General features: G+C 64.1%; 51 protein-coding genes (2 of these 51 cut by a window edge). 10 read left to right on the top strand and 41 right to left on the bottom strand.

Annotation, left to right across the window (positions count from 1 at the left end; translation table 11 throughout):
- The 13 genes from F0A16_RS07240 to F0A16_RS07180 all read right to left on the bottom strand — a co-directional run.
- Positions 1-332, bottom strand: the 5' portion of a protein-coding gene (locus F0A16_RS07240; RefSeq protein WP_149434721.1) for a DUF1285 domain-containing protein. Its footprint begins 202 nt before the window's first position; 332 of the gene's 534 nt are visible here — the first part of the coding sequence; it begins with the start codon at positions 330-332; the stop codon falls past the left edge of the window.
- Positions 333-391: 59 nt separating this feature from the next.
- Positions 392-1,198: a TatD family hydrolase gene (locus F0A16_RS07235; RefSeq protein ID WP_149434720.1), complete on the bottom strand. Its 807-nt coding sequence runs from the start codon at positions 1,196-1,198 to the stop codon at positions 392-394.
- Between the two features lie 67 nt (positions 1,199-1,265).
- Entirely contained in the window at positions 1,266-2,273 is a 1,008-nt protein-coding gene (locus tag F0A16_RS07230) for a DNA polymerase III subunit delta' (protein WP_420853068.1), read from the bottom strand.
- The gene (gene tmk / locus F0A16_RS07225; protein WP_149434718.1) at positions 2,240-2,896 is read right to left on the bottom strand and encodes a dTMP kinase; all 657 of its coding nucleotides are present in this window, start codon (positions 2,894-2,896) and stop codon (positions 2,240-2,242) included. The genes F0A16_RS07230 and tmk overlap by 34 nt, the downstream gene beginning before the upstream one ends.
- 34 nt (positions 2,897-2,930) lie before the next feature.
- Positions 2,931-3,935 (bottom strand): endolytic transglycosylase MltG, encoded by a 1,005-nt coding sequence (gene mltG, locus F0A16_RS07220; RefSeq protein ID WP_187775932.1) that lies wholly within the window; start codon positions 3,933-3,935, stop codon positions 2,931-2,933.
- Positions 3,936-3,992: 57 nt separating this feature from the next.
- Entirely contained in the window at positions 3,993-4,799 is an 807-nt protein-coding gene (gene pabC, locus F0A16_RS07215) for an aminodeoxychorismate lyase (protein ID WP_149434716.1), read from the bottom strand.
- 3 nt (positions 4,800-4,802) lie between these two features.
- Complete coding sequence (gene fabF, locus F0A16_RS07210) at positions 4,803-6,041, bottom strand: beta-ketoacyl-ACP synthase II (protein ID WP_149434715.1); 1,239 nt, start codon at positions 6,039-6,041, stop codon at positions 4,803-4,805.
- 344 nt (positions 6,042-6,385) lie between these two features.
- Complete coding sequence (gene acpP, locus F0A16_RS07205) at positions 6,386-6,619, bottom strand: acyl carrier protein (RefSeq protein WP_110600108.1); 234 nt, start codon at positions 6,617-6,619, stop codon at positions 6,386-6,388.
- Positions 6,620-6,715: 96 nt separating this feature from the next.
- Positions 6,716-7,456, bottom strand: coding sequence for a 3-oxoacyl-ACP reductase FabG (gene fabG / locus F0A16_RS07200; RefSeq protein WP_149434714.1), 741 nt, complete (start codon positions 7,454-7,456; stop codon positions 6,716-6,718).
- Positions 7,457-7,467: 11 nt separating this feature from the next.
- Positions 7,468-8,430, bottom strand: coding sequence for an ACP S-malonyltransferase (gene fabD / locus F0A16_RS07195; RefSeq protein ID WP_149434713.1), 963 nt, complete (start codon positions 8,428-8,430; stop codon positions 7,468-7,470).
- Positions 8,431-8,435: 5 nt separating this feature from the next.
- The gene (gene plsX / locus F0A16_RS07190; protein ID WP_149434712.1) at positions 8,436-9,554 is read right to left on the bottom strand and encodes a phosphate acyltransferase PlsX; all 1,119 of its coding nucleotides are present in this window, start codon (positions 9,552-9,554) and stop codon (positions 8,436-8,438) included.
- A gap of 26 nt (positions 9,555-9,580) precedes the next feature.
- Complete coding sequence (gene rpmF / locus F0A16_RS07185; RefSeq protein WP_087719813.1) at positions 9,581-9,751, bottom strand: 50S ribosomal protein L32; 171 nt, start codon at positions 9,749-9,751, stop codon at positions 9,581-9,583.
- Between the two features lie 30 nt (positions 9,752-9,781).
- A complete protein-coding gene (locus F0A16_RS07180; RefSeq protein WP_149434948.1) occupies positions 9,782-10,309 on the bottom strand; it encodes a YceD family protein in 528 nt (175 codons plus the stop codon).
- Between the two features lie 168 nt (positions 10,310-10,477).
- On the opposite strand from F0A16_RS07180, the gene F0A16_RS07175 reads away from it, so the two are divergent.
- Positions 10,478-11,086, top strand: coding sequence for a Maf family protein (locus F0A16_RS07175; protein ID WP_149434711.1), 609 nt, complete (start codon positions 10,478-10,480; stop codon positions 11,084-11,086).
- Here the strand turns inward: F0A16_RS07175 and sppA are convergent.
- The 3 genes from sppA to F0A16_RS07160 are packed head-to-tail and all read right to left on the bottom strand — an operon-like array spanning position 11,074 to position 13,828.
- Positions 11,074-12,138 carry a signal peptide peptidase SppA gene (gene sppA / locus F0A16_RS07170; RefSeq protein WP_149434710.1) on the bottom strand — a complete coding sequence of 355 codons (1,065 nt, stop codon included), beginning with the start codon at positions 12,136-12,138 and terminating at the stop codon, positions 11,074-11,076. The genes F0A16_RS07175 and sppA overlap by 13 nt on opposite strands.
- Before the next feature lie 60 nt (positions 12,139-12,198).
- Complete coding sequence (locus tag F0A16_RS07165) at positions 12,199-12,891, bottom strand: HAD-IA family hydrolase (protein WP_149434709.1); 693 nt, start codon at positions 12,889-12,891, stop codon at positions 12,199-12,201.
- Positions 12,881-13,828: an RluA family pseudouridine synthase gene (locus tag F0A16_RS07160; RefSeq protein ID WP_149434708.1), complete on the bottom strand. Its 948-nt coding sequence runs from the start codon at positions 13,826-13,828 to the stop codon at positions 12,881-12,883. Before F0A16_RS07160 ends, F0A16_RS07165 begins: the two co-directional genes overlap by 11 nt.
- 776 nt (positions 13,829-14,604) lie before the next feature.
- Here F0A16_RS07160 and rne point away from each other — a divergent pair.
- Complete coding sequence (gene rne / locus F0A16_RS07155; protein ID WP_149434707.1) at positions 14,605-17,970, top strand: ribonuclease E; 3,366 nt, start codon at positions 14,605-14,607, stop codon at positions 17,968-17,970.
- A gap of 118 nt (positions 17,971-18,088) precedes the next feature.
- Here the strand turns inward: rne and murB are convergent, their stop codons facing one another.
- The 7 genes from murB to F0A16_RS07120 all read right to left on the bottom strand — a co-directional run bounded on the left by murB (position 18,089) and on the right by F0A16_RS07120 (position 25,936).
- Positions 18,089-19,102 (bottom strand): UDP-N-acetylmuramate dehydrogenase, encoded by a 1,014-nt coding sequence (gene murB, locus F0A16_RS07150; protein ID WP_239023741.1) that lies wholly within the window; start codon positions 19,100-19,102, stop codon positions 18,089-18,091.
- Between the two features lie 20 nt (positions 19,103-19,122).
- Entirely contained in the window at positions 19,123-19,617 is a 495-nt protein-coding gene (locus tag F0A16_RS07145; protein WP_149434705.1) for a low molecular weight protein-tyrosine-phosphatase, read from the bottom strand.
- Positions 19,614-20,387 carry a 3-deoxy-manno-octulosonate cytidylyltransferase gene (gene kdsB, locus F0A16_RS07140; protein ID WP_149434704.1) on the bottom strand — a complete coding sequence of 258 codons (774 nt, stop codon included), beginning with the start codon at positions 20,385-20,387 and terminating at the stop codon, positions 19,614-19,616. The genes F0A16_RS07145 and kdsB overlap by 4 nt, the downstream gene beginning before the upstream one ends.
- Positions 20,384-20,584, bottom strand: coding sequence for a Trm112 family protein (locus tag F0A16_RS07135; RefSeq protein WP_187775931.1), 201 nt, complete (start codon positions 20,582-20,584; stop codon positions 20,384-20,386). The genes kdsB and F0A16_RS07135 overlap by 4 nt, the downstream gene beginning before the upstream one ends.
- A 174-nt stretch (positions 20,585-20,758) precedes the next feature.
- Positions 20,759-21,772: a tetraacyldisaccharide 4'-kinase gene (gene lpxK, locus F0A16_RS07130; protein WP_149434703.1), complete on the bottom strand. Its 1,014-nt coding sequence runs from the start codon at positions 21,770-21,772 to the stop codon at positions 20,759-20,761.
- Positions 21,769-23,508, bottom strand: a complete 1,740-nt coding sequence (gene msbA / locus F0A16_RS07125; RefSeq protein WP_149434702.1) for a lipid A export permease/ATP-binding protein MsbA — start codon at positions 23,506-23,508, stop codon at positions 21,769-21,771. Before msbA ends, lpxK begins: the two co-directional genes overlap by 4 nt.
- 121 nt (positions 23,509-23,629) lie before the next feature.
- Positions 23,630-25,936 carry a DNA internalization-related competence protein ComEC/Rec2 gene (locus F0A16_RS07120; protein ID WP_149434701.1) on the bottom strand — a complete coding sequence of 769 codons (2,307 nt, stop codon included), beginning with the start codon at positions 25,934-25,936 and terminating at the stop codon, positions 23,630-23,632.
- 147 nt (positions 25,937-26,083) lie between these two features.
- Between F0A16_RS07120 and F0A16_RS07115 the strand changes: the two genes are divergently transcribed.
- Positions 26,084-26,611 (top strand): DUF2062 domain-containing protein, encoded by a 528-nt coding sequence (locus tag F0A16_RS07115; RefSeq protein WP_149434700.1) that lies wholly within the window; start codon positions 26,084-26,086, stop codon positions 26,609-26,611.
- Between the two features lie 118 nt (positions 26,612-26,729).
- Here the strand turns inward: F0A16_RS07115 and F0A16_RS07110 are convergent, their stop codons facing one another.
- Positions 26,730-27,446, bottom strand: a complete 717-nt coding sequence (locus F0A16_RS07110) for an ABC transporter ATP-binding protein (protein ID WP_149434699.1) — start codon at positions 27,444-27,446, stop codon at positions 26,730-26,732.
- The gene (locus F0A16_RS07105) at positions 27,439-28,680 is read right to left on the bottom strand and encodes a lipoprotein-releasing ABC transporter permease subunit (protein ID WP_149434698.1); all 1,242 of its coding nucleotides are present in this window, start codon (positions 28,678-28,680) and stop codon (positions 27,439-27,441) included. The genes F0A16_RS07110 and F0A16_RS07105 overlap by 8 nt, the downstream gene beginning before the upstream one ends.
- Positions 28,681-28,942: 262 nt before the next feature.
- On the opposite strand from F0A16_RS07105, the gene F0A16_RS07100 reads away from it, so the two are divergent.
- The 3 genes from F0A16_RS07100 to F0A16_RS07090 all read left to right on the top strand — a co-directional run bounded on the left by F0A16_RS07100 (position 28,943) and on the right by F0A16_RS07090 (position 31,962).
- A complete protein-coding gene (locus F0A16_RS07100) occupies positions 28,943-29,995 on the top strand; it encodes an agmatine deiminase family protein (RefSeq protein WP_149434697.1) in 1,053 nt (350 codons plus the stop codon).
- A gap of 9 nt (positions 29,996-30,004) precedes the next feature.
- Complete coding sequence (locus tag F0A16_RS07095) at positions 30,005-30,904, top strand: carbon-nitrogen hydrolase (RefSeq protein ID WP_149434696.1); 900 nt, start codon at positions 30,005-30,007, stop codon at positions 30,902-30,904.
- A gap of 146 nt (positions 30,905-31,050) precedes the next feature.
- Positions 31,051-31,962: a DNA replication terminus site-binding protein gene (locus F0A16_RS07090; protein ID WP_149434695.1), complete on the top strand. Its 912-nt coding sequence runs from the start codon at positions 31,051-31,053 to the stop codon at positions 31,960-31,962.
- Positions 31,963-32,023: 61 nt separating this feature from the next.
- Here F0A16_RS07090 and sthA read toward each other — a convergent pair whose 3' ends face one another.
- The 10 genes from sthA to F0A16_RS07040 form a co-directional block, all read right to left on the bottom strand.
- Positions 32,024-33,415, bottom strand: a complete 1,392-nt coding sequence (gene sthA, locus F0A16_RS07085) for a Si-specific NAD(P)(+) transhydrogenase (RefSeq protein ID WP_110600150.1) — start codon at positions 33,413-33,415, stop codon at positions 32,024-32,026.
- Between the two features lie 74 nt (positions 33,416-33,489).
- Positions 33,490-33,747 (bottom strand): (Na+)-NQR maturation NqrM, encoded by a 258-nt coding sequence (nqrM, locus tag F0A16_RS07080; protein ID WP_110600152.1) that lies wholly within the window; start codon positions 33,745-33,747, stop codon positions 33,490-33,492.
- 11 nt (positions 33,748-33,758) lie between these two features.
- A complete protein-coding gene (locus F0A16_RS07075; protein WP_149434694.1) occupies positions 33,759-34,799 on the bottom strand; it encodes an FAD:protein FMN transferase in 1,041 nt (346 codons plus the stop codon).
- Complete coding sequence (gene nqrF, locus F0A16_RS07070) at positions 34,796-36,028, bottom strand: NADH:ubiquinone reductase (Na(+)-transporting) subunit F (RefSeq protein ID WP_149434693.1); 1,233 nt, start codon at positions 36,026-36,028, stop codon at positions 34,796-34,798. The genes F0A16_RS07075 and nqrF overlap by 4 nt, the downstream gene beginning before the upstream one ends.
- Before the next feature lie 65 nt (positions 36,029-36,093).
- A complete protein-coding gene (gene nqrE, locus F0A16_RS07065) occupies positions 36,094-36,714 on the bottom strand; it encodes an NADH:ubiquinone reductase (Na(+)-transporting) subunit E (protein ID WP_071233099.1) in 621 nt (206 codons plus the stop codon).
- The gene (locus tag F0A16_RS07060) at positions 36,707-37,387 is read right to left on the bottom strand and encodes an NADH:ubiquinone reductase (Na(+)-transporting) subunit D (RefSeq protein ID WP_149434692.1); all 681 of its coding nucleotides are present in this window, start codon (positions 37,385-37,387) and stop codon (positions 36,707-36,709) included. The genes nqrE and F0A16_RS07060 overlap by 8 nt, the downstream gene beginning before the upstream one ends.
- A 2-nt stretch (positions 37,388-37,389) precedes the next feature.
- Complete coding sequence (locus F0A16_RS07055) at positions 37,390-38,169, bottom strand: Na(+)-translocating NADH-quinone reductase subunit C (RefSeq protein ID WP_149434947.1); 780 nt, start codon at positions 38,167-38,169, stop codon at positions 37,390-37,392.
- On the bottom strand, positions 38,166-39,404 hold the full coding sequence (locus tag F0A16_RS07050) for an NADH:ubiquinone reductase (Na(+)-transporting) subunit B (RefSeq protein ID WP_149434691.1): 1,239 nt from the start codon (positions 39,402-39,404) through the stop codon (positions 38,166-38,168). Before F0A16_RS07050 ends, F0A16_RS07055 begins: the two co-directional genes overlap by 4 nt.
- Positions 39,405-39,406: 2 nt before the next feature.
- The gene (locus F0A16_RS07045; protein ID WP_149434690.1) at positions 39,407-40,756 is read right to left on the bottom strand and encodes a Na(+)-translocating NADH-quinone reductase subunit A; all 1,350 of its coding nucleotides are present in this window, start codon (positions 40,754-40,756) and stop codon (positions 39,407-39,409) included.
- Positions 40,757-41,079: 323 nt separating this feature from the next.
- A complete protein-coding gene (locus tag F0A16_RS07040) occupies positions 41,080-42,531 on the bottom strand; it encodes a glyceraldehyde-3-phosphate dehydrogenase (protein ID WP_149434689.1) in 1,452 nt (483 codons plus the stop codon).
- A 312-nt stretch (positions 42,532-42,843) separates the two neighbouring features.
- On the opposite strand from F0A16_RS07040, the gene mfd reads away from it, so the two are divergent.
- A complete protein-coding gene (gene mfd / locus F0A16_RS07035) occupies positions 42,844-46,293 on the top strand; it encodes a transcription-repair coupling factor (RefSeq protein ID WP_149434688.1) in 3,450 nt (1,149 codons plus the stop codon).
- Between the two features lie 18 nt (positions 46,294-46,311).
- Here mfd and F0A16_RS07030 read toward each other — a convergent pair whose 3' ends face one another.
- Together F0A16_RS07030 and F0A16_RS07025 are read right to left on the bottom strand one after the other, a co-directional pair.
- Complete coding sequence (locus tag F0A16_RS07030; protein WP_149434687.1) at positions 46,312-47,739, bottom strand: sodium:solute symporter family protein; 1,428 nt, start codon at positions 47,737-47,739, stop codon at positions 46,312-46,314.
- Between the two features lie 65 nt (positions 47,740-47,804).
- Positions 47,805-48,944 carry a metallophosphoesterase gene (locus tag F0A16_RS07025; protein ID WP_223119731.1) on the bottom strand — a complete coding sequence of 380 codons (1,140 nt, stop codon included), beginning with the start codon at positions 48,942-48,944 and terminating at the stop codon, positions 47,805-47,807.
- Positions 48,945-49,167: 223 nt separating this feature from the next.
- On the opposite strand from F0A16_RS07025, the gene F0A16_RS07020 reads away from it, so the two are divergent.
- The gene (locus tag F0A16_RS07020) at positions 49,168-50,823 is read left to right on the top strand and encodes an FMN-binding glutamate synthase family protein (RefSeq protein ID WP_149434686.1); all 1,656 of its coding nucleotides are present in this window, start codon (positions 49,168-49,170) and stop codon (positions 50,821-50,823) included.
- Positions 50,824-50,880: 57 nt separating this feature from the next.
- On the opposite strand, the gene F0A16_RS07015 is transcribed toward F0A16_RS07020, so the two are convergent.
- Complete coding sequence (locus F0A16_RS07015; RefSeq protein ID WP_149434685.1) at positions 50,881-51,852, bottom strand: cation diffusion facilitator family transporter; 972 nt, start codon at positions 51,850-51,852, stop codon at positions 50,881-50,883.
- Between the two features lie 137 nt (positions 51,853-51,989).
- Here F0A16_RS07015 and F0A16_RS21670 point away from each other — a divergent pair, with 137 nt between their 5' ends.
- Entirely contained in the window at positions 51,990-52,151 is a 162-nt protein-coding gene (locus F0A16_RS21670; protein WP_187775930.1) for a hypothetical protein, read from the top strand.
- Positions 52,152-52,407: 256 nt separating this feature from the next.
- On the opposite strand, the gene F0A16_RS07010 is transcribed toward F0A16_RS21670, so the two are convergent.
- The 3 genes from F0A16_RS07010 to topA form a co-directional block, all read right to left on the bottom strand.
- Positions 52,408-52,650 (bottom strand): hypothetical protein, encoded by a 243-nt coding sequence (locus F0A16_RS07010; RefSeq protein WP_149434684.1) that lies wholly within the window; start codon positions 52,648-52,650, stop codon positions 52,408-52,410.
- Between the two features lie 124 nt (positions 52,651-52,774).
- Positions 52,775-53,233, bottom strand: a complete 459-nt coding sequence (locus tag F0A16_RS07005; protein ID WP_149434683.1) for a DUF6586 family protein — start codon at positions 53,231-53,233, stop codon at positions 52,775-52,777.
- Positions 53,230-55,851 carry a type I DNA topoisomerase gene (gene topA, locus F0A16_RS07000; RefSeq protein ID WP_149434682.1) on the bottom strand — a complete coding sequence of 874 codons (2,622 nt, stop codon included), beginning with the start codon at positions 55,849-55,851 and terminating at the stop codon, positions 53,230-53,232. The genes F0A16_RS07005 and topA overlap by 4 nt, the downstream gene beginning before the upstream one ends.
- Positions 55,852-56,415: 564 nt before the next feature.
- Between topA and pyk the strand changes: the two genes are divergently transcribed.
- Positions 56,416-57,671 carry the 5' portion of a pyruvate kinase gene (gene pyk, locus F0A16_RS06995; protein WP_149434681.1) on the top strand. Its footprint extends 208 nt past the window's final position, so 1,256 of the gene's 1,464 nt are visible here — the first part of the coding sequence; it begins with the start codon at positions 56,416-56,418; the stop codon falls past the right edge of the window.

The raw sequence follows: 57,671 nt of genomic DNA, 5'->3' as shown, positions 1-57,671 counted from the left end.
GCGTCCAGCGGCACCCGGTCGCCGTCGGCGGTGACAGCGATCCAACCGGCATCGACCCGATCGGCGTCGGTCACCAGCAGCGGCAGATCCTCGACCCCGATGCGCAGCTTCTCGGCGGGAGTGACCAGGTAGTAGCCGCCATCGGCCTCCCGGCGCAGCACCCGGCTCAACAGATCGACCAGCGCGGGGCGCCGTATCGGCGTCCCCTCGTGGATCCACTCGCCATTGGCCGAGATGACCAGGTCCATGTCGCCGCAAAATGGCGGATCCCACTGCGCCAGCGGTGGAATCGACTGCGGATCGAGCTGCTGGAACAGCGTGTCGAGTTTCATCGTGCCCCCCTTGGACGACGCACCAGCGCCGCTACGTGCATTGTCGCCGGTGAACGCTCTCACACGAACGGGTTGTCGGCCTGCCCGTCCGGTGCGCAGCCGGGAAACAGTCGATAGAAGTTGGCCCGGGTCTGCATCGCCACTTCGTCGACGGTGATACCTCGCTCGCGGGCGATGCACTCGGCAACCTCGACGACCCATTGTGGCTCGTTGGGCCGGCCGCGATGAGGAACCGGCGCCAGGAACGGACTGTCCGTCTCGATCAGCAGGCGATCCAGCGGTACCTGGCGGGCCACGCCGCGCAGCGCCTCGGCGCTGGCGAACGTGACGATACCCGACAGCGAAATGTAGAAGCCCAGCCTCAATGCCTCCCGGGCCATCTCCAGGTCTTCGGTAAAGCAGTGGAGCACCCCGCCCACCTGCGGATCGATATGCTCGCGGATCAGTGCCAGCGTTTCGTCACGCGCGTCACGGGTATGGATCACGACCGGTAGCTCGAGTTCGCGGGCAGCACGGAGATGGGAGGCGAAGCGCTGGCGCTGGATCTCCCGCGGTACGCTGTCGTAGTGAAAATCGAGGCCCGTTTCGCCAATGGCCACCGCACCGTAGCGGTCGGCACATGCCTGGATCGCCTCGCTGTCGGGCTCCTGGGCCACCTCGTGGAGCGGATGCAGGCCGACGCTGATGTCGACATCGTCATGGCGCCGCGCAATCCCGGCCAGGTCCGGCGCGCCTTCCAGCGACGTCGAGATTGCCAGGAAACGCCGGACGCCACGACTCCTGGCGGCCTCCAGGGCCGCGTCGAGATCGCCGCCGTAGGGCGTCAGATCGAGGCGATCGAGATGGCAGTGAGAGTCGACGAACATGAAAATTTCCAGGATAGAGGAAGACGAAAGCGCCGCGTCGACGTCATCATCGACGACGTCGACGCGCTCAGGATCTCAGCAGCGCCGACCAGCGAACCAGCCAGGCCTCGAGCACCAGCTGCGGGTTCGGATTACCACCTGCCGCCAGCAGTCGACGCTGCTCGCGGGCATAATCCAGCAGCCGGAACCAGTCGCGCACGCGGGCATTCTTGACCGCCTGGCGATACAGCGGCAGCAGATCGGCGTTGCGCACGCGTCGGGAGTCTCCCGACAGGCCTAGCCGGATCAGGTCCTCCAGCCAGGCGATGCCATACCATAGTATGCGATCGAGCGACTGCGCATCGAGCCTGGCCGCCTCGCCCACGGGCTCGCCGCCGCGCACCAGCGCATCGAACAGTTCGCGCAGGTCATGGCGCAACTGTCGCGCATCCGCGCCGGCCAGCTCCTCGGCCAGCAGTGGCAGCCCCCCCGCCACGCTCAACCAGAAGCGGGCCTCGTCGTCACTGCCCAGGCGCTCGCTCAGCCAGGGTTCGGCCACCTCGAGCGGTGGCACGGCAAAACTCCAGTGCTGGCAGCGCGAACGGATGGTGGCCAGCAGCCGCGACGGAATATCGGAGACCAGGATGAACAGCGTCCGGTCGCCCGGCTCCTCGAGACTCTTCAGCAAGGCGTTCGAGGCGGCAACGTTCATCGCCTCGCCCGGTTCGATACGGATGACCCGGTAGCCCCCCTGCTGGGCAGTCTGGGCGACGAAGCCGTTGACCTGGCGGATCGCGTCCACGCGGATCTGACGCGATTTCTCGGTCGGCGTCACGCTGAGCAGGTCGGGATGATAACCGGCCGACAGCATGCGACAGCTATGGCACTCGCCACAGGCGAGCTCTCCGGGCGCGCGACACAGCGTTCGCGCGATCAGCGCCTCGGCCAGCGGCTGCTTGCCGATACCCCTGGGTCCGGAGAGCAGCAAGGCATGAGGAAGACGACCGCCATCCTGCAGCTCGACCAGCTTCCGCCATCGATCGTACTGCCACGGCAGCGGACTCATAGCCATGCCGACACCCTTTGGTCGAGGCATCGCTCGATCTCGTCCTGGACCGCACCCAGCGCGGGGCTCGCATCGATGATGGCGAAACGTTCGTTGTCACGGGCCCGCTCGAGATAGGCCGATCTGACCGACTCGAAGAACGCTTCCCGCTCGCGCTCGAACCGGTCGAGCCGTGCGCCCCGGCTGACGACCCGCTGCGCCGCGACGCTGACCGGCATGTCCAGGAGCAGCGTCAGGTCGGGCTGCAATCCATCCTGGACCAGGGCTTCCAGGGTTCGGATGCGTTGAAGCTCCAGCCCGCGCCCCCCGCCCTGATAGGCGAAGGTGGCATCGGTGAACCGGTCGCAGACGACCCATGCGCCTCGGGCCAACGCGGGCCGGATGCGCTGGGCAAGATGCTGCGCCCTGGCGGCGAATACCAGCAGCAATTCGGCGTCGTCGCTCCAGGCCTCTTCCCGCGAGGGGTCCAGCAGGAGCTCCCGGATCGCCTCGGCGCCCGGCGTGCCGCCGGGCTCGCGCGTGCGCACGACTTCGATGCCCTTGGATGCCAGCCAATCGCAGACGAAGGTGACGTTGGTCGTCTTGCCCACACCCTCGCCGCCTTCCAGCGTGATGAATCGGCCGCGCCGCTGTTCGGTATCACCTGCGTTCATGCGGTGTCGTCTCGTCGGTGAGTGGACCGCGAACTCAATCGCGATTCAGGATGTAGCGGCGGACGGCAGCGTTATGCTCCTGCAGCGTCCGCGAGAACTGGTGCGACCCATCCCCCCTGGCAACAAAATAGAGGGTATCGCCCGCGGCGGGATGGACGGCGGCTTCGAGCGACCCGAGCCCGGGCATCGCGATCGGCGTCGGCGGCAACCCTTCGATGACATACGTATTGTAGGCATTCTGTCGCTGAAGATCGGCACGAGTGATATTGCCGACATAGCTGTCGCCCATGCCGTAGATCACGGTCGGATCGGTCTGCAGGCGCATCCCTTTCTGCAAGCGACGGACGAAGACGCCTGCTATCTCGCCACGCTCCGCCGGCACCCCGGTCTCCCGCTCAATCAGCGACGCCAGGATCAGGGCCTGATACGGCGAATCGATCGGCAGGTCGTCGTCGCGCTCGTCCCAGACGGTCGCCAGCGTCTGCTGCATTCGGTCGAAGGCACGGCGCAGGATCTCGATATCCGTTACGCCTTTGTGGTAACGGTAGGTGTCGGGAAAGAACTGCCCCTCGGGGAAGGTCTTCTCGTGTCCCAGCGCGGCCATGACTTCCTCATCGCTCATCTCCGCCGTCCGGTGATCGAGCTTGGGTGCCTTGTCCAGCAGGGCGCGCATCTGCCGAAACGTCCACCCCTCGGGAATCGTAAGCCGATAGGTGACGACCTGATCGCTGGAAAGATGCGCGATCAGCTGACGGCCACTCATGCCCGGGTCGAGCTCGAACTCCCCCGCGCGCAACCCCTGGGTCGCCTTGGGCGCAACACGGGCCAGTAGCTGGTAGGGCCAGGCCGCGTCGATCACGCCCCGTTTCTCGAGATCGTCGATGACTCGACTGAACGCGGCACCCCGCGGCACCTCGTAGATGGTCTGCTCATCGAGCGCTATCGGCCCATCGAGCTGTTGCTGCCAATAGTGGAACCCGCCGAAGACCACGATCGTGGCGATCAGCAGTATCCCGATCAAAATCTTGAGGACACGCATGTCTATCCTTAATTGCCGGAAGCCCCGTGAACGCGGCTTCCAGGCATGGTACGGGCGTCAGTCGCCGAAGTTCAGCGGATATCCCAACTGTCGATGGGCAGCTTGCCGGAAAGCATCGTTCGCCTCGAGCGACCACTGCTTGAGACAATTGCCGGCACTGTCATCCAGCCGCCGAACGGGCCACACGCCCTGGACGCTGTTGATCAGCCAAACCGCATCGGCTTCCAGCAGCGCCTCGAGGCCCGCGCGCAGCCAATGGAGCGCGAGAGTGTCGTCCAACGCGCTCAACAGCGTCCCTCTGACGCCGCAACGATCGAGCAACGGTGTCTCGAGGCGCCCCTGTCGACGCCAGACCAGATTCATCGCGGTGGCCTCGACCAGACTGCCTTCCGAATCGAGCAGCAGCCCCTCGGCAATGGCGTCATCCCCCCACTCCTGCCGCGCAAGGACGTTTTCCAGTCGTGCCAGATGCTTGATACCGGCCAGACGCGGCTGCAGACCCAGCCGAAGCTCGCAGCAACGCACGTTCACGCCCCCGAACCAGCGTTCGGCGGAGGGCTGGAAGGCGGAGACCGTCCACCGCCACCGCGGCTCGGCCAGCTCCGGTGGACGATACCCCCTGCCACCGCTGCCTCGAGTGACGATCAGCTTCAACACCTTGAGGCCGGGCCCGCACTGCGCTGGCAGGGAGTCGAACGCTGCGAGGTCCAGCCGGGGAAGCGCCAGCCGCTCGATGCCCGATTGCAGACGCGCCATATGATATTTCCACAGCAGCGGGCTGCCATCGCGAACCAGAATGGTCTCGAACAGCCCATCGCCATAGGAGAAGCCACGATCGTCGATCGGAAGCGCCGTATCGCGCATGGCCTAGACCTGGGTAAAGATCAGCGAGCCGTTGGTGCCGCCGAATCCGAACGAGTTCGACAGCGTCGTCCGGATCGGCATCTCCCGAGCATTGTTGGGCACATAGTCGAGCGTGCAACCCTCGTCGGGATTATCGAGATTGATCGTCGGCGGAGCGACCTGATCACGGATGGCCAGCACGCAGAAAATCGCCTCGACGGCCCCGGCCGCACCCAGAAGATGGCCCACCATGGACTTGGTCGAACTGACCGCGACCTGGCGCGCGGCGTCGCCCATCACCCGCTCCACCGCCCGGCTCTCCGCCACGTCGCCGGCCGACGTGGAGGTGCCGTGGGCATTGATGTAATGAATGTCGGCGGGGTCGATCCCTGCGTCCCGGATGGCATTGGCCATGGAGGCCGCCGCACCGCTGCCATCTTCGGGGGGCGACGTCATGTGGAACGCATCGTCGCTCATGCCGAAACCGGTCAGTTCCGCATAGATGGTGGCGCCCCGGCGCCTGGCGTGCTCGTACTCTTCCAGCACCATGACGCCGGCACCGTCCGAGAGCACGAAACCATCGCGGTCACGATCCCAGGGACGACTGGCCGCCTGCGGATCGTCATTGCGGGTGGATAGCGCCCTCGCCGCAGAGAACCCGCCCAGCCCCAGTGGCGTGGTCGCCATCTCGGCGCCACCGCAGAACATCACGTCGGCATCCCCGTAAGCGATGGTTCGCGCGCTGTAGCCGATATTGTGCGTACCGGTCGTGCAGGCCGTGGTGATCGCGATGTTGGGGCCCTTGAAGCCGTGCTGGATCGCCAGGCTGCCGGAGATCATGTTGATGATCGACCCCGGAACGAAGAACGGCGATATGCGACGCGGCCCCCCCTTGTGGAGCGAATCGTGGTTGCGCTCGATCATGGGCAGGCCGCCGATGCCAGAACCGATGGCAACACCGATCCGGTGTGCGTTCTCTTCGGTGCATTCGATACCGGAGTTGCGCATCGCCTGCGTCGCCGCCGCGACACCATACTGGATGAACAGATCCATCTTGCGAGCATCCTTGGGATTGAGATACTCGCCGATATCGAAATCCTTGACCGCACCACCGAACCGGGTGTTGAAGCCGGTCGTGTCGAAATGCTCGATCGGCGCGATGCCACTCTTCCCTGAGAGGAGGCTACTCCAGCTCTCCTCGACCGTGTTACCGACTGGCGTTACCAGCCCCATCCCGGTCACCACCACTCTTCTGCGCGGCATCGAATCTCCTCCGAACTTCCTGATGGCCTTGAAGGCACGACCCGTGAATGCATCATTGCCTCACGAGACCGAGAACCTCGCTTGGGCCCGACTGGCGCGAATTATACCTGAACAACCCTGGAGATGGGCGTCGCGAACGGTGACTTTGCCCCACCCGCGGCTACTGTGTCCACGCCACTGGACTCGCAATACCGATGCCGCCCGCCGTGGCGCACGCACACGACCCGACCACTTCTCGAAATCGGGTTTCAAAACGCGGAAAGCCGCTCTCAGGGAGAGCGGCTTTCCGAACATCGGCACATCCAACCCGTTCTGATTCTCCGCATCAGCGAAGAATACCGGGCTTACTGATGAGCGACGATATAGTCGATCGCTTCCTGAACGGTCGTGATCTTTTCAGCTTCTTCGTCGGGAATTTCGGTGTCGAATTCCTCTTCGAGCGCCATCACCAGTTCGACGGTATCCAGCGAATCCGCGCCGAGGTCTTCGGTGAAGGATGAGGTGTTCTGGATGTCCTCTTCCTTGACGTTCAGGCGTTCGGCAACAACCTTCTTCACGCGCTCTTCGATGGTGCTCATTATGTCGTTACTCCTAGTGGTACGAATCCGCCAGCTAAAAAGCTGCGGGTAGTTTATAGACCGCCCCCAGACGACGCAACCCGCGTCGCGGGAGGTTTACCGCATGTTCATGCCGCCATTAACCTGCAGCGTTTCACCGGTAATATAACCGGCTGCATCGCTCGCGAGAAACCCGATAGCGGCGGCGATTTCTTCCGGCTGCCCCAGGCGGGCCAGCGGAATCTGTCCCAGCAGCGCATCCCGCTGAGCTTCTGGCAGGGATTGTGTCATGTCGGTGTCGATGAAGCCGGGTGCCACGGCGTTGACCGTAATCGCACGCGAGGCGACCTCTCTCGCTAACGCCCGAGTGAAGCCCTCCATGCCGGCCTTGGCCGCAGCATAGTTGGCCTGCCCCAGGTTGCCCATCATCGCCACGACGGAACTGACGTTGACGATGCGACCGAAACGCGCCCGCGTCATCCCCCGAAGACTGGCCTTGGAGACACGATAGACCGACTTGAGGTTGGTATCGAGCACCGCATCCCACTCGTCTTCCTTCATTCGCATCAACAGGTTGTCACGCGTGATACCGGCGTTGTTGACCAGAATGGTCGGCGCCTCGAAGGTCTCGACGATGCGCTTGAAAAGCGCATCGACACTGGCCTGGTCGGTGACGTCCAGCGCCAACCCCAGCCCTTCGATACCCTGGACCTTGAGATCGTCGTCGATCCTGGCAGCGCCGGCTTCGCTGGTGGCGGTGGCAATGACGATACGCCCCTGCCGGCCCAGTTCATGCGCCACGGCACGCCCAATCCCACGACTCGCGCCGGTGACCAGCGCAACTCTACGTTCGGTCATGTCATTCATCCTTAAGGCTCTTGTACGTCCAGCGTTTCACGCGCCAGCTCGAGCGCAGCCGTCAGCGTGTCGGGATCATTGACCGCCAGCCCCTTGGCCTGTCGCTGGATGCGCTTGGTCAAGCCAGTCAAGACCTTGCCCGGACCACATTCGATGAAGACGGCAGCGCCGTCATCGAACATGGCGTTCACGCACTCCGTCCAGCGCACTGGACGGTAGAGCTGTTCGACCAGTCGGTGGCGAAGTTCATCCGTCGTCTCGGGTACCCGGGCATTGACGTTCTGATAGACAGCATAACGCGGCAGCTTGAACTCCATTGCCCCCATCGCCTGCTCGACCTTCTCGGCCGCAGGCTGCATCAATGCACAATGGGAGGGCACCGAGACGGGCAGAGGCAGCGCACGCTTTGCTCCGGCTTCCTGGCACAGGGCGATGGCCCGATCGACGGCGCCGCGATGGCCCGCGATGACGACTTGCCCCGGCGAATTGTAGTTGACGGCAGAGACCACCTCCGCCTGGGCCGCCTCGCGGCAGGCCATCTCGACCGCCGCATCATCCAGTCCCAGGATCGCCGCCATCGCGCCCACGCCCGCGGGCACCGCCTGCTGCATCGCTTCGCCACGCAGCCGCACCAGCCGGACACCTTCGGCGAAGCCCAGCGCACCGGAACAGACCATGGCGCTGTATTCGCCCAGGCTGTGGCCCGCCATCATGCAGGGCCGCGGCCCCTCCAGCTCCTGCCACACGCGCCAGATAGCCACGCTTGCGGTCAGCAGCGCGGGCTGGGTACAAGCGGTTGCGTTGAGCTTCTCCTCGGGCCCTTCCTGTACGACATGCCACAGGTCGTAGCCAAGCGCTTCCGAAGCCTCGTCGAATGTCGTGCGAACTACGCTGTATCGTTCGGCCAGTTCACGCAGCATGCCGATCTGCTGTGAACCCTGCCCCGGAAAGACCAAAGCCAGTGATTGCGTCATCGCGCTCACCCTTGAAATGATGGACCGTCGGATCCCGCCGTGTCGCAAGACCCGCTATCCACTCGATCGTCGGTAACGATCGACGAGATAACAGGCGTCGCCGCGTTCTGAGACCATGCCACGCGAAGGTGGTCCGGCAATCCGACCTCGACTTCACGCACTGCCCGGTCGATGGCGAAAGCAAAGGCCTGGGCACTGGCATTGCCGTGACTTTTCACCACGATGCGGTTGAGGCCGAGCAGGCTGGCACCGTTGTGACGCACCGGATCCAACTGCGCCTTGAACCGCATCAGCGCGGGTCGCGCCAGCAGGCTCACCAAGCGTGTCGACCAGTGTGATTCGAAGGTCTCCTGGAGTCGCTTCATCAACATCTGGGCCACGCCCTCGCTCGCCTTGAGCACGGCATTGCCCACGAAGCCGTCGCATACCACCACATCGGCCGAACCGGAAAAAATCGCGTCGCCCTCGAGATAGCCGATATAGTCGAAGTCGCTGCCGCCACGACTCTTCAGGAGCGCGTCCGCTTCCCGCACGCGGGCCACGCCCTTGCTCGCCTCGATACCGACATTCAACAACGCCACTCTGGGCACCGCCACGCCATCGACGACCCGCGCCATCAATGCTCCCATATGGGCGAAGTCAACGAGATGTCTGGCATGCACATCGACGCTGGCACCCAAGTCCAGCAGATAGCATCGCCCCCCCTTGCGGGTCGGCACCGCCGTACTGATCGCCGGCCGCGAAATGCCGGGGACGCTCCCCAGCTCGCGCCGCGCCAACGCTACCAGCGCCCCCGTATTACCGCAGGTGATGCCGGCATCGGCCTCGCCGTCTCGTACCGCCGCCAACATGCCGTACAAGCTGGTCGCCGATGGATCCTCGAAGGCCTCCATCGGCGGCGTGGACTGAAGCACGACCCGTGGCGCGTCCACCAGCTCGAGGCGCTCGAGAAGCGACGCCTCGGTCGCCCCGCCGCCTAACTCCGAGACCAGAGAGCGAAGCTCCGCCTTCGGACCAAATACCGAAGGCTTGAGTTCCGGATGGCGCTTCAACGCCAGCAGCAGACCACCAATAGTCGCGCGGGGACCGAAGTCCCCGCCCATGGCATCGATGGCGATGCGCATTGCTCTACAAAACGCCCGACGCCTGGTTAAACGTCGACGACCTTGCGGCCACGATAGTAGCCATCAGGGGCCACGTGGTGGCGGCGATGCGTAGTGCCGGTTTCCTGATCCTGGGACAGCGCCGGGGATGTCAGGGCATCGTGTGCACGACGCATGCCGCGCTTGGAACGAGTCTTACGATTTTGTTGAACGGCCATGATATGACTCCAACGTCAATGTCTTCGGGTTCAAAGTTTTCCCTTCAACGACTTCAACACGTCGAAGGGGTTGTCAGGGCGGGCAGCCTTTTCAACCGAGGCTTCACCGCTGCTCAATTGCTCACGAGAGACGGCACACTCCGCCTCGTCGTGATAGACCACCTGAGGCAGACTGAGGATCAACTCATCCTCGATCGCCTCCAGCAGGTCCAGCTGTTCATCGTCGACCAGCACCGGCTCGTAGTCGCTTGGCACTGTCGCCGCCAACGCATCATCGCTGACGACAGCCAACTTGAAGTGGCTGCCAACCGTCACAGCCATGGGCTTTAGGCAGCGCCGACACGGAATCATGAGGTCCGCTTCCAGGTCCCCATCAATCAGATGCCGACGCTGCATATCGATGTCGAATTGCAGCTTGACGACGGCACTACCTTGCTGCGGTCCGATCTCGACTTCCAGGCGTGCCAGTTTCTCGAGGTCGACAAGCCCCTCGATCATTTCTTGGTTAGCCGCGGCCCGATAAGGCTCGACGGTCGGGGGAAGTCGTCTGGTCAACATAGGCGCGACATCATAGGGATTCGCCGGGGTCCTGTCAAAGCGCTTGAATAGCGCTATTCTGTTGTTCGACAAGGCATCGGGGACGCACCTGCAGGCCACGAATGCCCACTACCATGTTGGCTCCACCGACTTCCTCAATCCCGTCTCGACTTCAAGACAAGGACGCTCATGTCTCGATTGGTACTCGCCTCCAGCTCTCGCTATCGCCGACAGCTGCTCGATAGGCTCGAAATCCCCTACCAATGGGCCGCGCCAGATATCGACGAAAGCCGCCGGGAGGGCGAGGAAGTCGCCACCCTGGCACATCGCCTCGCCCTCTCCAAGGCGCAGGCAGTCGCGGCCGACTTCCCCGGCCACCTAATCATCGGCTCCGACCAGTTGGCGCTGTTCGACGGCGACATACTGGGGAAGCCCGGCGACTTCAACACGGCTTGCGCCAACCTGCGCCGCTTTTCGGGACGCAAGGTCAGCTTCATGACGGGCCTGGCCCTGATCGACACCCAGACCGGGCGCCACCGCGTCGTTCACGACACCTACCACGTCTGGTTTCGAGCGCTGAGCGACGAGGAAATAGAGAACTATGTCTCCCGCGACCAGCCTTACGACAGCTCGGGAAGCTTTCGCATGGAGGGGCTCGGCATCGCCCTGTTCGAACGCTTCGAGGGTGACGACCCCAACACTCTGATCGGCCTCCCCCTCATCAGGCTGTGCGAACTGCTGAGGGAGGCTGGCGTGAATCTGCTCGGAAACCACCGGGGAAACCCTCAAGGTAGCTGATAGCGCACCGGAGACGCGGCGCTGTCCAGTCCCAGCCAGTGGGCCGCCGCGCTGGTGAGTTTGTTGGAGACCAGCGACCAGGGGTCGAGGGACGGCGTGTAATCCTCGAGACTCACCTCCCCCAGGCGCGTCCGAGACAGCTGCTCGAGGTTGGCAATGTCGTCGACCAGCCCCAGCGACTTGGCCTGTTCGCCGGTCCAGACCAGGCCGGAAAACAGCTCCGGATCGTCGCTCAGGCGATCACCCCGCCCGGCCTTGACGGCATCGATGAACTGCCGGTGGGTGGTATCCAGCACGGACTGCCAGAACTCGCGCTGCCCCGGCGATATCTGCGAGAACGGATCCATGAAGGCCTTGTTGTCCCCTGCCGTGAAGACACGCCGTTCGACACCGATCTTGTCGATCGCGCGCTCGAGGCCGAAACCCGCGCTGATGACGCCGATCGACCCGACCAGGCTGGCCGGCGAGGCGTAGATACGGTCCGCCGCCGACGCCATGTAGTAGGCACCGCTGGCGCCGATGTCCTCGATGACGGCCAGAATCGGCTTGTCGCCCTGGGTCTCGAGATAGCGAATTTCGTCATAGACGCGCTGTGACTGGACCGGGCTTCCACCAGGGCTGTTGACATGCAGCACCACGGCATCGGCATCGGGATCCCTCCACGCCCGCTGCAGCCCCTCGATGATGCGTTCGGCGTTGGCCTGGCCGTTGGCGTCGATGGGTCCATTGACCTCGACGACACCGAGATGTCGACGACTGGCGGATCCGCCGTCGCCCTGGGCCAGGAACATGGCGTAGGCGCTGAGACACAGCCCCGCGATCACGATCAGCGCGAACAGCAGCCGAAAGAAGATCTTCCAGCGCCGGGAACGTCGCTGCTCGGCGAGCACCCCGCCGACCCAACGATCCATCATCTGCACTTCGGCCAGCCGCACCGTATCGGCACTGGCCGGCTCGCCATCACGAGGCGCACCTGTCGCCTTGCGCCGCTCCGCCTCCGTCCGGCTCAACTCCGGCCCTTGCGTCCAGTCTTCACGTCGATCGTCGCTCATTTTCGTCTCCTTGCTGAATTCTCGCGCTCAGGGCATCTAAAAGATCGATAAACGACGACGTCAGACCAACAACCACTCGACGATCGACGGAAAGTCATCGGCGACGAATCTGGGGTCGCTGTGCTGCAGACGCTGGCGTTCATGTACGCCATAGGTCACCGCGACGCGATCCATGCCGATGGCCCTGGCCATCTCCAGGTCGTATTCGGTGTCGCCGATCATGACGGCCTCGCCGATGGGCACCTCGCACTCGGCCAGCAGCTCCTCGAGCATCTGGGGGTGCGGTTTCGAACGCGTGAGATCGGCGGTGCGGCTCGCCGCGAACCAGCCGCCGCAGGATTCGTGACCGAAGACGCGGTCCAGCCCGCGACGACTCTTGCCGGTCGCGACCGCCAGCCGGCAACGGGAATCCTGGCGCAGGCACTCGATGCCCTCCACCACGCCGGGGAAAAACGGGGTCGGTATCCGATCGGCGATCCGGAACTGATGGCCGTAGGCTTCTCGCAATTGGTCCCGATCGGCAGCCGTCACCCCCGGAAAGAGCATGGCGACGGCTTCCGGCAGGCCCAGGCCGATGATATCGCGCACGGCGGCATCGCTGGGCACCGACCACTGCAACTCCCGCGCGGCAGCCTGCATGCAAGCCACGATACGCGCCGCCGAATCCATCAGCGTACCGTCCCAATCGAAGATCACCAGCGAGTAACGGCAGCGCCGCGACACGCTTTCGCTCGCCAGCGCCTCAACCGCCATGACGCGCACGCTCCAGCACCTTCTCCAGTCCGGGCTCCAGCGGGGCTCTCGCCTGCACGGGCCGCCCGGTCCTGGGATCGGGGAAGGTCAGGGTCAAGGCATGCAGGAACAGGCGATCCAGGCGCAGGGACCTCGCGATGCGAGCCCCCTCGGCGCTGCCGTACTTGTCGTCACCCAGCAGCGCGTGTCCGGCATGGGCGGCATGGACACGAATCTGATGGGTGCGGCCGGTGACCGGCTCCGCCTCGATCAGCGTCACCTTCGGGAACGTTTCACGCACCGCGAAGCGGGTCCGGGATACCTTGCCATTGTCGTCGACCCGCACCCGACGCTCGCCGTTGCCGGCGTCGTAACGCTCCAGCCGGGCGCTGACGTAGTCGCGACGTGCCGGCCAGCGCCCCTGCACCAGCGCCAGATAGCCCTTTTCCATGCGACGCTCGCGCAGCGCGGTATTGAGCGACAGCAACGATTCGCGGTTCTTGGCCAACAGCAGGCAACCCGAGGTGTCGCGATCGAGGCGGTGAACGAGCTCCAGGAAGTCCAGGTCCTCGCGCACCTGGCGCAGTGCCTCGATCAAGCCGATCTTGACGCCACTGCCGCCGTGCACCGCCAGCCCCGACGGCTTGTTGATAACCAGCCAGTCGGGGCCTTCGATGACGACGCTGCCGGCCAGCAGGTTGCGCAGGCTTTCGCTGGCCTCCTTCACCGCACTCTCCGGTGCCAGCCTCAGCGGCGGCACGCGAACCACGTCACCGGCCTGAACGCGATAATCCGCCTTGATGCGCTTTTTGTTGACACGCACCTCGCCCTTACGAACGATGCGATAGATCAACGACTTTGGCGCACCCTTGAGACGCGTCCGCAAGAAATTGTCGATTCGCTGCCCCTGCTGGGACTCGCTGACCTCGATAAACTGTACTTCTTGGCCTTCGGCCATGCTCGACTCCCTCGACGGCACTGCGCGGCGACACCAGCGCGCCGCCGGGCGTCATTCTAACGCACGCAGCCGGTAGCGCGAGCTCAATTGCCGGTACCTCGGCATTACTGTTATATTGCGAACTCACTCGGTGGGTTTATCACCCATTCAGGCGTCAGCGACTGCATAGGCTGACCGAAGTGAAAAAATGTCTCGATCCTCCAGAGAGTTAACGAAGCCAACCGCTCACGGCTGCTGGAGTGATCAAAACACGTTTGGAACGCCAAGCCCCGACTCGACCGTGCGACTGACCTCAGATCGCCATGCTCGCGGGAAATCCACAGGTACCAGTGGAAGGCGTCGCCGAACCGAACAATGCCAAGTGATATAGACGGCAGTCTGCAGGACCGGATGCGTCGACGAAAAACGCGCCGTGACATGTCCTGCCACCGTTTCGTACTCAACCCATGTTCGTGTAGCGTCCCTAGCAAGCAGGTAATGAAAGCAAAGATGTAATGGTAATGAGCAAGCACGCCACTGGGCTCGACGAGCGTCGACCCGAACTCGCATCGATAGCCGCATCGCGCGACTCGACCTGCGTTTTTCGGACATTCCCCTCGAGTTCCTGACGCGGGTTCTCTTGCGTGTTACACGCTGAGCTCGTTCTGGCACACCCTGCGCCTGCTTGCCCTGCCGGGTCGCTTCACCAATGTGCGCGAGCACAGCACGACCGCTTGCGGTTCGTCGTCGCCGATTGCAGCACGCCTTCCACCGGCACGCTCAATTAGCGAGACCGTATGAAAAGAATGCTCATCAATGCGACACAGCCGGAAGAGCTGCGCGTCGCACTCGTGGATGGACAACGCCTTTACGACCTGGACATCGAATCCGGTGCCCGGGAACAGAAGAAAGCCAACATCTACCGGGGTAAAATCACCCGCCTCGAACCCAGCCTCGAGGCGGCCTTCGTCGACTTCGGCGCGGAACGCCACGGCTTCCTGCCGCTCAAGGAAATTTCTCGCGAGTACTTCTCCAAGGACCCCTCGGGCCGACCCAACATCAAGGAAGTCCTGAAGGAAGGCCAGGAAGTCATCGTCCAGGTCGACAAGGAAGAGCGCGGCAACAAAGGCGCGGCGCTGACGACCTTCATCAGCCTGGCGGGACGATTCCTGGTATTGATGCCCAACAATCCTCGCGCCGGCGGCATCTCTCGCCGGATCGAAGGCGATGAGCGCAGCCAGCTCAAGGATGCCATGGGTCAATTGACCCTGCCCGACAAGATGGGCGTCATCGTGCGCACGGCGGGTATCGGCCGCTCTCCAGAAGAGTTGCAGTGGGATCTCGACTACCTGGTTCAGGTGTGGGACGCGATTACCACCGAAGCGGTCAAGCGCCCTGCCCCGTTCCTGATCTACCGCGAGTCGAACGTGATCATCCGCGCCATGCGCGACTACCTGCGCCAGGACATTGGCGAGGTCCTGATCGACAGTGCGGACGTGCACGAGGAGGCGCTGAGCTTCATCCGCCAGGTGATGCCGTCCTATCAGCAAAAGATCAAGCTCTACACCGACGACGTGCCGCTATTCTCGCGCTTTCAGATCGAATCGCAGATCGAGACCGCCTATCAGCGCGAGGTCAAACTGCCCTCGGGTGGCTCGGTGGTCATCGACCACACCGAAGCGCTGGTCTCGATCGATATCAACTCGGCCCGCGCCACCCGCGGTGCCGACATCGAGGAAACCGCGCTCCAGACCAACCTGGAAGCCTCCGACGAAATCGCCCGCCAGCTGCGGCTGCGCGATATCGGCGGCCTGGTGGTCATCGACTTCATCGACATGTCGCCGGCACGCAACCAGCGCGAAGTCGAAAACCGCGTTCGCGATGCGCTCAAGCTCGACCGCGCCCGCGTACAGATCGGCCGTATCTCGCGCTTCGGGCTGATGGAGATGTCGCGCCAGCGTCTGCGTCCCTCGCTCGGCGAGACCAGTGGCGTCGTCTGCCCCCGCTGCGATGGCCAGGGCACCATCCGCGACGTGCGCTCCATGGCGCTGTCGATTCTTCGCCTGATCGAAGAAGAGGCCATGAAAGAGCGCAGCGCCCAGATTCGCGCCATCCTGCCGGTGCCGGTGGCGACTTACCTGCTCAACGAGAAGCGTAACGTTCTCTCCGATGTCGAGCGCCGCCAAAGCGTCAAGGTTCTGTTGCTGCCGAATCCGGAGATGGACACGCCACACTACGACGTGCAACGCCTCCGTGACGATCATGTCTCCGAAGATGGCGACGAGACCAAGTCCAGCTTCGAACTGTCCGTCGATAGCGACCTGTTCAAGGAGCCGGAAACGACGCTCGCCAAACCGATCCAGCGCACCCAGGCGGCCGTGCAGACGGTCCAGCACACGGCCCCGGCTCCGGACTCTCTGCATCAGGAACCCGAGGAGACCGCCTCCCAGCCCACGACCGAGAGCGCAGCCACGCCAGCGGTGACCCCGCAGGCCCAGGCCAATGGCGGCCTGATACAACTCTTCCGAGGCCTGTTCGGGCGCCGCCGTGCCGACGAGGAAGTGCCAGGATCCAACGATGCCTCCGGCCAGCGCGATCAGAGCAGCCAGAGTGGCAACCGATCGGCGGGCGCTTCCCGCGGCAGCAACACAGGCAGCGGCTCGGCCAATTCCCGCCCTTCCCGACCGACGGGCCAGAGGGGCGATCAGCGAAGCGATCGCGATAACAGCGGCAAGCGCAGCGACAGTCAGTCCCGGTCCAACGACGGCAATGCACGTGGCGACAACAACGCCCGTGGTGGCGATACCAATCGTCAGGGCAACAACCGGCGCCGTCGCGGTCAGGACGATCGCCAGGGTGGAAGCGACACCCGCAATGACAATCGTCAGGGCCAGAGTCGTCAGCCGCGCCAGGACAACCGGCAGGACGGTCGCGGTAAGGCAGACAAGATCGGCAACGAAGCCAAGGCCGATACCGCGAAGGCTGATGGCACCAGCCCCTCCGGCAACGTCAAACCCCAGCGCCCAGACAACCGCGACGCGTCGCCCGCGACCAGCGGCACCAAGGAGACCGGGGAGAGCAAGCCGAAGCGGACACGCAACAATCCGCGCAACCGCTCGCGCAAACACGCCCTGAATCCGGCGGCCGTCGAGGAGCAGCAGAAGCTGCAGGCGACAGCGACGACCAATACCGGCGACAACGCGAAGCCGGCTGAGTCTGTCGAGGCTGAATCCCTCCACAACCAGGCGGCCTCTTCCGAGCGGCACGCCCCGACGGCCGAGACCCAAGCTGTGAAGCGCGAAAGTCCTCGTGCCGAGCAGGCCGAGACGACCGCGACCACGAGCGAGCCGGAAGACTCCCGGTCCACGGCCAAGGCGTCCGAGACAGCTGACCCCGGAAAAGCGGCCTCCTCGCGGAAGTCTGAGCGAGCCGCCAAGCCGGTGCCCGAACCGACAACAACAGAGAGCGCTTCCTCGCCCTCCGTCGTGGACGAGCATCACACGGCCAAGGCGCAACCCGAAGCATCGACCGAAGCGAGCCGGACGGCCACTTCAGCGGAGATCGATTCGGAAACCGCCCAGCGGACGAGCGACAGCAATGTCGCGGCCGATGCCAAGGCCGAATCCGCCGAACGGGCTGTCGAGGCGCCAGCGACTCCGGTATCCGCCGAGGACAGTGCGACCGACACCGCCAGATCGCCGGCAACGGCGAGGCCCTCGCCCAGCGATGTCGCTACCCCTGCGACACACAGCGAAGAGACCTCGCAACCGGAGCGCGGTGAAGCGTCACCGGGTCACGAGTCGGCCGCCGATTCGACGGCTGCGACCGGGGAGAACCCCTCGTCGGCCGCCGCCGCCAAGCCGGACATGGACGAGACGGCAGACAAGCCTGTCGACGAAGTGACCAGGGTCGATGAGGCCGAGCCGGTGGCAAGCGCGCCGCGCGACACCGCACCGGCGACACCGGCATCCGAAGCGCCGGCAACGCCCGCTTCGTCGGATGATGAAACCAGGGCAACAGCTCCGACTCGGGATCAGGCGCCTCACCAAGCGTCCAGCGCTGCCGAAAGCGACGAGGGCGAACCGCGACGACCACGTCGTCGGCGCGCCCACAACGATCCGCGCGAGAAGCGTCGCCGCGAGACCGGCCAGAGCGACAGCTGAGTCGCCTCCAGCCACGAAAAAGCCCAGACGAAATGTCTGGGCTTTTTCATTGGCCGAACTTCCGGAATCGGTTCCAGCGCCCGAGCCGGCTCTCGCCACTCGACAGCGCTTTCACCCTTCAGGCGACGGCGGTCTGGATGCTGCGAGGCTCGCGCTCGAGCACCACCCCGAAAGTCGCGTGCACGGTGTCGACGATTTCCTCGGAGAACGACAACAGCTCTGCCAGCGTGCCCCCACCGAAATGAACCAGCACCAGGGCCTGGCGATCGTGTACGCCGAACGCGCCTTTGCGCAAGCCCCGCAGCCCGCACTGGTCGATCAACCAGCCGGCGGCCAGCTTCACCCGGCCATCCGGCTGCGGGTAGTGTGGCATCGTGGGCGCCTCCGACAGCAGCCCATCGGCCCTGGCCCGCGAGACCAGTGGATTCTTGAAGAAACTGCCGGCGTTGGGCGTGACGACGGGATCGGGTAGTTTCTCCCGGCGAATGGCGCAGACGGCCTCGAATATCGCCTGCGCGCTCGACGGATCGGAAACGCGCTCGCCCAGCGCACCGTAGTCCAGCCTGGGCGACGGTCGTGTGGAGAGGGTCAGACCCAACCGGGTGATCACGACCTGATTGGCCAGTTCGCGCTTGAATACGCTGTCGCGATAGCCCAATCCACAAGCCTCCCGGCTCAACCGGCGGGACCGACCGTCTCTTCGGTCGACCAGCTCGACCCAATCCAGCACGTCGGCAATCTCGACACCATAGGCGCCAATATTCTGTATCGGTGCGGCACCGGCCAGTCCCGGAATCAAAGCGAGGTTCTCGATCCCCCACAGTTCGCGCTCCACGCAGCGTCGAACCAGCGCATGCCAATCGGCACCCGCGCCTACCTCGACATGCACGGCGCCTTCTTCACCCGCCGCGAACGATACCTCAGCGAGATCCGCACGCAGCGTGAGGCCTCCGACCAGCGGCGGCAGCAACACGTTGCTCCCGCCGCCGAGAACCGTGATACCCCAGTCGTGTCGATTGGCCAGTTCCACCCCTCGGACGACGTCGCTCTCGCAACGGGCGAGCCAGAAACGCTCCGCCCGGCTCGGCAACGCCAGGGTGTTGGCGTGACTTAGATCGTGATCGACTTGCAATCCAGGGATCGCCTCCGCCATCAGGCGCCGCCCACACGCTGCCGAAGCGACGCCGTCAGCCCTTCGACGGCAAGCTCCAGTTGATCCAGAACATGGAGAAACCCCGCCTCGCCACCGAAATAGGGGTCCGGCACATCCGTCTCCGGCTGGTTGGCGTAGTGGAGCAGGCGGGAGACCCGTGCACGGCTGTCTTCCGGCCGAAGCGCCAGCACGTGATCGAGGTTATCGGTGTCCATCACCAGGATTTCGTCGAACTGCGCGAAGTCCTCTCGCGTCAGCTGGCGTCCACGCAGGCCGCTCAGGTCGACCCCGCGCTCCGACGCGGCACGGATCGCGCGAGGATCCGGGGCCTGGCCGATATGCCAGGCCCCGGTGCCGCACGAGTCTACCTCGACGTCATCGCCTATCCCCTCGTCCTGCAGACGCTTTCTGAGCATGCCCTCCGCCGTCGGCGAACGGCAGATGTTGCCCATGCAAACGAACAGGACACGCCATACGGGACGCGAATCACTCATGCCTTCTCCCGCTGAGAAAAATGCTGACGCACCCGCTCCAGATCTTCCAGGGTGTCGACGCCGCCAGGCAGGGACGACGAGACCGTTGCCACCTGAATGAGATGGCCGTGCTGCAGCGCCCGTAGTTGCTCGAGCTGCTCCAGTTGCTCCAGCGGCGCCGGTGGCCAGTTGACGTAATCGCTCAGGAATCCGGCACGATAGGCGTAGAGGCCGACGTGGCGCAGCCAGGCGTCCGTCTCGAGCAGTGTCGGCGGCTGGGTCTTCCAGGCATTGCGATCCCAGGGGATCGGCGCCCTGGAAAAATAGAGCGCCCGTCCGCTCAAGTCGGTCACGACCTTGACCACGTTGGGATTGAACAGCGTATCGACATCGTGAATCGGCTCGGCGAGCGTCGATACCGACGCCCGCTCATCGGCGGCGAGACGCTCCGCGACGAGATCGATCACCGCGGCGGGCAGCAGCGGCTCGTCGCCCTGGACGTTGACCACGATGGTCTCGTCCGGCAGCGCCAGCTTGGCGCCGACCTCGGCCAGACGGTCGGTGCCGGAGTGGTGATCGTCACGCGTCATGACCACTTCGGCGCCGAACCCCCGCGCCGCCTGCTCGATACGGGCATCATCGGTGGCGATCACGATCCGCGCAGCGCTGCTCTCCCTGGCCCGCAACCACACGTGCTGGACCATGGGCAGGCCATCGATCTCCATCAGGGGCTTGCCCGGGAGGCGGCTGGAGCCGAAGCGGGCCGGGATCACGACAACGAAATCGCTCATGACGTCGGGGCCGCCTTGCCGAGCTTTTCCTCGGTCGACATGACGCGCGCCTCGCTCTCCAGCATCACCGGGATCCCGTCCCGAACCGGATAGGCCAGTCCGCTGACCGAACTCTTGAGCTCCTGACGTTCGCGATCGAAGGTCAGCTCGCTATGGCTCACCGGACAGATCAACATCGTCATCAATTCCTTATCCATGATCATTCCTTATCGGAGATTCCGAGTACCTCGGCGTGTTCGCCAAACCGGCGCGCCGGGACATGCCACCATGATCGCGCCATCGTCGCCGATACGCCAGAGAGGAGCGAGCCGAATCCAGGGTCGGTTCACCCTGTACGCGCGGCCGCGACGGCGTATAGCGCGTACAGCCCGCTAGTCGCCCTTCCAACCCTCGACCCGGTCTGCCCACCAGGCGACGAAAGCCGGTTCCGGTATCGCCTCCACGTCCAGCGCCCAGCAGCGCTCGTCGACGAAATCCATGCATTTCACGGCATCCTTGGCCGTCATGACCACCACCGAGGCGTCCTTGGGCAGGTCGGCCGCCGAGAAGCGATGGTGGTCGCCGAAAGCGTGCTTCTCATGGGCGATCCCCAAAGCCTCCAGCGTGTCGAAAAACCGCTGCGGATGGCCGATACCCGCCAGCGCCGCCACCGACTCGGTCGGCGCGAACGGCGGACGCTCGACGGGATGACGCTCGCCGCTGGCCAGATGTCGCCATGACAAGGGAGCGAGCGTCAGCGAGAAGCGGGGCGTCACGCCCTCTTCATCGCCGGCGGACGGGACATCCCCGCCGTTGCCGATCAGCGCATCGACGTCGCGCAGGCGCTGGAGGGGTTCGCGAAGCGGCCCCCGCGGCAGACAGTGCCGGTTTCCAAAGCCGCGCCTGGCATCGACGACGACCAGCTCCAGTGCGCGCCCCAGGGCGTAATGCTGGAGCCCGTCGTCGGCGACCACGATGTCGCACTTGGCGTGTTCGATGAGCCAGCGCGCCGCTCGGGAGCGCTCGGGGTCGACCACCACAGGGACCCCGGTCTGCCGAGCGAGCATCAGCGGCTCGTCGCCGCTCTGCGCCACCGGCGTCTCCGCGGTCACCGCCAGCGGGTAGCGTTCGGACTTGCCGCCGTACCCCCTGGAGACGATGCCCGGCCGCCAGCCGTTGTCGCCCAGCCAGCGCACCAGCCAAGCGACCAGCGGGGACTTGCCGGTCCCGCCCACCGAGAGGTTGCCCACCACGACCACGGGCACCGGCGGCTGCCATACCGCCCGTCGCCCCGTCCGATAGGCTTCCCGCCGGCGCGCGACGACGGCGCGATAGAGCCACTCCAGCGGCGCCAACAGGCCGAGCCAGGCCGAGTCGCGATACCAGGCACGCTCGAGTGGGGTCACGCCTCCTCCTGGAACTGGAGCTGGTACAGCGAGGCGTAGGCGCCGCCTTTCTCCAGCAGTTCGGCGTGAGTGCCGCTCTCGATCAGGCAGCCCTGATCCATGACGGCGATTCGATCGGCGCGCTCGATGGTGGACAGCCGATGGGCGATGACGAATGTGGTTCGACCCCGGCAGACCACCTCCAGCGCGCGCTGGATATAGCGTTCGGACTCGGTGTCCAGCGCCGAAGTCGCCTCGTCCAGTATCAACACCGGCGCATCCTTGAAGATGGCCCGGGCTATTGCCAGACGTTGGCGCTGGCCACCGGAGAGCATGACACCGTTGTCGCCGACCAGGGTGTCGTAGCCTTTCGGCAACTGCTCGATGAATTCGTGGGCGTAGGCCGCCTTCGCCGCGGCTTCGATCTGCGCGCGACCGGCATCGGGTACGCCGTAGGCGATGTTGTCGGCAATCGTGGTGTTGAACAGCGTCACCTGCTGGGAGACCAGGGCGATCTGCTGACGCAGCGGCGACAGGCGATACTCCTGGATATCGACCTCATCGATCAGGATGCGACCGCCGGTGGGTCGATAGAACCTTGGCAACAGCGACATCAGCGTCGATTTGCCGCTCCCGGAGCGCCCGACGATCGCGACCATCTGGCCAGCGGGCACCTCGAGATCGATGCCCTTGAGCACCTCTGGCTGATCTTCGTCATAGGCGAACCGCACCCCTTCGAAGCGGACGTCCCCACTGAGACGCTGCGGCATCCGTTCGCCCTCGTCGTGCTCCGTCGGGCGGTTCAGCAGTCCGAACAGTTCCTGGGACGCCGACAAGCCCTTCTGGATGATGCTGTTGACGTCGGTCAGCGAGCGAATCGGCTTGGCCATCAGCGATGCCGCGGTGATGAAGGCGACGAATTCGCCCGGCGTCATGGCATTCATCAACTCCGGCGCCATCGCCAGCCACACCAGCCCCGCCAGCGCCAGGGCCACCAGCAACTGGATAACAGGTGTGCTGGTCGCCTTGGTCATCGCCTCCTTGATACTCTGCTCGCGGTTATAATTGCTCGCGGCCTCGAAGCGGCGCTTTTCGTACTCCTCCGCCCCGTGGGTGCGCACGACCCGATAACCGGTCAGCGCCTCGGAAGCGACGTGGGTCACGTCCCCCATCGAGTTCTGGATGCGCCGGGAAATCTTGCGGAAGCGCTTGCTGGTGTAGCGCACCACCAGCCCGATCAACGGCGTCACGCACATGAAAATCAGCGTCAGCAGCCAATTGGTCCAGAGCAGATAACCGATCAGGCCGATCACGAAAAGGCCTTCCCGCAGGATGATCGTGATCGCATTGGTGGCGGCGCCCGTCACCTGCTCGACGTGATAGGTCACCCGGGAAATGAGATGACCGCTGGAATGCATGTCGAAGAAACGGCCCGGTAGGTGCAGCATGTGGTTGAAGACGTTGCACCGCAGCCGGTGCACCACGTTGCGCGCCACATTGCTCATGAAATAGGTACCAAGAAAGGTTCCGACACCCCGGGCGGCGAACATGCCGATCACGAATAGCGGCAGAAAGTAGCGAAACGCGGCATCGGGATGCTGTATCCCGTCGATCAGCCGCTTCATCATCTCCGCCAGGGCTGTGCTCGAGGCGGCGTAGATGGCGTAGCCGACCACCGCCAGGGCGAACGATCGCCACTCTACGCGGACGTATCCTAGGAGGCGTCGATAGAGTGCCAAACTGGAAGCTTGCGACACGGTAACTCCGTTCGACTGGGAAAAGGTCCGGCCTGCGGCGCTGCGCGCACCGATCAGCCAGGACGCCGTGTGGACGAGCGCCGACGGAGTCCTGCTCCACCGTTGCGCGCCCCGGCGCCCATCAGGGGCTGGATTCTACCCCAACATCCTCGACGTCGACAGCCAACCGCTGCGACCATCCCGGATGCCGCTGCGTAGAAACCTTGAGGCCGGATGGCGTCAGCAGGATACGTACCGCGCCATCATAGGCCGTGCTCCAGACCCGGCTCCCGGCATCGACGAAGCGTTGCACGACCGCCGGCGCCGGATGCCCGAAGGGATTGCCGCGTCCGCTGCTGAAGATCACCTCGAGCGGGCGCGTCGCCGCGACCAGGGTCGGCGAGGAGCTGGTGACGCTGCCATGATGGCCGGCCACCAGCACGTCGAGGCGGCGACTCCCCAGCGGGCCACTCTCCAGCGACTTGACGAAAACATGCTCCCGACCCACCCCGGCGTCACCGGTAATCAGCACCCGGCGCGCGCCCAGCGTCACCAGCAGGACGCAGGAGCGGTCATTGGCGTTGGTGGCGACATCGCCGGCCGGCGGAGAGAGAAACCGCCAGAAAGCCTCCCCATCCCGCCAACCGCCACCGGCCTCGCAGGGACGCGATGGCAGCCTCAGATCGTTGCCCCGAGGCGCCCACCAGCGCTCCACCCGATGATCCCGGCGCAGCGCGGCGATCCCTCCCGAATGATCGCTATCGCTGTGGGTGACGACGACATCGTCGAATCGCTGACCCGGCGGCCACAGCAGGGACACCGGCATGAACCCCGAACCGAAACGGGGGCCGGTATCGACCAGCACGCGTCGGTCCCGCGTCTCGAGCTCGACCAACTGCCCCTGACCGACATCGTAGACGGTGACGATCAGATGGTTCCGCTCCAGGCCTGGTGCCCGCAGCAGCATGACGAGTATCAACAGCGATGGGCAAGCCCACGCCCGCGTCGACCGCTCCACACCGGGTAACAGCCACAGCAGCCCCCACAGCAGCAGGGCTGCCGCGATCGGCCAACGCCACCAGGAAACGGGGGTCCACAACGGCAAGCCGTCGGCGGCACCGGCGAGAACGACGGTCAGTGCCGCCACCATGTGGTCGAAGGGCCACCAGACCCAGCTCGCTACCGTCGGCCAACCGCCGAAAAGCCAGCCGACGAACCCGAGCGGAACCATGACGCTACCGACCAATGGCACGGCGAACAGGTTGACCAGCGGTGCCAATGGCGATAGGCGTCCGAAAGCGAGAAGAACCGCTGCCGCCATGAAAGGAGCCAGCAACCACTGACTGCGCAGCAGCGCGATCCCCCACCCTCTCCAACCGGCGGGACGGGGACGCCCCGACCACGCCATGATCAGAACGGCAACGGCCAGGAAAGAGAGCCATAGACCTGGTCGCCAGGGCGCGAGGGGGTCGCAGATCACGATCAGCGCCAGTGCCAGCCACCAGGCCTGCCACCACCCGGGGGCGTGACGTCCGCTGGCCGCCCAGAGTCCGATCGCCGTCATGATGGCGGCCCGGGTGGCGGGAGGCTCGAAGCCGGCCAGACCGGCATAGGCGAACGCCGCCGCCCCCGCCCCGATCCACGGCCAGACCGTCATCCGCCAGGACAATGGCTGGAGCCAGCGCGACAATCGCCGCAGCAGCCATAGCACGAGCGTCGCGACGAGGCCGACATGCAGGCCCGAGATCACCATCAGGTGAGTCGTGCCCGTGGCATTCAGCAACTGCCAGTCGTCATCGTCGAGCCGGTCTCCCGCGCCGAGCGTCAATGCCGCCAGCCAGCGTTTGCCTCTGGCCGACAGCGCCATCTCCTTCAACTGGCCGAGCGCCACCCGGCGTACGGAGAAAGCGGCCCCGGCGAGGCGTCGAGGCGATTCGTCACGAACGTAACCGAGCGCCTGAATTCCCTCCCGCCAGAGCCAGGCGCCATAATCGAAAGCATCCGGATTGGCAAACCCCAGCGGCTCGCGCAGGCGGGTATTGAACGACCAGCACTCCCCCGGCTGCAGCTCGGGTGCGCCGTACCAGGACAATCTGACACGCGTGACCGCGGGACAGGTGTCGTCCGGGTCATCAGGTCGGCAGGCGTCGATGTCGAAGAGAAAACGGGAGCGGCGCTGATCGGCATCCAGAGACAGGATGCGGCCGGAGAGCACGAATTCGTGCCCCGCCAGGGCCGGGGGCAGCACGCCGTGGCGCTGCTGACCGACATCATGGGCACAAGCCAGGAACGCCAGCGTCGCCAGCCCTCCCCACAGCGACCGTTTCCAGAGCGCCAACAGCAGACCGACTGTCGCGACGGCCCACGGCACACCCCAGAGCGACGATTCAGCGCCGCCGACGCGATAACCGACGAAGGCGCCAGCGATCGCGGCCAGGGCCAACGGCATGGCCCAGCCTGCACGACGGACCTGTACCGAAGCCCATCTCCTCGCTTCAACGGTCGGCAAGGCCAAGGCTTCTCGCTGAGGGACTTAACATGGCGGGCCCTTGGGGTTGTATGGATAATGGGCCTTCTTCGTCCAGCGAGCGGCCTCATGTCTCGTCGATGGTTACAACGCTACATCCCCAGCCAGGAGAGGCTGCAGCGCACTCGTTCGTTGCGATTCATGCATCATATGCTGGGCGATCCGGCAATGTGGGTGCTCTCTCGCCGTAGTGTCGCCAACGCCTGTATGGTCGGCCTGTTCGCGGCAATGTTGCCCATCCCCTGCCAGATGCTGCTGGCGGCTTTCGGCGCCTACTGCTTGCGCGCCAACCTGCCGCTTTCCGTCAGCCTGGTCTGGCTGACCAACCCGCTGACCATGCCGGTGGTCTTCTACTTCAATTATCGGGTCGGCGCCTGGGTCATGAACTATCCCGCGCGCCAGGTGCCGGACCACATCACCACCCTGTGGATCGCCGAGCAGATGGCTCACATCGTCCTGCCGCTGGCGGTCGGCTCGGTCATCGTCGGCGTGATACTGGCCATCGCCAGCAACGTCCTGGTGCGATTGATCTGGCGATTCCAGATCTACCGTAGCTGGCGAAGACGTGCCAGACGGCGCCAGCGCCGGCAGCGGTAGTAAGCGCCGGCTCTCTCCGAGGCCATCGATGTCGTACCCACCGAAAGCGCGCTGACGCACAAAAAAGCCGCCCTGGACTATTGATCGTCCAGGGCGGCTTCAGCTTTAGTCGGCGATGTCAGACGGCGGTCAACTGGCCTCTGTCCAGGCGCATCGTACGATCCTGATGCGCTGCCAGTGACAGGTCGTGCGTTACCACCACGAATGCGCAATCGGTGGTCGCCGCCAGTTCGTCCATCATGGCGAGGATATTGGCCGCCGTGTCCTGATCCAGGTTTCCGGTGGGCTCATCCATCAGCACCAGGCTGGGATCGGTGACCAGCGCCCTGGCGATGGCCACACGCTGGCGTTCACCACCCGACAGCTCGCCCGGCTTATGCGTGCCTCGCGGCGCCATCCCGACGCGATCCAGCAGTTTCTGCGCCTTGTCGACCGCAACCTTGCGCGGCTGCCCTCGAATGATCAGCGGCAGCGCGACGTTCTCTGCCGCGGTGAACTCCGCCAGCAGATGGTGGAACTGATAGACGAAGCCGATGTAGCGATTGCGGAAACTGCCCAGTGCCGCCTCGCCCAGCCCCGCCAACGACTGACCGCCAATGATGACCTCGCCCCCGGTGGGCCGGTCGAGCCCCCCCAGCAGATTGAGCAGCGTGGTCTTGCCGGAGCCGGAACTGCCGACGACGGCCACCCGTTCCCCTGCCCGTACTTGCAGGTCCAGGCGATCCAGAACCGTGAGATCCTGCGGGCCTTCGCTGTAGGTCCGCGTGAGCTGGCGGCAGTCGAGCATGATGTGGTCTCCGCTGGCGGATGATGATCGAGAGTTGGACTCACTCATAGCGAAGCACCTCCGCCGGCTGGATACGTGCCGCTCGCCAGGCCGGATAGAGCGTGGACAGGAAAGTCAGTCCGAAAGCGCTGGAGACGATCACACCCAGGTCGCTCATCTCGAGCCGCGACGGCAGATAGCTGATGAAATAGACGTTGGGATCGAGGAACTGGATTCCGGTCACCGCCTGGAACCAAGCGATGATGTCGGAGACCGTCAGCGCCAGGATCACGCCGGCGATGACGCCGATCACGATCCCGATGATCCCGATCGCCAGTCCCTGCACCACGAAGATTCCCATTATCGATGTCGGCTTGGCCCCGATCGTTCGCAAGATGGCGATATCCGCGTGCTTGTCGGTGACCACCATGACCAGCGTCGAGACGATATTGAAAGCCGCCACCGCGACAATCACCATCAACAGCAGGCCGATCATGTGTTTCTCCATCTGGATCGCCTGGAACAGGTTGCCGTGGGTGTACGTCCAGTCCATGCCCCGATACCCGGCTCCCAGCGTCGAGACAATGTCCCGGGTTACCGGCCCGGCCTTGAACAGGTCGTCGAGTTCCAGGCGCAAACCATCGACCTTGTCGCCAAGACGGGCGAGTGTCTGCATATCCTCGATATTGGCATAGGCCAGATTGGCATCCAGATCGGCACCGACCTTGAAGATGCCGCTGACGGTAAAGCGCTTCAGCCGTGGAAAGACGCCACCTGGCGTGATGGAGGCTTCCGGCACCAGCAGCGTCACGCGATCACCGACGCCGACCCCCAGATTGCGCGCCAGCAGCGAGCCCAGCACTACGTGCCAGCTTCCCGGGGAGAGGTCGTCGAGCGTCCCCGCCTGCATGTGCTGGTCGATGATCGAGACATGTCGCTCGTAGTCCGGCTGTACCCCGGTGACCATCGCGCCCTGGGTGCGCCCGCTGGCGGAGAACATGCCCTGCTGCTGCACATAGGGTGCCGAGGCGACCACATCCTTGTGCTGATCGACCTTCTCGGCCAGCGCCTTCCAGTCCTGCATGCCGCCCTGCTGTTCGATGCGGGTGTGCGGCACCATGCCCAGCACGCGCGTACGTAGCTCGTGATCGAAGCCGTTCATGACCGACAGCACCAGGATCAGGACGGCGACCCCCAAGGCCAGGCCGAGCATCGAAGTGAGCGAGATGAAGGATATGAAATGATTACGTCGTTTGGCCCGGACGTATCTCAGGCCCACCAGAAAGGGTAAACGGTCGAGCATCGGGTTGGTTCCTTGTCAGCAGCGGCTCATGTTACGGGTTTTGGCGGTTCCCGAAAACGCCAGTTTGACGAGCGGTTTGCCGCTTGCCACGCGCGCGCCTGGCGCTACACTGACGCCCTATCGATAAATGGCGGCGGACGAATCGCGCGACGGCAACGCGAACGACGAATTCCTGCTTGCATCGCCATGACCAGGCCCTAGAATGCCGCGTCCTCGACATCGGCTCTGACGCACATCGGCCCTTATGCGCAATGGAGACACCATGACCCTGCGTCTGTTCCCCGAATGGCATCCGCAGGACGCCATTCAACTGACCTGGCCAACGCCGACCAGCGACTGGGCGCCGCTGCTCGGGCAGATCGAGGCGACGATGGAAGCGATGGTCGTGGCCATCACCCGCTACCAACCGGTGCTGATCGTCGTCCACGACGATCGCCTGCGGACTCGGCTGGGCGCCCGATTCACGTCGCTAGGGGTCGATGCCTCCCTTTACCATCTCGCGGTGGCTCCCAGCGACGACACCTGGGCCCGTGACCACGGCCCGATCGCCGTCGAGCGCGATGGCCGTATCGAGCTCCTGGATTACGTGTTTACCGGCTGGGGTGGCAAGTTCGCCGCGGCGCGGGACGACGCACTGACCCGGTCGCTGGCCTCCCAGGGCGTGTTCGCAGCGCCGGTGGTATCGCAGGCATTAGTACTCGAGGGCGGAGCCATCGAGTCCGATGGTGAAGGTACGCTGCTCACGACCAGCGCCTGCCTGCTCAATCCCAACCGCAACCCTGGGCTCGATCGTGACGCCATCGAGGCTCGCCTGGGAGAACAGCTCGGCATCGCTCGCATGCTCTGGCTCGAGCACGGCCATCTCGAGGGAGACGATACCGACAGCCATGTCGATACGCTGGCGCGCTTCTGCGACCCCGCGACGATCGTCTACGTACGTTGCGACGACCCACGGGATCCGCACCATGCAGCGCTGGCAGCCATGGAAGCCGAGCTCAAGGCGCTTCGCCGCGAGGATGGTTCGCCCTATCGCCTGCTGGCGCTGCCCTGGCCCAAGGCTTGCTTCGACCCGGACGATGGCCACCGCCTGCCGGCAACCTATGCCAACTTCCTGATCATCAACGGCGCGGTGCTGGTACCCACCTATGGCGATGCTGCCGATTTCCGGGCGCTTCAGGTAATCGATCAAGCGTTCCCGGGGCGAGAGGTAGTGCCCATCGACTGCCGCGCCGTCATTCGCCAGCATGGCAGTCTGCACTGCCTGACCATGCAGCTGCCGCGCGGATCGCTCGACCCCGCGCTCTTCCAACGGTAAGGAGAGACGATGTCCAAGACGCTCAAAATCGGTCTGGTGCAACAGCAGGCCTGGCCGGAAAAACAGCGCAGCCTCGAAGCGAGCGAGGCCGGCATCCGCGAGCTCGCCGCCCAGGGCGCCGAGTTGGTACTGCTGCAGGAGCTGCACGCGACCCACTATTTCTGCCAGTGCGAAGACACCGCGCTATTCGACCTGGCCGAACCACTGGACGGCCCCACCGGGCAAAAGCTTGCCGGTCTCGCGCAGGAGCTCGACATCGTCATCGTCGGCTCGATCTTCGAGCGCCGTGCTGCCGGCCTCTATCACAACACCGCGATCGTGCTGGATCGCGCCCGAGGCCGCGTCGGGCATTATCGCAAGATGCACATTCCCGACGATCCCGGCTTTTATGAGAAGTTCTACTTCACACCGGGCGACGAGGATGCCGAGCAGGGATTCGAACCGATCGATACCTCGGTTGGCCGTCTCGGCGTGCTGGTGTGCTGGGATCAGTGGTACCCGGAAGCGGCTCGCTTGATGGCACTGGCTGGCGCCGACCTGCTGCTGTATCCCACCGCGATCGGGTGGACCCCATCCGACGACACCGCGGAGAAGCAGCGCCAGAAGGACGCCTGGACGCTGATTCAGCGGTCGCACGGCGTGGCCAACGGCCTGCCGGTGCTCGTCGCCAACCGGGTCGGGCATGAACCCGATTCCTCCCAAGTCGGCGAAGGCATCGATTTCTGGGGTGGCAGTTTCGTCTGTGGTCCGCAGGGCGAGTTTCTGGCCCAGGCGGGCGAACAGAGCGAGAACCTGCTGGTCGAGGTCGATCTGCTACGCAGCGAGGACGTACGTCGAATCTGGCCCTACCTGCGTGATCGGCGTGTCGACGCCTACGGCGATCTGACCCGCCGCTATCGCGATCGCTGAGCGGGTTTCGTCGAGTCGCTGCCGCCAACAGCGGCGGCAGCGAATGCCCCCGCGTCCAGCATGGACCTTGGTAACCCCCTTCCCTGAGGTCTGGCACAACAGCTAAGATAACGGTATAAATCGAAATCCACTTCTCGGGGCCATCCATGGAACTGCAGTATCGCTTGCTGGCCGAGCTGGAATCCGACTTCGACCACCTGATCGACGCAGTCGAGCATCTGGCAACGGCCTACGCCGACGCCCCCACCCCCGCCTGGGCACTAGGCGATTCGATCGTCGACGCCGGCTGGCTCCGTCGCGCCTTGACCGACTTCTGGTATCAGGACGGACAGGATGGTCGCGAAACGCGCAACTACATCGGCGTGATCGTCGCCGGACCGTCAATCATGGAAGCCGTCGAAGCAGTCAACGGCGTCAAGGCACGATTTGCCGCGACCCTGAAACGCATCCGTCACTCCGCCCCGAAACTGATCCCCGAGATCAAGGCCGTCCTGCCCTTCCGACACCCGGTGCTGCACGACCACCTCCGGGGCCAGGGGCTGGCCCGCCTGCATCTCAAGCAGTGCTGGCGCCAGCTTCCGGTCGCCGATGCGCCGCTCTCGCGAATCAGGCTTGCCTGGTACACCAGCGGCCGCTCGATCAAGCGCCTCAGCGTTGCCGATGCCGAAGCCCGGTTGAAGCAGATGGACCTGTCGGCGCCACACATTCAGATTCAACTGCGCAAGCTCGCCGACATCCCCGGCGACGAACCTCTGGCGCAGATCCAGCAGCAGGCGCCGGTGATGCGGGCCAACCTGTTCTTCCGCGAGGCGCTGGAGGATGGGCGAATGCGTCGGGCCATGAACCTGCCGCTGCCGCTGTTCATTCCCGACCCGGCGCTGAAGCTCCCGCATCTCAACGATCCGCCGGCAAGTCCGCCGAAGACGCGAACCCGTGCCCGCCGGTCCGATCAGCGGCTGGAAGACGATGTCTTCCTGAAGAGCCTGCGTATCTATCGCTATCGCAATCCGGCCCTGCAGATCGCTCTCGAACGTCAGAAACAGCAGGAGAAGCCATGATTCGATCTGCCTGGAGTCACGCTGGGCGCGCCCGGACTGGCCGGGCGCTGGCTGGCCGGATTCAGAACAGCCGGTTCAGACCGTTCTGGGCCGCGATGCGATAGGCCTCGGCCATGGTGGGATAGTTGAAAGTGGTATTGATGAAGTAGCGCAGCGTGTTCGCCTCGCCCTTCTGCTGCATGATGGCCTGGCCGATATGGACGATCTCCGACGCCTGGTCGCCGAAGCAGTGGATCCCCAGGATCTCCAGCGTCTCGCGATGGAACAGGATCTTGAGCATGCCGGCGGTGTCACCGGTGATCTGCGCGCGAGCGGTATCCTTGAAGAACGCCTGGGCCACTTCGTAGGGCACCTTGGCTTCGGTCAGCTCCCGCTCGGTCTTGCCCACCGAACTGATCTCGGGAATCGTGTAGATCCCGGTGGGAATGTCGTCGACGAAGCGAAAATCCTCGCCGAGGAACTCGTCGCTGGCACTGCGGCCCTGGTCGTAGGCCGCGCTCGCCAGGCTCGGCCAGCCGATCACGTCCCCCACCGCGTAGATATGCGGGATCGCCGTGCGATAGTGATCGTCCACCTGCAGCTGGCCGCGACCGTTGGCTTCCAGCCCGATGTTCTCCAGTCCCAGTTCGTCGGTATTGCCGGTACGTCCGTTGGCCCACAGGAAGGCATCGGCGCGCAGACGCTTGCCGGACTCCAGGTTGACCACCACGCCGGCCTCGTCACCCTCGACACTGCGATACTCTTCGTTGTGCCGGATCAGCACACCGTAGTTGCGCAGCTCGTAGGAGAGCGCGTCGCTGATCTCGTCGTCGAGGAAGGAGAGCAGGCGCTCGCGGGTGTCGATCAGGTCGACCTTGACGCCCAGGCCGGAGAAGATGGAGGCGTACTCGGACCCGATCACGCCGGCACCGTAGATGATCAGCGTGCGTGGCGTATGCGACAGGCCGAGGATGGTGTCCGAACAGTAGATCCGCGGATGACGGAAATTGACGTCCGCCGGCCGATAGGGGCGGGAGCCGGTGGCGATCACGAACTGCGGTGCACTGAGCTCTTCCGCCCCTTCGTGATTGTCCCGAACCACGACGGTGTGCTCGTCGCGAAAGCGCGCCACGCCGAAGAACAGGTCGATGCGGTTGCGGGAGTAGAACTTGGTGCGGAGTTCGACCTGCTGATCGATCGTCACCCGGGAGCGTTCCAGAACCTTCGGAAAAGAGAACCAGCGGGGCTCGCCAATATCGCGGAACATGCGGTTGGTGTTGAACTGCATGATCTGCTTGACCTGGTGCCGTAGCGCCTTGGAGGGGATCGTCCCCCAGTGGGTGCAGTTGCCACCGACGGAGGACTGCCGCTCGACGATGGCGACACGCTTGCCATGCTTCGCCGCATTGATTGCTGCACTCTCTCCCGCGGGCCCCGAGCCGATGACCACGAGGTCATAATTGTGAACTGCCATGTGCTTCGCCTACTCCTTACCCGATGGCTTACGATTCGATTGGCTCGTGGCGACACCTGCGGCCGGCATGTCGCTCAACGCTTGACGGCGTTGTAACCCAGGTCCGCACCGCGGTTCTCGTCGCTGCGTCGACGCGCTCCGGCCAGGTTCTTGCGGCTCTCTTCCTCGCAGACCTCATCGTTGCCGCCGCAGATTTCGCATCCGTTCTTCAGGCCCAGCGTATTGAGGCCGCCGCAGGAGCCCGCGAGGGGCTTGCGCCCGAGAATGACGCCGATCGCCATGCCGCCGACCAGCAGCAGCATGATGGCAAAAGCCAGAATCCAGATCGTCATGACTGACCCTCCTAATCCGAGTCTTTCAGATAGCGCTGAAACGCGGTCGAGGCCCGGGTTTCAAAGCCATCCGGCGTTTTGACAACGAGATAGACCGCCAGGTTTTCCCGCTCGGCCATGGCATAACCCGCGTCCGGCCCCATGACGTCGATCGCCGTGGCCAGCGCATCGGCCGTCATGCAGTCGGACGTGATCACCGTCACCGAGACCAGGTGATGCTTGATCGGCCGGCCGGTGCGCGGATCGATGGTGTGCGAGTATCGCTTGCCGTCGCTTTCGAAATAGTTACGGTAGTCGCCCGACGTCGCCACGGCCGAATCATCCAGCTCAATGATACGCTGCACGCTGCGCTCGTTCGAGACCGGTTTTTCCACCGCGATCCGCCACGGCTCGTCGCCGGGCTTGCTGCCTCGCGTCCGGATCTCGCCCCCCACCTCGACCAGGTAGCGCTGCACGCCCAGATCGTCCAGCGCCCGCGCCACGGCATCGACGCCGTATCCCTTGGCAATGCCCGACAGATCGACATAGACCGGCTTGGTCTTGGTCAGGGTGTTGCCATCGAGCTTCAGCGCCTGGTAGTCGACCTCTTTCAGCGCCTTGGCAATGGCGTCGTCATCGGGCACGCGATCCGGATGCTTGTCCGGCCCGAATCCCCACAGGTTCACCGCCGCGCCGACCGTCACGTCGAAGGCCCCAGCGGACATGTCGCCCACCCGAATGGCCTCGCGGATCACTTCCGCAGTCTGCGGCGAGAGCTGGAACGGCTCTCCCACCGGTGCCCGATTGAATCTCGAGAGCTCGGAGTCTGTCTTGTAGGTCGACATCAGCCGGTCGACCCGATCCAGCGCCGCCTTGACCGAACCCTCGATCTCGGAGAGCTGGTCGTCGTCGTAATCGCCGTAGAAGGTGACATGGAACCCGGTACCGAAGATCGGCCCTTCCAGCCGATAAGACTCGGGTTCGCGCTCGCACCCGGCCAGCAGTGCGAATAGCAACAGGGCCAACCCCAGAAGGATCGGCCCTGTCGCTCGGCGCCGTTGCGATCCGATCATCCGCCGAAGTCATCCAGCATGATGTTCTCCGGCTCCACTCCAAGATCGGTCAGCATCTTGATCACCGAGGCGTTCATCATCGGCGGCCCGCACATGTAGTACTCGCAGTCCTCGGGCGCCGGGTGATCCTTGAGATAGTTCTCGTAGAGCACGTTGTGGATGAACCCGGTGGGCCCCTCCCAGTTGTCTTCCGGCTGAGGATCGGAGAGCGCCAAGTGCCACTCGAAGTTGCCGAACTCCTCGGCCAGCTGGTCGTACTCTTCGTTGTAGAACGTCTCCCGCCAGGAGCGCGCACCGTACCAGAAGGACATCTTGCGCTTGGACTTGAGCCGCTTGAGCTGGTCGAAGATATGGCTGCGCATCGGCGCCATGCCGGCACCACCGCCGATGAACACCATCTCGGCCTCGGTGTCCTTGGCGAAGAACTCGCCGAATGGCCCCATCACGGTGACCTTGTCACCCGGCTTGAGACCGAACACGTAGGTCGACATCAGCCCCGGGGGATGGCTCGACTTGGGGGGCGGCGTGGCGATACGGATGTTGAACTTGAGAAGCCCCTTCTCTTCCGGATAGTTCGCCATCGAGTAGGCGCGAATCACCTCCTCGTCGCTCTTGTGAGAGATGTCGAACAGGCCGAACTTCTCCCAGTCGCCGCGGTACTCCTCCTCGATATCGAAGTCGGAGAACTTGACGTCGTAGGGCGGCGCCACCAGCTGCACGTAGCCGCCGGCACGGAACGCCACTTCCTCGCCTTCCGGCAACTTGAGGTTGAGTTCCTTGATGAAGGTCGCGACGTTGGGGTTCTGGGTCACTTCGCATTCCCACTTCTTGACCCCGAAGACCTCGTCGGGAACGCGGATCTTCATGTCCTGCTTGACCGGCACCTGACAGGAGAGACGCCAGCCTTCCTTCTTCTCGCGCAACGTGAAGTGAGACTCTTCGGTCGGCAGGATCGAGCCGCCGCCATCGCTCACCTGGCACTTGCACTGGGCGCAGGAGCCGCCGCCGCCACAGGCCGAGGAGAGAAAGATACCGTTGGCGGCGAGGGTCTGAAGCAGCTTGCCCCCGGCCTGAGTGGTCACGGTATTGTCAGGGTCGCCATTGATCTCGATCGCCACGTCGCCGCTGCTCACCAGCCGGCTACGCGCCGCCAGAATGATTGCCACCAATCCCAGCACGATCACGGTGAACATGACGACGCCGAGCACGATGATGGATGTATCAACCATGTCGGATTCCTATTTCCCTGTTTGCGGTGGCGCCGCTGTCACGACGCCACCCGGTCATGTTGGTGTCAGAGCTGGATGCCGGAGAAGGACATGAAGCCCAGCGACATCAATCCTGCCGTGATGAAGGTGATGCCGAGGCCTTGCAGACTGCCCGGTACATCGCTGTACTTGAGCTTCTCGCGGATACCCGCCAACGCCATGATGGCCAGGGCCCAGCCGGCGCCGGCGCCGGCGCCGTAGATCACGGACTCGCCGAAAGTGTAATCACGCTGCACCATGAACAGCGAGGCACCCATGATGGCGCAATTGACCGTGATCAGCGGCAGGAACACACCCAGGGCGTTGTAGAGCGCCGGCACGAACTTGTCGAGGAACATCTCGAGAATCTGGACGATCGCGGCGATGACGCCGATATAGCTCAACAGTCCCAGAAAGCTGAGATCGATGTTCTCAGCGCCTTCCAGGCCGGTCCAGCTCAGCGCGCCCGCCTTGAGCAGATAGTTGAGAATCAGATTGTTGACCGGCACGGTGATCGTCAGCACCACGACCACCGCGATACCCAGACCAATGGCCGAGGAGATCTTCTTGGACACGGCCAGGAAGGTACACATGCCGAGGAAGAACGCCAACGCCATGTTCTCGACGAAGACCGCCTTCACGAACAGGCTGAGATAGTGCTCAAACATTGGCGGTCTCCTTGATCTTGGCCTTGCTGTTGGCAACGATGCGATATTCCGTCTTCTCGATCTGCTCCGGGTTGAACCAGCGCAGCACCCAGATGAACAGACCGATGACGAAGAACGCGGACGGCGGCAGCAGCATCAGGCCGTTGGGCACGTACCAGCCGCCGTTCTGGACCGTCGGCAGGATCGTCAGGCCGAACACGCTGCCGGAACCCAGCAGTTCGCGCACGAAACCGACGATCAGCAGGATGACCGCATAGCCCAGACCATTGCCGACACCGTCGAGGAAGCTCATCACCGGTCCGTTCTGCATGGCGTAGGCTTCGGCACGCCCCATGACGATACAGTTGGTGATGATCAGGCCGACGAACACCGACAGCTGTTTGGACATTTCATAGGCGTAGGCCCGCAGTACCTGATCGACCACGATGACCAGCGACGCGATGATCGTCATCTGCACAATGATGCGGATCGACGACGGGATGTGATTGCGAATCAACGATACGAACATGCTGGAAAAAGCCGTGACGGCAATGACCGCCAGCCCCATGACCAGCGATACGCTCATGGAGTTGGTCACCGCCAGAGCCGAACAGATCCCCAATACCTGCAAGGCAATCGGGTTGTTCTTGAACACCGGTGACAGGACGACGTCTTTTACGGAGTCCGTAGCCATCTTCACGCACCTCCTTGGGAATCGTCGTGGAATCGAGCGAGGTACGGGGCGTAGCCCTCGTCACTCAGCCAGAACCGCAACATGTTGGTGACGCCTCGGCTGGTGAGCGAGGCTCCCGACAGCGCATCGACTTCGTATTCGCCGCTGGCACCGCCTTTTACGAGTTGAATTTGAGGGTCCTGAAAATCACCACTCTCGTAGATTTTCTTGCCGTCCCACTTGGCCTTCCAGCGCGGGTTATCGACCTCACCACCGAGACCGGGCGTCTCCGACTGGTCATAGTAGGATAGCCCCACGATGGTATTGCCATCGCCACGCACGGACAAGAAACCTTCCATCAGGCCCCACAGCCCCTGGCCCCGGATCGGCATGACGATCTGCTCCGGATCGTTGGGATCGCCGACCAGGTAGACCGTGGAATAGTTCTCCTGACGACCAATCCCGGCGATATCGTCCTCACCCGACAGCGTGCGGGAGGTCGCCGGATCCCTGGCGGCATCGAACTGGTCGTAGCTGTTCGGATCCAAGTCGTCGGAGTATTCGCCGGTCTTGAGATCGACCACACGCGGGGTGATCAGTTCGGCGTACTTCTCCTCGACATCGTCGCCCGGCTTGTAGAGCTGGGTCACCTGGAGGATGTTGCTCTTGCGATCCAACTCCTGGTTCTGAACCTGCTTTGGCTTGAGAACCACGGCTGCGGAAGAGACGACCACCGAGCAGACGACGCAAAGTGAAAGTGCGACGATCAGCGTCTTCTTGATCGAGTTGTTGCTCGCCATCAGACAGCCTCCTTCTCGGTGGGCGCCGGCGCCAGGCTCGCGAGCCGCTTCTGGCGTCGCCTGATGTTCGCCTGCACGAAATAGTGGTCGATGAGAGGCGCGAACAGGTTGGCAAACAAGATCGCCAACATGATGCCCTCCGGGAAGGCCGGGTTGACCACGCGGATCAGGACCGTCATCACGCCAATCAGCGCACCGAAGATCAGCTTGCCGCGGTCGGTCATGGACGCCGACACCGGATCGGTGGCCATGAATACCATGCCGAAGGCGAATCCACCCAGTACCAGATGCCAGTACCACGGCATCGCGAACATCGGGTTGCTGTCGGAACCGACGAAGTTGAACAGCGTGGAGGTCAGGATCATGCCGAGCATGACACCGGCCATGATGCGCCAGGACGCGATACGCGTCAGCAGCAGCACCGCCGCGCCGATCAGAATCGCCAGTGTCGAGGTCTCTCCCACCGAGCCCTGGATGAAGCCGAAGAAGGCATCCCACCAGCTGTACTGCTGATGCAGGCCCTCCATGCCATTGAGCGCGGCGTTGGACAGCGCCGTGGCGCCGGTATAGCCGTCGGCCGGAACCCACACGCTGTCGCCGGAGATCTGGGCCGGATAGGCAAAGTAGAGGAAGGCACGCCCGGTCAGTGCCGGGTTGAGGAAGTTCTTGCCGGTGCCACCGAAGATCTCCTTGCCGATCACCACGCCGAAGGTGATGCCCAGTGCCACCTGCCACAGCGGAATGGTGGCCGGCAGCGTCAGCGCGAATAGCACGGAGGTGACGAAGAACCCTTCGTTGACCTCGTGGCCACGCTTGACCGCGAACAGCACTTCCCAGAAACCGCCCACCACGAACGTGACCAGGTAGATGGGAAGGAAGTAGGTTGCGCCGAGGACGAAGTTCGCCCAGATGCTAGCCGGATCGTGGCTACCCGCCAGCGCCATGGTCAACGTCTCGCGCCAGCCGCCGATCGCGCCGAAGCCATCGGCGATCGCCATGTTGGCCTGATAGCCGGCGTTGTACATACCGAAGAACATGGCCGGGAAGGTACAGGCCCAAACCGTGATCATGATGCGCTTCAGGTCGATCCCGTCGCGCACGTGAGTCATGCTCTTGGTGACGCTGGGCGGCGAATAGAAAATCGTATCGACCGCCTCGTAGAGGGCGTAGAACTTCTCGTACTTCCCGCCCTTCTCGAAATGAGGCTCCAGCTTGTCGAGCGTATTGCGAATCCCCATCGTCAGGCCTCTTTCTCGATCATGGTCAGGTTGTCGCGCAGGATAGGACCATACTCGTACTTGCCGGGACACACATAGGTGCACAGCGAGAGGTCCTCCTCATCCAGCTCCAGGCAGCCGAGCTGCATGGCCGATTCGATGTCACCAACGATCAGCGAGCGCAGCAACTGGGTCGGCATGATGTCCAGGGGCATCACTTTTTCATAGGCACCGATCGGAACCATGGCGCGCTCGGAGCCGTTGGTCGAGGTGTTGGGCGCGTAGTTGGGCAGTCCCAGGAACTGGGAAACATAGATCCCCATCACCGAATGGCGATTGCGACCGGGCGACAGCCAGCCCATGAAGGCGCGCTTGTTGCCCTCTTCCAGCAGCGAGAACTGGCGATGGAAGCGTCCCAGGAACTGGCGGCGCCCCTCGCACTGCGTGCCACCGAAGATCGACCCCGAGATGACCCGCGTATCATCAGGATTCTCGATCTCGCCCTCGAGCAACTCCTCGCTGCTCGCGCCCAGACGCGTCCGAACCAGGCGGGGATTCTTGGCCCGCGGGCCGCCGATGGCGACGACGCGGGTCGGATCGAAACGCCCCTCGACGAACAGCTTGCCGATGGCGATCACGTCCTGGTAATCGAGATGCCAGACCTGGCGCTGCAATCCCACCGGCGAGAGGTGATGAATATGCGTTCCCACCAGCCCGGCGGGATGAAGCCCGTCGAAGCCCTGGGCGTCGACGCCGTCGAGATCGTCTCCCGGCAGGGGGGTATCGCCACGGCGGCAGACGAACAGTTTCCCGGGCGTCAGATGCCGGATCACCTCAAGCCCGTGACGGAACGCGTCACTGTCGGCGTCAATAATCACCTTGGGATCGGCCGCTAGCGGATGCGTGTCGATGGCCGTCACGAAAATGTCCGCCGGCACGGCATCGAGTGCCGGGACCCGGGAGAACGGCCGGGTACGCAACGCCGTCCACAGGCCGGACTCGACCAGTTGATCGACCACCTGCTGTCGTGAGAGCGAAGCCAATCCGCCCACGCCATGCGCCGTGAACGTTTCGCTCTGTTCTTCTTCATCAAGCTTGATGACGACCGACAACAGGCGACGCTTCTCACCACGATTGATGGCAACCACTTCGCCGGCACCGGGAGCGGTATAGCGCACCCCCGCCACTTTCTTGTCGGTGAACAACACCTGGCCCCGCTTTACGCGGTCGCCTTCACGGACCTCCATGGTCGGCTTCATGCCGACATAGTCGGACCCGAGCAGCGCGACGTGGCGCACGACGCGCCCCTCGTCGAGACGCTGCTCCGGCGCTCCCGCGACGGGGAGATCCAGGCCTCGTTTGACTTCGATCATAGTCTCGCCCAGTTGTCGAATCTGATATTCGTAAGGAAAGAGCCGACTGACGTCAGGCAGCTTGATTATCCACCGGCAGCGTCGCAGGCGGGAAAGATGACGTCACGGAATTCGATGCTTTGCTTACCAGAAATTCAATTGGCTTCCGCGGACCGTTGCCATTGGGACCGCACCTAAAAAACGGGCACCAGTATAATGATGCAGACCCCGGAAGACCACTCACTGGCACGCCGACCCGGCCGTCGCACCACGAAAAAGTCCCGGCAGGACCGGGACTTTCGAAAGCGAAAGCAAATGCTTTAGACCAAAGTCGAATGAACGACTCAGGACGTGGAGGGAAGGTAACGGTGGCAAACCCGGGACATGTACTGAAGAATTCGCACCACCTGACAGCTGTAACCGAATTCATTGTCGTACCAGACATAGAGCACGGCTTGTTTGCCATCGGCGATGGTCGCCTTGGCATCCAGCACGCCGGCATGACGGTTACCGACGAAATCCGATGACACCACCTCCGGCGAGTCGACATAGTCGATCTGCTTGTGCATCGGGGAGTGCAGCGCCATCTGGCGCAGATACTCGTTGAGCGCCTCGCGGTCGGTTGCCCTGCCGAGCGAAAGGTTCAGGATCGCCATCGAGACATTGGGCGTCGGCACCCGGATCGCGTTGCCAGTCAACTTGCCCGAGAGCGCCGGTAGTGCCTTGGCTACCGCCTTGGCCGCGCCAGTTTCCGTCAACACCATGTTGAGCGGCGCACTGCGACCGCGACGGTCCCCCTTGTGATAGTTGTCGATCAAATTCTGGTCGTTGGTGTAGGAATGAACGGTCTCGACGTGGCCGTGGACGATGCCGTACTCGTCGTCGATCGCCTTCAGCACCGGGACGATGGCGTTAGTGGTGCAGGAAGCCGCCGAAACGATGCGATCGTCGTCGCCGATGGTCTGGTGGTTGATGCCGTGGACGATGTTCTTGAGGTCGCCCTTGCCTGGCGCCGTCAGCAGGACCTTGGAAACACCTCGGGCTTCCAGGTGCTGGGCCAGGCCCTCGCGGTCACGCCACTTGCCGGTATTGTCGACCACGATGGCATTGTCGATGCCATAGGCGGTGTAATCGATCTCGGCCGGGGAGTCGGCATAGATGATACGGATGTAATGGCCGTTGGCGATCAGCGCACGGTTGTCGTAGTCGACGTCGATCGACCCGGAGAAAGGTCCATGCACGGAGTCGCGGCGCAGCAGGCTGGCACGTTTCTCGAGATCGTCGCCGCTGCCGCGCACGACGATGGCGCGCAGGCGCAGCAGATTGCCGCCCCCCGCCTTCTCGATCATGATCCGGGCAAGGATGCGCCCGATGCGCCCGAAACCGTAGAGCACCACATCCTGGGGCTCGCCACCCATGCCGCTGCTGTCGTGACAGCCCACGATATCGGCCAGTTCACGCTTGAGAAACGCCACGACGTCGCTCTCGCCGGCATTCTTGAACGCCACGCCCAGACGCCCGATATCGATATGTGCGGGACCCAGCTCGAGCTCGGTCATCGCCCGCACCATCGGCAGCGTATCGGCGACGGACAGCTCGGTGCCCTCGACCTTGCGGACGTAACGATGGTTCTTGAGAATTCGCGTGACCGAGCGATTGATCAACGACCGACCGAACAGCGACGGAATCACGTTGTACTGGCGATAGAGCTTGCCCAGCAGTGGAATCATCTCCTCCGCGCGAGCTTCGTTGTCCTGCCACTGCTGGAAGACGGTATCGAGCTGATCCTGACTCACAAGCTTGTCTCTCTCTGGTCGAATTGACGGTCGAACAGGCTCGTCGAGCCAACCGTTCCACCGGGTGGTGAGGTTCGTCGCTCGGGCAAGTGGCCAGCATCGCTGAACGGTATCGAGTCGACTCAAAAACCCCATTATTATCCTCACCCTACGAAACACGCCGCAATCATTGCGTGGTCGCAACTGTTGTAGTTTCACTACAAAGGTCGTAGCCGACAGACCCCACGAGAAACAAGAAATATGACTCGGCGCCCCCGGCCACGCCACGGCCTGCTATCATCCCTCAACGTAAATTCGTCGCTCGAAAGGCCCATGTCGCATTTCACACCGCTCGCCCCACCGCTGCCGACCGGCAAGCGCGATACCACCTATTGCCAACTGCCGCAGGGAAGCGCGACCGCGCTGACCCTCGCACGGATCGCCGATGATGCGCCATTGCTGGTCGTCACGCCTGACACGGCCAGCGCACAGCGTCTCGAAAGCAACCTGCGCTTCTATGCCACGGTTCCGGTCATGCCCTTCCCCGACTGGGAGACGCTGCCCTACGACAGCTTCTCGCCGCATCAGGACATCGTCTCCGCGCGACTGAGGACGCTGCGCGAGCTTCAGGAGGGTACGCAAGGGATCGTGCTGGTATCGGTCAACACCCTGATGCAGCGGCTGCCGCCGAGAGATTACGTGGCGGGCCGCGTGTTGACGCTGGCGACCGGCGATCGGCTCGACCGGGAAAGCTTCCGCGGGCGCTTGTCCCGCGCCGGCTACCGGGCAGTGGAGACGGTCTACGAACCCGGTGAATATGCCATGCGCGGTTCGCTGATCGACCTCTTCCCCATGGGGGTCGATTCACCGTTGCGGATCGATCTGTTCGATGATGAAATCGACACCCTCCGACGTTTCGATCCCGATACCCAGCGCACCCAAGACAAGATCGAGCATATCGATCTACTGCCGGCCCATGAATACTCGCTGTCGCGCTCGGCCATCGCCTGCTTTCGCGAAGGCTTCGAAACGCTCTTCGATGTCGATCCGCGCCAGTGCCCGCTCTACGTCGACGCGATCAAGGGCATTCCCTCGCCGGGGCTCGAACAGTATCTGCCCCTGTTCTTCGAGGAGACGGCCACCCTCTTCGAGCATCTCGCGGACCGGACCCGGGTCGCGCTGCTGCCCGACGTCTTCGCCGCCGCCGAGCATCATTGGCGTTCGATCGAGGGCCGCTTTGACAACCTCGGTGTCGACCCGACCCGCCCGCTGCTGCCGCCGGCGAAAGCGTTCGTGCCTGCCGCGGAGGTCTTCGCCGCGATCAAGCAGCACCCGCGACTCGAATTCGTGACGGACCCGGAGGCGCCTCACGTCATCCCCAGCGCGACCCAGCCGGCGCCGGCGGTGGCGATCAACGCCCGGGCCCAGCACCCGTTGGCGACGCTGGAAACCTTCCTCGACTCGCATCGCGGCCTGCGCATCCTGTTCGTCGCCGAATCCCGGGGTCGACGCGAGGCGCTGGACGAAGCCCTGGCCCCGCTGCATCGCGACATTCCGCATGTCGAGAACTGGCGCAACTTCCTCGACGGCAGCCAGCCCCTGGCGATCACCGAAGGCGCGCTGGACGAAGGCCTGTGGCTGGGCGACCCCGAGCTCGCGGTGATCACCGAGACCGAGCTCTACGGTGAAGTCGTGCGTCAGAGCCGGCGCCGCGCCAAGGCCACCGACGACAACGAGCTGGCCGTGCGCCATCTCTCCGAATTGCGGCCGGGTTCGCCGGTGGTCCATCAGCACCATGGCGTGGGTCGCTACCAGGGGCTGGAGATGCTCACGGCGGGCGGCCAGGCAGCGGAATTCCTGGCCCTGGAGTACGCCGGCGGCGCCAAGCTCTACGTGCCGGTCGACAACCTGCAGTTGATCTCCCGCTACGCCGGCGCCAGCGACGAGCTCGCACCGCTGCACAAGCTGGGCTCGGACAGCTGGGACAAGGCCAAGCGAAAGGCGGCCGAGAAAGTCCGCGATACCGCCGCCGAGCTCCTCGATATCTACGCGCGACGAGAGGCCCGGGAGGGGTTTGCCAGCGACATGCCCGGCGACGAATATCTGCGCTTCGCGGCCAGTTTTCCGTTCGAGGAGACGCCCGACCAGCACGCCGCCATCGAGGCCGTGATCGGGGACATGACCGCGCCGCGCCCGATGGATCGCGTCGTCTGTGGCGACGTCGGCTTCGGCAAGACCGAAGTCGCCATGCGCGCCGCCTTCCTGGCCGTCAACTCGGGCCGCCAGGTGGTGGTGCTGGTACCCACCACCCTGCTCGCCCAGCAGCACTACGACAACTTCCGCGACCGCTTCGCCGATACCGCGGTACAGATCGAAATGCTGTCGCGCTTCACCGGCGGCAAGGGCGAAAGCGATGCCTTGAAGCGGATCGCCGAGGGGCGTGCCGATATCGTCATCGGCACCCACAAGCTGCTTTCCCGGTCGGTCAAGTTCTCCAACCTGGGCCTGATGATCATCGACGAGGAGCACCGCTTCGGGGTCGCACAGAAGGAGCGCCTCAAGCAGATGCGCGCCGAGGTCGACATCCTCACGCTGACGGCCACGCCCATCCCGCGAACGCTCAACATGGCCATGAACGGGATACGGGACCTGTCGATCATCGCCACGCCGCCGGCGCGACGCCTCTCGGTCAAGACCTTCGTACAACAGCGCAACGAGCCGGTGGTCAAGGAAGCGATCCTCCGCGAAGTGCTGCGCGGCGGCCAGGTCTATTTCCTTCACAACGAAGTCCGGACGATCGAGTCCAGCGCCGAGAAGATCCGTGAACTGGTACCGGAAGCGCGGGTCGGCGTGGCCCACGGCCAGTTGCCGGAACGGGCGCTGGAGCGGGTCATGTCGGACTTCTACCACAAGCGTTTCAACGTGCTGGTCTGCTCGACCATCATCGAGACCGGCATCGACGTTCCCAGTGCCAACACCATCATCATCGAGCGTGCCGACAAGTTCGGACTGGCCCAGTTGCACCAGCTACGCGGGCGCGTCGGACGCAGTCATCACCAGGCTTACGCCTACCTGCTGACACCACCACCCAAGGCGATGACCAAGGACGCGATCAAGCGTCTCGAGGCCATTACCCAGAGCGACGACCTCGGCGCCGGCTTCACGCTCGCCAGTCACGACATGGAGATCCGTGGCGCCGGCGAACTGCTCGGCGACGAACAGAGCGGTCAGATGGAGACCGTCGGCTACAGCCTCTACATGCAGATGCTGGATCGCGCAGTCAAGGCCATCCGCGCCGGCAAGACGCCCAATATCGAAGCCCCGCTCGACGACGGCACCGAAATCAGTCTCAACCTGCCGGCCCTGATCCCCGACGACTATCTGCCGGACATTCAGCAGCGCCTGATCATGTACAAGCGGATCAGCAGCGCGGCCGACGAGGCGGACCTCAAGGAGCTGCAGGTGGAGATGATCGACCGCTTCGGCCTGTTGCCGGCGCCGCTCAAGACCCTGTTCCGCCAGACCGGGCTGCGCCAGCGCGCCGAACGGCTCGGCATCGCCAAGCTGGAGGCCGGCGCCGAGCGCGGACGCGTGATCTTCGGTCCGGACCCGCGGGTCGACCCGATGACGCTGGTCGAGTTGATCCAGCGCCATCCCGGCGAGTACAAGCTCGACGGCGCCGATACTCTGCGCTTCCATGGCGACATGGAGAGGGAGGAGGATCGCCTCCAGCGCATCGACCAGCTGCTGGATACGTTCAACCGCAAGGCAAAGGCGGCTTGAGGCGAGTGCCGGCGACGATCAGGTTGCCCTGACCGGTGCCGCCGCTCGTGCCGCGATCAACGATCCCGCCGCCAGCACCAGGATCGAAACCGGCAGGCCAATGAAGACCGGGTGCCAACCCAACGGCTGGCCGGCGACCTGCCACAGCAGTGCCGTCAACAGGCCGATCCACATCGACGCCAGGCCGGCCCTCGGCGACAGCCGGGGCCAGATCAGCGCGGCAAGCACCGGTGCCAGCAGGCCGGATACCAGCATCGCCGAGCCGAGAATCCACATCTGTACCAGGTTGGGCAGATAGAGTGCCAGCGCCAGCGCGATCAGGGACATCAGCACCACGGAAAGGCGGCTGTAGCGCAGCAGCGTGCGCTCGTCGGTCCGCTTCAGCCGGGGCCGGATGATATCGTTGGCGATGGAGGATGCCCCCGCGATGAAGAAGGAATCGGCGCACGAGATGACGGTCGACAGCAGCGCCACGATCATCAGCGCCACCAATGGCAGCGGCAACACCTCCTGGATGATCGCGTAATAGACCAGGCCGGGATCGGCGAGATCCAGATCGAGCCCGATGGCGGCCAGCACCCCCAACACCACGACGACGGCGCCGGTCAGGAAGGCGACCGTCAACCCGATCCAGTACGCCCAGCGAATGGTGGCGAGGCTCTTCGCCGCCCAGATCCGTTGCCACAGATCCTGCCTCACGAACTGATAGGCGCCGATGGTGAGGAACAGTACCGCCAGCTCCTGCAGCGTGATGCCGCCGAACTGCAGCATGTCGCGCTGCCCGCCGGCCGCGGCCAGCCGCTCGATCTCGCCCCAGCCACCCAGGCGCAGGTAGACGACCGCCAGCAGCACGATGACCGCCACGGTCTGCAGCGTGCCGAGCACGGCATCGGACCAGATCACCGCCTTGAGCCCGCCCAGGTAGGTCTTGAGCGTCAGCAGCAGCCACGCGATCAGGATGCCGGCGGTGACGCTGAGCCCGAACACCAGGTGGAGGATGGAAGCGATGGCGACGAACTGCATGCCGGTGATGGCGCAGTAGGCGCACAGGATGCTGACGATGGTCGGGATCCTGGCACGATCGCCGAAGCGCAGTGCGGTGAAATCGGCGATCGAGACCATGTCGTGCTGCTCGCCGACCTCGCGGATCCGGCGCAGGAAGAAGACCGCCAGCAGGATGCTGGTCACGGTGAACGATCCCGGCAGCCATATCTGGCCCAACCCGCCGACGTACCCCTGGCTCATCGCGCCCAGCAGCACGGAGCCGCCGATCGCCGTGCCGACGATGGTCAGGATCATCGGGAACAGCGAGGCGGAGCGGCCGGCCAGATTGTAATCCGCGTAGGTCTTCGTCAGTCGATAGAAGTAGGCCGCGTAGCCGATCAACAGGAAAAAGCAGACCGCCACCACCACACCGAGAATCCAGCGTTCCGTTGCATCGAACATGGGCCCATCCTTTATCGTTGTCGTCGGATTCAGCCTAATCGCCCGTCAAGGCAATGCGAAGCGCTTCAGGTTCGGCTCGCCCCCGGCGCGCGAGTCAATCGAATCCGGGTGATCTCCGCCGGCGCAACGAACCGCATCGGCGGTCCCCAGTAACCGGTACCCCGGCTGGTGTAGACCCACATCCGCCCCTGTCTCCCCAGCCCGGCCAGGAACCGGTTGGCCCGGCGTGCCAGCAGGCTCCAGGGCCACATCTGGCCGCCATGGGTGTGCCCGGACAGCTGCAGATCGAACCCGGCCTCCGCCGCCTCGGGGGCGGAGTTGGGCTGGTGGGCGAGCAGCAGCCTGGTGGCACCCTCCGGAATGCCCCTCGCGGCGGCCAAAGGATCGCTACGATGCGCCGCGACATAGTACCCAGCGGTCAGGTCGGTAATGCCGGCAACCGCCAGTATGCTGCCGTCGCGCTCGATGCATTCGAACTCATTGACCAGCACTCGCAGGCCCAGGCGTCGAAGCGCCGCCACCCAGGCTTCGGCTTCACTGTAATATTCATGATTGCCGGTCACGCAGAAGGTGCCGTACCGGGAAGTCAGGTCAGCCAGCGGCGCGACCTCCTCCTCCAGCTCGGAGACCCGGCCATCGGTCAGGTCCCCGGTGATCGCGACCATGTCCGGCGCCAGTGCGTTGCAGCGCTCGACGATGCGCCGAAGATGGGCTCGCTTGATCGTCGGGCCGACGTGAAGGTCGCTCAACTGCAGGATGGCGAACCCCTCGAGCGCCGCGGGAAGCCCGGCCACGGCAACCGACACCTCGACCACCCGCGGAACCCGGCGTGCCTGCCAGACGGCGTAGGCCGACAGCAGCAGGGTCGCCGCCAGGACGGTCCAGGCAGTGATGGAGATCGCGGCGCTCGACGGCGCAGCGATGAGCCACCATCCCGCAAGCAAAATGTCGCGGGCGAGAGTGAGCTGGAGCAGGAACGAAAAGACGCCAGTCATCAAGGCGACAGGCCATGCCAGCCAACGCCCGTTGAGCCAGGTCACCCGGATTACCAGGGGTATCGCCAGTGCGCTGCAGAGCAGATAGCCGGCTACGATGACGCTGCCCAACGTGCCCGCCGACAGCCCCGGCAGCAGACGCCAGCCGACATAACCGTGGAGGACCAGCAGGATCAGTCGCAGACGCAGGAACGATCGATGATGTCGCAAGTGCGGCATTCCTTGCATTGGGTGCGAAAAGGTCCGACGTATCGGAATTCGAAAGGTCGACAGGTCACCGCAGCGCCCACCGGATCCAGGTTGCGACGCGTCCGGAACGGTGTCTCAAAATAGCGTCGAGTGACGTTGGCCGCAACGCCGGGCCGTGCGCTATTCTTGACCGCGACGACACCCAGTGTCGTCGTTATTTCACCTGCCCGGAGCCGATGTCCGCATGAGCCAAGCCACTGGCCTCTCGCGTCTGCCACTACGCAACGCCACCTTTATTGCCAGCCTCTGCCTGCTGGTCGTTTCCCTGCTCGGCCTCACCTCCTCCTCGCACTGGTGGTGGGGCGTCGTCATCTTCGGCGGGCTGTCCTGGCTCGGGTTTCACGACATTCGCCAGAAGCATCGCACCATCAGCCGCAACTATCCGATCCTGGCGCACTGCCGCTATATCCTCGAGTCGATCGGCCCCGAGATTCGCCAGTATTTCATTCAGTCCGATCTCGACGAGCGCCCGTTCTCCCGTGAACAGCGCGCCGTCATCTATCAGCGTGCCAAGAACGAAAGCGACAAGAAGCCTTTCGGCTCCCTGATCGACATGTACGCTCCCGGCCACGAATGGATCAACCACTCGCTTCGGCCGACCCACATCGAGGACAGCGACTTCCGCGTCCGGGTCGGCGGCAGCCTCTGCAGCCAGCCCTACGCCGCCAGCGTGTTCAACGTCTCGGCGATGAGCTTCGGCTCCCTCTCCGGCAACGCCATCGAGGCACTCAACGCCGGTGCCCGCAAAGGCGGCTTCTACCACGACACCGGCGAGGGCTCCATCTCCCGCTATCACCGGATTCACGGCGGCGACCTGGTCTGGGAGATCGGCTCCGGTTACTTCGGCTGCCGCCACGACGACGGCAGCTTCAACGAGGAGCGGTTCGCCGCCAACGCGCGCGACGAGCAGGTCAAGATGATCGAGATCAAGCTGTCGCAGGGCGCCAAGCCGGGCCACGGCGGCATTTTGCCCGCGGCCAAGGTCACCGCCGAGATCGCCGAGGCTCGCGAGGTGCCCATGGGCGAGGACGTGGTCTCGCCGGCCGGCCATAGCGCCTTCTCGACGCCACTGGAACTGATGACGTTCATCGGCCGCTTGCGCGAACTCTCCGGCGGCAAGCCGGTCGGCTTCAAACTCGCCATCGGCCATCCCTGGGAATGGTTCGCGATGGTCAAGGCGATGCGGGAAACCGGTCAGCGCCCCGACTTTATCGTCGTCGATGGCGGCGAAGGCGGCACCGGTGCCGCGCCGCTGGAATTCATCAATCGCCTCGGCGTGCCGCTGACCGAGGCCCTGATGTTGGTACACAACACCCTGGTAGGCGCCGGGCTACGCGAGGAGATAAAGATCGGTGCCGCCGGCAAGATCACCTCCGGATTCAATATCGCCCGGACCCTGGCGCTGGGCGCCGACTGGTGCAACGCAGCACGGGGCTTCATGTTCTCGCTGGGCTGTATCCAGGCGCTCAACTGCCACTCCGACAAGTGCCCTAGCGGCGTGGCGACCCAGGACCCGAAGCGCAGCCGGCACCTGGACGTCGCCGACAAATCCGAGCGGGTCTACAACTTCCACCGCAACACGCTCAAGGGCCTGGCCGAGATGCTGGCCGCGGCCGGGCTGCAGCATCCCGCGGAGCTGGGTCCGGAGCACATCATCCGGCGCGTCTCCGCCGACGAGATCCAGTCCTACGACAAGCTGTTCACCTTTCTGCAGCCGGACGAACTGCTCAACGGCAACAGCCGCCACACCGTCTTCCAGAACTACTGGGAGGAGGCGCGCCCGGACTCCTTCCTGCCTCCCGCCCAGATCGCCGAACTGCGACTGACCAAACTGCGCTGAGATCTCGGGCCGGACATACGGCAGTCTCCCGACTGCCGCCCCGGTCCGGCTCCGCCTTTATATCTTCTCGCCGTCCGTCTCCGCCCCGCCCCCCACGGGGTCGAGCCCCGCGCTGGGCGCCGCCCAGCGCCGGTCGCCGGTGAACAGCGTCTCGACCAGTACCGGCGTCGATATTCGGCGCACGCAGGCATCGAGCGTCGCGCGCCACCAATCGGCCTCCGCGATCGAGAGCGGGTGCCCTTGCTCGAGCACGACGTGCACGGTGACGTAGAGCAACCGGCCAGGCCGGACCATGCGGATGTAGATGGCCTCGGTGGGAAGCGGTGCCAGCGCTGACGTGATCGCCGCACGGACGGGCTCGGCGACGGCGGGCAGCGGCGAACGGTTCAGCAGCTCCAGGATCGCGCGCCTGGCGACACGAATGGGGACCCCCAGACAGAGCAGCACGACGGCGATCACTAACCACGAGTCCACGTAGGGCACGATGGCGTGCCAGCCAAGGGCCTGCGCCACGGGGATCAGGCAGAACGCCAGCAGCACCGCTGCCGAGATCAGCGCGTTGACCCGCCAGTTTTCGATGTCGGCCTCGAGCAAGGGACTGCTGACATGACGACTGATGCGTTTCAGCGCGAAGGCAGTCGCCACGCAGGAGGCGGTCGCCAGGCACGCGTAGACGATCGAAATGCCGGCGGCGATGGCGTTACCGCCGGTCAGCAACGCGGTGACGGAGTTGAACAGTGCCAGTGCGGCGACGCCCAGCATGAGCAGGCCCTTGCAGGCGTTGACCATCGACTCGAAGTAGCCGTAACCGAACGGATAGGTGTCGTCGTCGGGGGAGACGACCAATCGCCCCACCCGTAGCGTGAAAAGACCGACCACGGCGTAGATCGCGTTGAACAGGCCATCGAGCAGAATCGCCTGGGAACCGGACAGCGCCGAGATCGTCAGCGCCAGGACCCCGATGAACGCGGCCACGGCCGTCGAAAGGCGAAGCGCACCGCTCTCGGTGACTGACCGGCCTGTCGCCATTGCCCCCTCCCCCGAATACGCTCTCGATATCATGGCTCTCGGGACGCCCGCCCCCGAAACGACGCAGCGGCCTTCACGATCTGTATAATGCGCCGTCAACGAAACGCCACACTATCGACTCAGGAGCCGCCAGCTCGATGGCCAACTACGCTTGGGTAATCTCCATGCTCGCGATGACCGTCGCGTTCCCCACCTTCTTCCTCTTCAGCGCCACACGACGCCGCAGCCTGCTGGTGATCGCGTTGGCTTCTGTCGCGACCGCCATCGTCACGGCGCTGATCGCAGGGCTGACCCAGTAGCATCGGGCGCGTCACTCGGCGTAATCGGGAGGCGATCGCGCGAAGATCGAAAAACCCCAGAGAGTGGCATTAGGGTTTGTACGAAAAGTCGGCGAGCGAAGGCAAGACCGGGGCGCGTAGCTAAGGCAAAAATCGGCGAAGACGGACCAGGCTGGCGCACCAGTTTACGGGGTGTCAATGAGCATCTTGACCGGGCTGGCGCACCAGCCGATTTTTAACCCCGTATTGCCGAGCGCAGACAGTTTTCGCATAGAGCCTAGTGCACGGTCGCGGGCGCTTCCTCGACGGTGTCTTCTTCGTCGCCCTCCCAGAGATGGGTGCGGGTGATCGCATGGTCGAGCATTTCGCGCGCCACATCGAAGCGGCTGCGGCGCAACAACTCGACGGCCTCCTCGGAAAAACGGATCGAGACCAGCGGCTCGCCCGTGGCCTCCGCTGGACGCAGCACCACCTCTCCATTGGCGAGTTCGACGATTTCCAGAATCGCGGTATCGGACACGGCTAACCTCTCTTGTCGTGGCGGTGACGACACAAATCAAAGATGAGACCAATAAAAAACGACCAGAGCCTAGGCCCCGGTCGTTGATGTCTATCTCCAGACTAACACGTTCGGCCAGAGTCAGTCACCATTCGCTACTGCCCTCGCGCAGGTCCGGCAGCAGGGCCTTGAATTCGCCAAGGCACCATCGCAGCGTGTTCCCTAGTGCGGGTTCGCCGGCACTGGCGATCAGCCCGGAGCGGGCATCCCGGCGGGCCGCACCGTCATCGCCGTGGAGCGCCTGCGCGCGTGACAGCAGCAGCGAAAGCCAACTGTCGGGGTCGCCGGCCAGCGCGCGCAGGCGCTCCAGCTCGGCGACGCTGACCGATGTGGCTCCCAGCCAGGCGCGCCAACCGTCGTGGGGCAGGTCGGTGTGCTCGGTGACCTCGCGCAGCAGCGCATCCAGCGCCAGCTCCATCTGCCCCAGCGCAGCCTCTTCCAGCGCCATGCGACGCGCCATCGCATGTTCGTCGTCACCCGGCTCGATCGCCAGCAGCAGCTCGGCCTGATAGAGCAGCTGATTGGTACGGGCCGGCGACGTCATTTTCGCTTGTCCTCCACCTGCCAGCGGCCATCTTCGTAGATCGCTCGCCAACCGGTTGCCTTGCCGTTCTCGTCGGTCATCACGAACTGGCTCTTCGCCTTGCGCGAGAACCGGATCTGCGCGGGCCGGCCATCCGGATCCTCGCTCGGCGCCTCGAGCAGGAAGTGGTACTTCTCTGGCAGGGCGTCAGCGTGCGCCTTGAGCTCCTTGACCAACGGTGGGCGCGTCTCCCGATTCTTGGGAAACTGGCTGGCCGCGAGGAACAGACCGCTGGCACCGTCTCGCAGCACGTAGTGGTCGTCGACCTTCTGGCAGGCCAGTTCCGGCATCGGGATCGGATCCATCTTGGGCGGTGCGACTTCCCCGCTTTTCAACAGCTTGCGAGTATTGCCGCAGGCCTCGTTGGTGCAGGCAAAGTACTTGCCGAAACGCCCGCTCTTGAGCTGCATCTCGGAACCGCACTTGTCGCACTCGATCACCGGGCCGTCGTAACCCTTGATCCGGAAGCGCCCCTGCTCGATCTCGTAGTAACCGTCGTCGTCGTTGCTGATGTAGAGCTTGCGCCCCTCGTCGATGAGATAGCTGTCCATCGCCGTACCGGTGTTCGGATTACGCCGCTTGGCACGCAGGGCCTCCGTCTCGGCGGCTTCGTCAGCCTCCGCCGGCACCGCCTCCTCTCCCGGGATCAGGTCGATGGTAGTCTTGCAGCGCTCTTTCGGCGGCAGGTTGTAGCCGGAACACCCCAGGAACACGCCGGTCGACGCGATCCGGATCTGCATCGGCCGGCCGCAGGTCGGGCAGGCGATATCGGTCTCGATCGGCTCGTTGGGCCGCATGCCCTCTTCGCCCTCGGCGCGCTCCAGCTTGCGCTTGAAATCGGCGTAGAAGGCATCGAGCAGCTGCTGCCAGTTCTCGTGCCCCTCGGCGACCTCGTCGAGGCGGTCTTCCATGCGCGCGGTGAAGCCGTAATCGAGCAGGTCGTTGAACGACTCCACCAGGCGATCGGTCACGATCTCGCCCAGCTTCTCGGCGTAGAAGCGCCGATTATCGAGCTTGGCGTAGCCCCTGTCCTGTATGGTCGAGATGATCGCCGCGTAGGTCGAGGGGCGTCCGATCCCCCGCTTCTCGAGCTCCTTGACCAGGCTGGCCTCGGTGTAGCGCGCAGGAGGCTTGGTGAAGTGCTGCTGAGGATCGATCCGGTCGACGGTGAGGCTCGCCCCCTCGCCGATGTCCGGCAGTTGGGTCTGCTCGTCCTTCTTGGCGATCGGCTTCATCACGCGGGTGTAGCCGTCGAACTTGAGCACACGGCCACGGGCCTTGAGCTCGAAGCCCGAGGTCTCGATCGTCAGGGTGGTGGCGAGATACTCCGCCGGCACCATCTGACAAGCCACGAACTGCCGCCAGATCAACTCGTAGAGCCGCTGGGCATCGCGCTCGACGGATAGGTCGTCCGCTCGCTGCCGGACATTGGAGGGACGAATGGCCTCGTGTGCCTCCTGGGCATTCTGCTTGCTCGAGTAGCGATTCGGCGCTTCCGGCAGATAGCGTTCGCCGAACTCCGACTGGATGTAGTCGCGTACACCGGCGACCGCATCCTGGGACAGGTTCGTCGAGTCGGTACGCATGTAGGTGATGTAGCCGCCCTCGTAGAGCCGCTGGGCCAGCGTCATGGTCTTCTTGACGGAGTAGCCCAGACGACCGCTCGCGGCCTGCTGCAGTGTCGAGGTGATGAACGGCGCGTTAGGCTTGGAACTGGTCGGCCGGGTTTCACGACTGGTGACTTCCAGCGTGTCCTGGCGCAGCGGGGCGATTCGCTCCAGGGTCTCCTGCTCGGAAGTCGGCCGAAATGCCTCACCGTTCTGACGCACAACCTCAAAGCGCACAGGCTCACCATCGGCGGTCACGGTATCCGCGTGCACGTCCCAGAACTCTTCCGGGACGAAAGCCCGGATATCGCGCTCCCGATCGACGATCAGGCGCACGGCTACCGACTGGACGCGCCCCGCCGAGAGCCCTCGAGCGACCTTGCTCCAGAGCAGCGGGGAAATCATGAAGCCGACCACGCGATCCAGGAAACGCCGGCTCTGCTGCGCCTCGACGCGGGCGATATTGAGGGTACCGGGCTGTTTGAAAGCCTCCTGGATGGCATTCTTGGTGATTTCGTTGAAGACCACCCGTTTGTAGCGGGAATCGTCGCCGCCAATGGTCTCTTTCAGATGCCAGGCGATCGCCTCCCCCTCGCGGTCCAGATCGGTCGCGAGATAGATGGTGTCGCTCTTGTCGGCGAGCCTCTTGAGCTCGTCGACCACTTTCTCCTTGCCCGGCAGAATCTCGTAGTTGGCCCGCCAGCCGTGCTCGGGATCGATACCCATGCGCCGGATCAGCTGGTCCCACTGCTTCTGTTTCTTGTAGCTCGCCTTCTCGTCCGGCGACATCTTGCGCGTGATCGCCGCCTGCTTGGCGCGCTCCTTGGGATCGCTGGCCTGCTTGGAGGAACCACTGGTCGGCAGATCACGAATATGCCCGACACTCGATTTCACCACGAAATCGTTGCCGAGATACTTGTTGATGGTCTTGGCCTTGGCCGGTGACTCGACGATAACCAGTGACTTGCCCATAGCGCTCCTGCTTCTTTATATCGTGCGGCGATCTTAATCGTGCGGCGACCGGTGACGTGCTCGACGGCCGCCTGGCTACCAGGGCCGGCCGGAAAATCCGCCTACCCTACCCTAGCCTTTCTCGAGGCGCCAGCCGTAGCTCGACTTTGAGCAGCAACGACAGCACCTTGTCAATGGCCCTCTATCATGGGGCTGACCGGTTGAATTCCAACCAGAGGATGTGGATTGTCCACGCGCTCCCTGCCTTCCCTTCATGTCATGCCCTCTTTGGCACGCTACACTCGGGCAGAGGTCGTCATCACCCTGTCGCGCGACCGTGATGCGATGCCAGTGGCTGCCGCCGGAACCCGCGCCATTTCCCGACGGTGCGAGGTGCGTCGGCGGCGCGGCTCTGTCCACGGTGGACCTGTCCATGATGGGCGTGTCCATGATGAAATAGCCCACCAATGGGCTCCGGACAGGATGGCTCGCTTGTTGTAAAATAACCACATGTCATCGCCGCGCTTCGATTCACCGATTTTCCAGCGCGGCGAGACGACTCACTCAGTTGCCAGGAGAATTTCCATGCAGCACGCGTTTCACGGCCCGATTCGCCGCACCAAGATCGTCGCCACCCTGGGGCCCGCCACGGATCGCGAGGGGGTGCTGGACGCCATCATCGAAGCCGGGGTCGACGTCGTTCGCTTGAACTTCTCCCACGGCAATCCCGAGGATCACCGGCGCCGCCTCAAGGCCGTACGCGAGGCGGCGGACCGTCACGGTCGAGCCGTGGCCGCACTCGGCGACCTGCAGGGCCCCAAGATCCGGATCGCCCGTTTTGCCGCAGAAGGCGGGGTGAAACTGGAAAAAGGGCAATCCTTCATACTCGACGTCTCGCTGGACCGCGACGCCGGCGACAGCGAGCGCGTCGGTTGCGACTACGAGGAGCTGGCGGACGACGTCGAGGCGGGCGACAAGCTGCTGCTGGATGACGGCCGGCTGGTACTCGAGGTCGACCGCATCGATGGCCCCCGGATCCATACCAAGGTCGTCGTCGGCGGCAAGCTGACCAACAACAAGGGCATCAACAAGCAAGGTGGTGGCCTGTCCGCCGCGGCCCTGACCGACAAGGACAAGGAAGATCTCAAGACGGCAATCGATATCGGCGTCGATTACCTCGCGGTCTCGTTCCCGCGCAGCGGCGCCGACATGCAGTACGCCCGCGAGCTGCTCGGCGAGGCCGGCCAGGAGATCGGCCTGGTCGCGAAAATCGAACGCGCCGAGGCCGTTGCCGACCCGGAAACCCTGGATGACATCATCCGTGCCTCGGAAGCCGTCATGGTTGCCCGCGGCGACCTTGGCGTCGAGATTGGCGACGCCCAGTTGATCGGAGTCCAGAAACGAATCATCGCGCGTGCCCGTACCCTCAACAAGGTCGTCATCACCGCCACCCAGATGATGGAATCGATGATCGAGTCGCCCCTGCCAACCCGGGCGGAGGTTTTCGACGTCGCCAACGCGGTTCTCGATGGCACGGACGCGGTCATGCTATCGGCGGAAACCGCCGCTGGCGACTATCCGGTGGAAACCATTCGCGCCATGAACCGGCTCTGCCTGGGTGCGGAGCGGGAACGCGCCGCGCAGCAGTCCCAGCACCGCATTCACGAAGGCTTCACTCGCATCGACGAAACCCTGGCGCTATCCGCGATGTACGCTGCCAACCACCTCTCCGGTGTCGTGGCGATCGCCTGCCTGACTGCCTCCGGCTACACGCCGCTGATCGCTTCGCGTATCCGGTCCGGACTCCCGATTGTGGCGCTGGCGGAGACGCCCATGGTTCA

Origin of the sequence: Salinicola corii, assembly GCF_008298015.1 — a bacterium.
In the GTDB taxonomy this organism is placed as follows: domain Bacteria; phylum Pseudomonadota; class Gammaproteobacteria; order Pseudomonadales; family Halomonadaceae; genus Salinicola; species Salinicola corii.
The sequence above is the reverse complement of the archived record's forward strand: the minus strand, read 5'-3'. Positions and strand labels throughout refer to the sequence as shown.

Excerpts from the sequence above, each read along its gene's own strand:
- fabF (WP_149434715.1), bottom strand. The coding sequence starts at position 6,041 with ATGCCGCGCAGAAGAGTGGTGGTGACCGGGATGGGGCTGGTAACGCCA.
- F0A16_RS21670 (WP_187775930.1), top strand. The coding sequence starts at position 51,990 with ATGGCCAACTACGCTTGGGTAATCTCCATGCTCGCGATGACCGTCGCG.
- pabC (WP_149434716.1), bottom strand. The coding sequence starts at position 4,799 with ATGCGCGATACGGCGCTTCCGATCGACGATCGTGGCTTCTCCTATGGC.
- mltG (WP_187775932.1), bottom strand. The coding sequence starts at position 3,935 with ATGCGTGTCCTCAAGATTTTGATCGGGATACTGCTGATCGCCACGATC.
- F0A16_RS07050 (WP_149434691.1), bottom strand. The coding sequence starts at position 39,404 with ATGGGGATTCGCAATACGCTCGACAAGCTGGAGCCTCATTTCGAGAAG.
- F0A16_RS07160 (WP_149434708.1), bottom strand. The coding sequence starts at position 13,828 with ATGGCCGAAGGCCAAGAAGTACAGTTTATCGAGGTCAGCGAGTCCCAG.
- fabG (WP_149434714.1), bottom strand. The coding sequence starts at position 7,456 with ATGACCGAACGTAGAGTTGCGCTGGTCACCGGCGCGAGTCGTGGGATT.
- F0A16_RS07175 (WP_149434711.1), top strand. The coding sequence starts at position 10,478 with ATGTCTCGATTGGTACTCGCCTCCAGCTCTCGCTATCGCCGACAGCTG.
- topA (WP_149434682.1), bottom strand. The coding sequence starts at position 55,851 with ATGGGCAAGTCACTGGTTATCGTCGAGTCACCGGCCAAGGCCAAGACC.
- nqrM (WP_110600152.1), bottom strand. The coding sequence starts at position 33,747 with ATGACGATCTGGATTCTGGCTTTTGCCATCATGCTGCTGCTGGTCGGC.
- fabD (WP_149434713.1), bottom strand. The coding sequence starts at position 8,430 with ATGACGCAATCACTGGCTTTGGTCTTTCCGGGGCAGGGTTCACAGCAG.
- F0A16_RS07030 (WP_149434687.1), bottom strand. The coding sequence starts at position 47,739 with ATGTTCGATGCAACGGAACGCTGGATTCTCGGTGTGGTGGTGGCGGTC.
- F0A16_RS07100 (WP_149434697.1), top strand. The coding sequence starts at position 28,943 with ATGACCCTGCGTCTGTTCCCCGAATGGCATCCGCAGGACGCCATTCAA.
- tmk (WP_149434718.1), bottom strand. The coding sequence starts at position 2,896 with ATGAACGCAGGTGATACCGAACAGCGGCGCGGCCGATTCATCACGCTG.
- F0A16_RS07235 (WP_149434720.1), bottom strand. The coding sequence starts at position 1,198 with ATGTTCGTCGACTCTCACTGCCATCTCGATCGCCTCGATCTGACGCCC.
- acpP (WP_110600108.1), bottom strand. The coding sequence starts at position 6,619 with ATGAGCACCATCGAAGAGCGCGTGAAGAAGGTTGTTGCCGAACGCCTG.
- F0A16_RS07165 (WP_149434709.1), bottom strand. The coding sequence starts at position 12,891 with ATGGCGGTTGAGGCGCTGGCGAGCGAAAGCGTGTCGCGGCGCTGCCGT.
- nqrE (WP_071233099.1), bottom strand. The coding sequence starts at position 36,714 with ATGTTTGAGCACTATCTCAGCCTGTTCGTGAAGGCGGTCTTCGTCGAG.
- rne (WP_149434707.1), top strand. The coding sequence starts at position 14,605 with ATGAAAAGAATGCTCATCAATGCGACACAGCCGGAAGAGCTGCGCGTC.
- F0A16_RS07230 (WP_420853068.1), bottom strand. The coding sequence starts at position 2,273 with ATGCCTCGACCAAAGGGTGTCGGCATGGCTATGAGTCCGCTGCCGTGG.
- rpmF (WP_087719813.1), bottom strand. The coding sequence starts at position 9,751 with ATGGCCGTTCAACAAAATCGTAAGACTCGTTCCAAGCGCGGCATGCGT.
- F0A16_RS07020 (WP_149434686.1), top strand. The coding sequence starts at position 49,168 with ATGAGCCAAGCCACTGGCCTCTCGCGTCTGCCACTACGCAACGCCACC.
- F0A16_RS07120 (WP_149434701.1), bottom strand. The coding sequence starts at position 25,936 with ATGCCGTTGGCCCTGGCCGCGATCGCTGGCGCCTTCGTCGGTTATCGC.
- F0A16_RS07045 (WP_149434690.1), bottom strand. The coding sequence starts at position 40,756 with ATGATCGAAGTCAAACGAGGCCTGGATCTCCCCGTCGCGGGAGCGCCG.
- F0A16_RS07105 (WP_149434698.1), bottom strand. The coding sequence starts at position 28,680 with ATGCTCGACCGTTTACCCTTTCTGGTGGGCCTGAGATACGTCCGGGCC.
- sthA (WP_110600150.1), bottom strand. The coding sequence starts at position 33,415 with ATGGCAGTTCACAATTATGACCTCGTGGTCATCGGCTCGGGGCCCGCG.
- F0A16_RS07005 (WP_149434683.1), bottom strand. The coding sequence starts at position 53,233 with ATGACGTCGCCGGCCCGTACCAATCAGCTGCTCTATCAGGCCGAGCTG.
- F0A16_RS07060 (WP_149434692.1), bottom strand. The coding sequence starts at position 37,387 with ATGGCTACGGACTCCGTAAAAGACGTCGTCCTGTCACCGGTGTTCAAG.
- F0A16_RS07095 (WP_149434696.1), top strand. The coding sequence starts at position 30,005 with ATGTCCAAGACGCTCAAAATCGGTCTGGTGCAACAGCAGGCCTGGCCG.
- plsX (WP_149434712.1), bottom strand. The coding sequence starts at position 9,554 with ATGCGCATCGCCATCGATGCCATGGGCGGGGACTTCGGTCCCCGCGCG.
- F0A16_RS07115 (WP_149434700.1), top strand. The coding sequence starts at position 26,084 with ATGTCTCGTCGATGGTTACAACGCTACATCCCCAGCCAGGAGAGGCTG.
- F0A16_RS07145 (WP_149434705.1), bottom strand. The coding sequence starts at position 19,617 with ATGAGTGATTCGCGTCCCGTATGGCGTGTCCTGTTCGTTTGCATGGGC.
- mfd (WP_149434688.1), top strand. The coding sequence starts at position 42,844 with ATGTCGCATTTCACACCGCTCGCCCCACCGCTGCCGACCGGCAAGCGC.
- F0A16_RS07110 (WP_149434699.1), bottom strand. The coding sequence starts at position 27,446 with ATGAGTGAGTCCAACTCTCGATCATCATCCGCCAGCGGAGACCACATC.
- sppA (WP_149434710.1), bottom strand. The coding sequence starts at position 12,138 with ATGAGCGACGATCGACGTGAAGACTGGACGCAAGGGCCGGAGTTGAGC.
- F0A16_RS07075 (WP_149434694.1), bottom strand. The coding sequence starts at position 34,799 with ATGATCGGATCGCAACGGCGCCGAGCGACAGGGCCGATCCTTCTGGGG.
- nqrF (WP_149434693.1), bottom strand. The coding sequence starts at position 36,028 with ATGGTTGATACATCCATCATCGTGCTCGGCGTCGTCATGTTCACCGTG.
- F0A16_RS07015 (WP_149434685.1), bottom strand. The coding sequence starts at position 51,852 with ATGGCGACAGGCCGGTCAGTCACCGAGAGCGGTGCGCTTCGCCTTTCG.
- F0A16_RS07090 (WP_149434695.1), top strand. The coding sequence starts at position 31,051 with ATGGAACTGCAGTATCGCTTGCTGGCCGAGCTGGAATCCGACTTCGAC.
- F0A16_RS07180 (WP_149434948.1), bottom strand. The coding sequence starts at position 10,309 with ATGTTGACCAGACGACTTCCCCCGACCGTCGAGCCTTATCGGGCCGCG.
- kdsB (WP_149434704.1), bottom strand. The coding sequence starts at position 20,387 with ATGAGCGATTTCGTTGTCGTGATCCCGGCCCGCTTCGGCTCCAGCCGC.
- F0A16_RS07135 (WP_187775931.1), bottom strand. The coding sequence starts at position 20,584 with ATGGATAAGGAATTGATGACGATGTTGATCTGTCCGGTGAGCCATAGC.